This window comes from Acidovorax sp. (assembly GCF_046314175.1).
Lineage (GTDB): Bacteria > Pseudomonadota > Gammaproteobacteria > Burkholderiales > Burkholderiaceae_C > Acidovorax.
The window spans coordinates 1-54,521 of record NZ_JBKBXG010000016.1 but is presented as its reverse complement, the minus strand read 5'-3'; the positions used below and the strand labels follow the sequence as shown (position 1 = coordinate 54,521).

The window sequence follows — 54,521 nt, the reverse complement described above, 5'->3', positions numbered from 1 at the left end:
TGCAATCTCAGGAGGGAACGACTCGATTCAGTGTGGAGCTGCCGCGTGTGTCAACCTCAAAGGATAAGTGGGCAACAGTTTGATCAAGACCGTGCCTGATCAGTGCCTACCCAGGCGGAGACTGCGTTTGAGTTTGGTCGAGGCGTGAGGCGTGAGGCGTGAGGCAGTCTCAAGCCGTGGGCTTGGCAACCGCTTTGCGAATGGAGCCGAGCAAGTCTTCCAGCTCATCCAGTTCGAAAGGTTTGAGCAAAGTGCGCACATTGGGGCCCCAGGAGCTGGGGTAGCTGCCCAGCTCATAGCCCGAGCACAGAACCACCCATCGCTCAGGGTCCTCGGCCAGCAGTTGGCGAGCCAGGTCGGTGCCCGAAATGCCAGGCAGGCTGACATCGGACACCAACAGATCAAAAGTCTCCTGAGCGTCGAGCGCCAGGGCTTCTTCGGCCGTCGCGCACGAGGTCACCGTCTGGCCATCGCCCTCCATGAGCATGCCAATGGTCTCGCGCAGTTCGGGGTTGTCTTCAACGTACAGGATTCGCATACATCACGGATTTGGTCTTGCCCTGCGTGCTGTGATGGAGCCTTGCGAGAGTGAGAACTACCGTCGGCAGGCGGGTCGTCGATGCCAACGCCGTCTCACCCTGCAAGCTCCCCGGGGGCTGCCTGGCCGGCAGCGGGCAGCACGCCCAAGCCCGGATCATCCTGACAAGCGCTGCCGCCCCTTGTAGGACAACGCGCTTTTGTGCGCCATTGCCCGGTGTGAATCACTCTTCCAGCAGCGAGCGCAGCATCCACGCCGTTTGTTCATGCACCGTCAGGCGCTGGGTCAGCAGGTCGGCCGTGGGCTCGTCACTGGCCTTGTCTGCCAGAGGGTACAGGCTGCGTGCGGTGCGGGCCACGGCCTCATGGCCTTCAACCAGCACACGCACCATGTCCAGCGCCTTGGGCGGCTTGCTTGGCGCGTCTGGCACGGTGGCCAGCTTGCCAAACTCGGCGTACGAACCGGGGGCCACATGGCCCAGCGAGCGGATGCGCTCGGCAATCGGGTCCACCGCATTCCACAGCTCGGTGTACTGCACCATGAACATGGCGTGCAGCGTGTTGAACATGGGGCCCGTCACGTTCCAGTGGAAGTTGTGCGTGGTGAGGTACAGCGTGTAGGTGTCGGCCAGCAGGCGCGACAGGCCCTGGGCAATGGCAGCGCGGTCTTTTTCGCTGATGCCGATGTTGATCGTGGGTGCGTTGGTCTTGGAGGCCTTGGCCATGTCATTGCTCCTGAAGTGAATGGGGAAAGAGGGGTTCAAACACCCGCCGCCCCGGCTCCAGAGCCGGACGGCAGTGCACCGAACCACTTTAGCGCAAGGTCGTGTCGACAGCCTTGTGTCTTGTCAGTTCCGCACCCACACGACAGGGCATGGCATGACGCGTTGGTCTTTGGTCTTTGGTAGTTGGTGCGCGAGACCGGCCCTATGACAGCCGGGTAACGCCCGGCAACTCGCACGCATACACCGCATTGCGCAGCGCGGCAATGGCTTCGTAGCGGGTAAAGCTGCGGCGCCAGGCCAGCACCACACGGCGCGTGGGCGGTGGCCCTCCGTCTTCCTCGCGGATGGGCAGGTAGCGGATGTAGGTTTCGTCGCTCTTGCGGCGGCGCGACACAGTCAGCAGCGCCTCGCGCGGCACCGACAGGCGCGGCACCAGCGTGACGCCCATGCCTGCGGCGACCATGTGTTTGATGGTCTCTAGCGATGAGCCTTCAAACGACTTGCGAATGCCCTCGGCATTGCTGGCAAAACGCGCAAACTCCGGGCAAACCTCCAGCACATGGTCGCGAAAGCAGTGGCCCGCGCCCAGCAGTAACATGGTTTCGCTTTTGAGTTCCGCCGCCGTCACCGACTTGTGACTCGCCAGCAGATGGGTGCTGGGCACCGCCGCCATGAAAGGCTCGTCATACAGCGGCGCCATCGCCAGGCCCGTGTCCGGAAAAGGCTCGGCCAGGATGGCGCAGTCGATTTCGCCGGTGCGCAGCATCTCCAGCAGCTTGACGGTGAAGTTCTCCTGCAGCATGAGCGGCATTTGCGGCGTGCGGCCGATGGCCTGGCGCACCAGCTCGGGCAGCAGATAGGGCCCAATGGTGTAGATGACCCCCAGCGTGAGCGGCCCGGCCAGCGGGTCTTTGCCGCGCTTGGCGATCTCCTTGATGGCCGCCGCCTGTTCCAGCACGCTCTGCGCCTGGCGCACGATGTCTTCGCCCAGCGGGGTCACCGTGACCTCGCCCGCGCTGCGCTCAAAGAGCTTCACGTCCAGCTCTTCTTCCAGCTTCTTGATGGCCACCGAGAGCGTGGGCTGCGAGACGTAGCAGGCATCTGCGGCATGACCGAAGTGCTTCTCCCTTGCCACGGCAACGATGTACTTGAGTTCGGTGAGGGTCATGGTGTTTTCCAGCGGGCCGCGTCAATGTTGATGGCAGCGTCTCATGCTTTGAGGTAATCCGATTTTCCACCCAACCAGCGGGCAATGTGCTTTGCGGCCAAATCCGGGTGGCGATCCAGCATCACCGGCGCCATCTCACGCGCCCATTCCAGCAGGTGCGTGTCGGTGGCCAGATCGGCAAAACGCAGCAGCGCGTCGCCCGACTGGCGCGCGCCCAGAAACTCGCCTGGGCCACGTATTTCCAGGTCACGGCGGGCGATCTCAAAGCCGTCGTTGGTCTCGGCCATGGCGCGCAGGCGCTCCTTGGCGGTTTCGCCCACGCGACCGCTGTCGTTGGTGGCGTACAGCAGCACGCAGGCCGAGGCCGCAGCGCCCCGCCCCACCCGGCCGCGCAGCTGGTGCAGTTGGGAGAGGCCAAAACGCTCGGCATGCTCGATGACCATGAGCGAGGCGTTGGGCACGTCCACCCCGACTTCAATCACCGTGGTGCTGACCAGCACGCCCATCTGGCCGCTGGTGAAGAGTGCCATCACAGCCTTCTTCTCGGCGGTGGGCATGCGCGAGTGCAGCAGACCGACCATGCAGCCCGGCAAGGCTTCGCTCAGATCGGCGTGGGTGGCGGTGGCGTTGGAGAGGTCGAGCGCCTCGCTTTCTTCGATCAGCGGGCACACCCAGTACACCTGCCGCCCGGCCTCTACCTGCGCGCCGATGCGCGCAATGACTTCGTCCTTGCGGCTGTCGGCAATCAGCTTGGTGACGATGGGCGTGCGGCCCGGGGGAAGCTCGTCGATCACCGAGACATCGAGGTCGGCGTAGTAGCTCATGGCCAGCGTGCGCGGGATAGGGGTGGCACTCATCATGAGCATGTGGGGCTCCATGCCATGGGCTGCGAGTTTCTGCCGCAAGGCCAACCGCTGTGCCACGCCAAAGCGGTGCTGCTCGTCGATGATGGCCAGCGCCAGGTTCTTGAACTGCACCTGTTCCTGAATGACGGCGTGGGTGCCCACCACCAGCGCGGCCTCGCCGCTGGCGACCAGCGCCAGCGCGGTGGTGCGGTCCTTCTTTTTCTGCCCGCCCACCAGCCAGGCCACTTTGCGACCGCGCTCGGCCAGCAGGGGTTCGAGCCAGCCGATCATCTTAGCAAAGTGCTGCTCTGCCAGGATTTCGGTGGGGGCCATCAGCGCGCACTGCCAGCCCGCGTCCATGGCCAGACAGGCGGCCAGGGCCGACACCACAGTTTTGCCCGATCCGACATCCCCCTGCAGCAGGCGGTGCATGGGTACCTTACGGGCGAGGTCCGCCGCAATCTCTTCGCCCACGCGGCGCTGCGCGGCAGTCAGGTCAAACGGCAGCACGCCCAGCAACTGCTCGTGCAGCGGCAAGGCACCGTCGGCGGCTTTTTGTGCGCGCAACACCGGCGCACGCAGCATGTCGCGGGCGCGGCGCGATTGCTGCTGCGACAGTTGCTGGGCCAGCAGCTCCTCGGCCTTGAGGCGCTGCCAGGCGGGGTGGCTGTGGTCTTCCAGCGTGGACAACGCCACATCCGGTGTGGGGTGGTGCAAAAAAGTGAGCGCCTCGCGCAGGCTGAATAAGCGCTGGCGGCCATTTTTGCTATAAACCCGGGTCACCGGCGGCTCAGCACCAGGCGGCAAGGTGTCTGACAAGTCCACCCTCGTCAGCGCGCCGACCACGGCACGGCGCAAGTAGGGCTGGGGCAAACCGGCAGTGGTGGGGTAGACGGGCGTCAACGCCGCAGGCAGCTCGCCACCCGCCACGCGAAACGCCGGGTGCATCATCTGCCGCCCCCAGAAGCCGCCCTTGATCTCACCCCGGATGCGCAGGCGCGCACCCACGGCCAGGGTCTTCTGGTGCGAGGGGTAGAAGCTGAAAAACCGCAGTTCACACGACCCGCTGTCGTCTTCGACCTGCACCAACAGCTGGCGGCGCGGGCGCAGCTGGATCTCGCTGGCGGTCACCGTGGCTTCGATCTGCACCATTTGCCCGTCGCGCGCATTGGCCAGCGGGGTGATGCGAGTTTCGTCCTCGTAGCGCAGGGGCAGGTGCAGCGCCAGGTCAATGTCGCGCCGAAGCCCGAGTTTTTGCAGCGCTTTCTGCGCCACCGACGCTCCGCCTTTGGCGCCCGCGGGAGATGCCGCCTTGGCAGACGAGGTGGAGGCAGACTTGGCGGCGGCGGGGGGCATGAGGAGCGCAAAGGAGGGGAAAACGCGAGGTTATCGCGGACCAAAAAGGCTACCATGGTTACCATTGCTCACGCCTCAACTCCCTCGACCTGAAGTCGTCGGGTGCGAGGGGCCGATGGCCCCCTGCTGAAGGCGTTTTTTCGAGTCCAAGGCTTTTCACCATGCTCAAGCGCATTCACATCCAGCATCTCACCTTGGGCATGTACCTGCACGAATTCTGCGGATCCTGGATGGACCACCCCTTCTGGCGGGCCAAGTTCGTCCTCAAAGACCCCAAGGATCTGGAGCGCATTCGCTCCACGGCCATCACCGAGTGCTGGATCGACACATCCAAGGGGCTCGATGTTGCAGTGGGCACTGCGTCGCTGTCGCGCGAAGAGGTGGATGCGCAGATCGATACGGATTTCAGCCGCCTGGAAGACTTGCCGCCTCTCAAAGTCACCCTGCCGCCCCCGCCCCCCCCCCCGGTACGCGACCGCTCACCGACCGATATGAAGAGCGAACTCAAGATGGCAGCCGCCGTCTGCGTACGCTCCAAGAAAGCCGTGGTGTCGATGTTCAGTGAAGCCCGCATGGGCCGCGCTGTGGACTCCGCCAGCGCGCAGAACCTGGTGGAGGAAATCTCCGACTCCGTGACCCGCAACCCCGGCGCCCTCATCAGCCTGGCACGGCTGAAGACGGCGGACGACTACACCTACATGCATTCGGTGGCGGTGTGCGCCCTCATGGTGGCGCTGGCCAAGCAGCTCAAGCTCAACGACGAGCAGGCGCGGCTGGCGGGCATGGCCGGCCTGCTGCATGATTTGGGCAAAGCGGCCATCCCGCTGTCGGTGCTCAATAAACCCGGCAAGCTGACTGACAAGGAGTTTGATGTGGTGCGCAGCCACCCGGTAGAGGGCTACCACATGCTCAAGGAGGGCGGCAACGTGCCCGACGCGGTGCTGGACGCCTGCCTGCACCACCACGAAAAAGTGGATGGCTCCGGCTACCCCGACAAGCTCAAGGGCGAGAACATCAGCGTGATCGCGCGCATGACCGCCATCTGCGACGTGTACGACGCCGTCACCTCCGACCGCCCCTACAAGCGCGGCTGGGACCCGTCCGAATCCCTGCGCCGCATGGCCGAGTGGACCAACGACCACTTTGATGCGCGCATGTTCCAGGCGTTCGTCAAGAGCATCGGCATCTACCCCGTGGGTTCGCTGGTGCGGCTGACTTCGGGGCGCATTGGCGTGGTGATGGAACAAGTCCCCACGGCGCTCACCATGCCGGTGGTCAAGGTGTTTTTCTCCACCAAATCCGACCTTCGCATTCCGCCTGAAGTGGTGGACCTGGCCGCGCCAGGCTGCACCGAGAAGATCGTGGCGCGCGAAGACCCGGACAAATGGCGCTTCCCGGACCTGAACGAGCTGTGGTCGGGGTTTGCCGAGAAAGCCTGGTAACACGCCAACCCGCCCTACCAGCCCTACCCGGCCCTCACGGTCGAAACGGCTGTCAGCCATGTCCGCACTGATCACCCTCACGCTCAACCCGGCACTGGACCTGGCGACCACCACCGACCACATTGCGCCCACCCACAAGCTGCGCTGCGGCCCTGTGCAACGGTTTGCGGGCGGTGGCGGCATCAACGTGGCGCGCGTGCTGCACCGGCTGGGTGCCGACGTGGCGGCCTGGGCACTGACCGGTGGCGCAACGGGCGCGCAGGTGCAGCAGTTGCTGGCCGATGAGGCTGTGCCCACGGTGCTGCAGCCTATTGCGGGCAGCACGCGCGAGAACTTCTCGGTGGTCGAAACCACCACGGGCCAGGAGTTTCGGTTTGTATTGCCGGGCCCCACGCTGCACGCCGCCGAATGGCAGGCGTGCCTGGATGCGCTCACAGCCCAACGACCGCCGCCACGCTGGCTCATTGCCAGTGGCAGCCTGCCACCCGGCACGCCCGACGACTTTTATGCGCAGCTGGCACGCGCGTTGTCGCCCCTGGGCGTGCGCGTAGCCATCGACACCTCGGGCCCACCGCTGGCCGCCGCGCTGCAGGCGGGGGTGGCGCTGGTCAAGCCCAGCCTGCGCGAACTGCGTGAGGTGCTGCAGCAGCCGCTGGAGCACACGGCCGATTGGTGCACCGCCGCCCACGCGCTGGTGACGAGCGGCGCGGCTGACATCGTGGCCCTGTCGGTGGGCGAACACGGCGCCGTGCTGGCCACGCGGCTGGGTGTGTGGCAGGCGCCCGCCCTCAACGTGCCCGCCACCACCGGCACCACCGGCGCGGGCGACTGTTTTCTGGCTGCGCTGGTGTGGGCGCTGGACCGGGGCGATGCCCCCGCCGAAGCGCTGCGCTGGGGCGTGGCGGCTGGTGCTGCGGCCTTGCTACACCCGGGCACCACGCTGGCCCAGGCGGGCGACGTGCAGCGGCTGGTGCGCGACGTGCCGTCGCCCGTGGCGTTCGCTACTCCTCTATAGCCCTGACAGGGCATGCGGCCCCGTGGGACAATCGCGCCCTTCGCAATTTTTACCTTGGCACGGGCCCGTTCGGCCCTCAAGCACGATGACTGATCTTCTCTCCGGCGCGCCCCATGCCCCGCGCGTTTTCACCCTCAGCGACTTCGATTTTTCGCTGCCTCCCGAACTCATTGCCCAGCACCCCGCCGCAGAACGCAGCGCATCGCGCCTGCTCGACGGCCGTGCCATGCAGCCGGTGGACCGCATCTTCCGCGAGCTACCTCAATTGCTGCGCGAAGGCGACCTGCTCATCTTCAACGACACGCGCGTGGTCAAGGCGCGCATCTTTGGCGAGAAGGCCAGCGGCGGCAAGCTGGAGCTGCTGATCGAGCGCGTGCTGCCCGCTGAAGCTGGCAGTGCTGGCAACGAAGTCGTGGCCCACATGAAGGTCAGCAAAAAACCCCTGCCAGGCAGCGTGGTGCACATGGCCGGTGGCCGCAAGGCAGGCGGCTTTGACGCGCAGTTGCTGGGCCGCTGGCCCACCGAGGACGGCCCGCTGTTCCGCTTTGCGCTGCACGGCCCGACAGGCGAGTCCCCGTGGGAACTGATGGACCGCCACGGCCACCTGCCGCTGCCGCCCTACATCGAACGCCAGCAGAACACCGACCACGACCCAGACGAGGCTGAAGACAGCCAACGCTACCAGACCGTGTTTGCGCGCAACCCCGGCGCCGTGGCCGCCCCCACCGCCGCGCTGCACTTTGACGAAGGCGTTCTGGCCGACCTGGCAGCGCGCGGCATCGAGCGCGCCAGCGTCACGCTGCATGTGGGCGCGGGCACCTTCCAGCCCTGCAAGACCGAAAACCTGGCCGAACACCAGATGCACAGCGAGTGGTACGAGGTGCCCCTGGCCACGCTGGCCGCGCTAGAGCGCTGCCGCCAGCGCGGCGGGCGCGTGGTGGCTGTAGGTACCACGACGGTACGCACGCTGGAATCGTGGGCAAAAACCGGTCTGGCCACCGGCGACACCAACATCTTCATCACCCCGGGCTTTGCGTTCCAGGTGGTGGATGTGCTGATCACCAACTTCCACCTGCCCAAAAGCACGCTGATGATGCTGGTGAGCGCGTTTGCGGGCTACGCCCACATCATGGGCCTGTACCGGCACGCGATAGCTCAGCAGTACCGGTTCTTCAGCTACGGCGATGCCATGCTGCTGGAGCGCGCGCGCGCCACACCGTGACAGCAGCCAGCCCCGCCACGGTCCCCGGCGACGACGACCGAGCCCGCCGCGCACGTCAGCGGGCGGCATTGGTGGGCATTGCGCTGACAGTGCTGGCCTGCGCGTGTTTTGCACTGCTGGACACCGCCAGCAAGCTGGTGAGCGTGGGCGTACCGATGCTGATGGCGCTGTGGATGCGCTACCTGTTCCAGTCGCTGCTGACCACCGCTTTCGTATTGCAACGCGAGGGGCTGCGCGCACTGCGCACGACCCAGCCGCGTTTTCAGGCCCTGCGCGGCGCGCTGTTTGCGGCGACCAGCCTGTTTGGCTTCATCAGCATCATGCACATGCCACTGGCCGAGTTCACCGCCGTGGTGGCCACCACGCCGCTGTGCGTGACGGTGGTGGCCGCGCTGTGGCTGCACCAGCGCGTGAGCGCAGGGCGCTGGCTGCTGGTGGCCATGGGCCTGACCGGCACGCTGGCCATCATCCGCCCGGGCAGTGACGCTTTCACCTGGGCCATGCTGTGGCCCCTGTGCCTGCTGGTGTCGGGCACGGGCTACCAGGTGCTCAGCAGCAAGATGGCTGGGCACGAAAGCCCCGCCACCACGCAGCTGTACACCGGCTGGATCGCCACGGCGCTTGTGTCGCTGGCCGTGCCCTTTGTATGGCAACCGATCAGCGACCCGTGGATGTGGGCGGGGATGTTCACCATGGGCCTGTCGAGCGCGGTGGGCCACATGATGCTGCTCAACGCCTACGCGCGCACCACGCCGGTGACGATTGCGCCGTTTCTGTATTCGCAGATCGGGTTTGCCATGCTGGCGGGCTGGGTGGTGTACCGCCACGTGCCAGATGCGTGGTCGCTGGCGGGCATTGCGGCCATCGTGCTCAGCGGCGCGGCCAGCGCATGGCTGACCGTGCGCGAGACACGTTAAGGCAAAAATTTAAGCCAAATAGGGCTCTAGCGCTTATCCATCAAGCGCTAGCAGCTATCTATTTAGTAGTGACGTATTGAGCAGATTCAGTACGCCACGGCGTGGCCGTCTTTGCGCGGGTCGGAGCCTGCGACGTAGGTGTTGCCATTTTTGAGCACCAGCTGGGCACCACCAAAGGCGAATACGCCATTGCCCTCTTCCACCGTCACCTCGTGGCCGCGCGCGCGCAGAGCGGCGATCACGGCGGGGTCGAACCCCGGCTCCACCGCCACGCCCTTGCCCCCCGTCACGCGCCAGCGCGGCGCATCGGCAGCGGCCTGCGGGTTCTGGCCGTAGCGCAACACACGCAGGGCCATCTGCAGATGGCCCTGGCTTTGCATGGGGCCGCCCATCACGCCAAACGCCATCTGCGGTCTGCCGTCGGCATGCATGGCAAACGCCGGAATGATGGTGTGCGAGGGGCGCTTGCGCGGGGCCACCTCGTTGGCGTGGCCCGGGATCAGGTTGAAGCCGTGCCCCCGGTTTTGCAGGCTGATGCCCGTGCCCGGCACGACCACGCCGGAACCAAAGCCCATGTAGTTGGACTGGATGAACGACACCATCATGCCCTGGCTATCTGCCGCCGCTAGATACACCGTGCCCCCCGGGCGCGGGGCGCCATAGGTGGGGTCGCCCGCCACACCGCCGTCGATGAGGGCGGCGCGGCTCTTCAGGTAGTCGGCGTCCAGCAGGGCGCTCGGAGTGACCTGCATGGCGTCGATGTCGGCGTTGTACTGGTACAGGTCGGCAAAGGCCAGCTTCATGGCCTCGATCTGCAGGTGCACGCTGTCGACGCCATCGAGCGGTTGCTCCCCCACGCCCACAGCGTCCAGCATGCCCAGGGCCATCAGCGCGGCAATGCCCTGCCCGTTGGGCGGGATCTCGTGGACGACCGAATCACCAAACCGCTGGCTGACGGTGCCCACCCAGTCGGCCTGGTGTGAGGCCAGATCATCCAGCGTCATCGCGCCGCCATGGGCCTGCGAATGGGCCACCATACGCTCGGCAATCACGCCCCGGTAAAAAGCCTCGCCCTGGGTCTCGGCAATCAGCTCCAACGTGCGGGCGTGGGCTTCACTGCGAAACATTTCACCGGCCTGGGGCACGCGGTTGCCCAGATAGTCGGGCATGAAACATTCGGCAAAACCGGGCTGAGCACCCAGCTTGGCGGCGCCCAGCGCCCACAGTTTGGCGATGGTGGGCGACACGGGGTAACCGTTGCGCGCGTAGTCAATGGCGGGCTGCGCCAACTGCGCAAACGGCAGCTTGCCCAGGCGCTTGGACAGCGCCACCCAGGCCGACACAGCACCGGGCACGGTGACGGCGTTCCAGCCGGTTTCAGGGATGCCACCGAGCTTGGCGAAATACTCCGGCGTCCACGCGGCAGGCGAGCGGCCCGAGGCATTGAGGCCGTGCAGCTCCTTGCCATCCCACACGATGGCGAAACCATCGCTGCCCAGGCCGCAGCCCGTGGGCTCGACCACGGTGAGCGCCATGGCGGCGGCAATGGCAGCGTCCACCGCATTGCCCCCCGCCAGCAGCATGCGCAGGCCTGCCTGTGCGGCCAGCGGCTGCGAGGCGGACACCACATTGCGCCCCATCACCGCGCTGCGGTGGGAGCTGTAGGGAAGGGACCAGTCGAGAGATTGGGTATTCATGATGTTTTGACTCCATGGCCCGCAATACACGCGTGGCACGAACTTGCGCGGCCTGGGCGAGGAACGCCCAGGAAGGGCCGCCCCGCATCGAAGGCGACTCAGGGGAACTCAACTATTCCAGCACTATCTTGTGCTGGCGAATCACCGTCGCCCAGCGTTTGCTGTCGGCCTGCACCATCGCATCAAACTGCGCCGATGTGCTGGGCGCTGCGGGCTCTACGCCCAGTTTGGCCAGGCTGGCGGCCACATCGGGGGCCTGCACGGCCTTGGCAAAGGCGTCGTGGATGCGTTTGACCAGCGCGGGCGGAGCGCCTGCGGGCAGGTACACGCCAAACCAGGTCACCGACGAATAACCGGGCAGGCCCGACTCGGCCATGGTGGGCAACTCGGGCGCCAGACTGCTGCGCTTTTCGCTGGTCACGGCCAGGGCGCGCAGGCGGCCTGCCTTGGCGTGGGGCATGCCCGTGGGCAGCGAGTCGAACAGCACCTGCGTCTGCCCGGCGATCAGGTCCGGAATGGCCAGCGCAGTGCCCTTGTAGGGGATGTGCGTCATCTCCAGGCCCGCCTGGGCGCTGAACGCAGCGGAGTTCAGGTGCACGATGGTGCCGTTGCCGCTGGTGGCGTAGTTGAGCTTGCCAGGGTTGGCCTTGCCGTAGGCAATCAGCTCGCCCACCGTCTTGACGGGCAACGAGTTGGTCACCAGCAGCACGCTGGGGGCGTCGGCCACATGGGCGACGGGTACAAAGTCCTTGCGGGGGTCGTACGCCAGCTTGGACATCAGGTGGGGCGAGATGGCGTGCGTGCTGCTGGTGGTCAGCAGCAGGGTGTAGCCATCGGCCGGCGCCTTGGCGGCCTCGGTCGTGCCGATGGTGCCGCCCGCGCCGGGCTTGTTGTCCACCACCATCTGCTGGCCCAGGTCGGCCGCCACGCGCTGGGTGACCACGCGGGCCACCAGGTCGGTGGCGCCGCTGGCAGGGAAGGGCACGATCACGCGCACGGGGCGGTCGGGCCAGGCCGCTTGTGCATGCACAGCCGTCACAGAAACCAGCAGGCCAGCCAGGCCCAACACACCACGGCCCCAGGAAAGTAGACGCATACAAAGCCCTCAGCAACGAGTGAAACAACAAATGAGGAGGTCATCTTAGAAAGCAGTGCCTTGCATGACTACCAGCATTTAAGCAACCTGCTTTGCCGCTGCAGCAAACCGGCGCATACTGCGCGCCTCACCCACCCCGGCACCGCCCACCCGCACCGATGCGCGCCCACCTGCTGCAAGACACCACGCTGCGCTACTTTCTGGAAGTGGCCCAGAGCGGTTCGCTCACCGAGGCCTCTGCCCGCCTGCACGTGGCGGCGTCCGCGCTCAGCCGCCAGATCGCGGGGCTGGAGGCCCAGCTGGGCACGCCGCTGTTCGACCGCCACCCGCGCGGCATGGTGCTGACGGCGGCGGGCGAAATTTTGGCCGTGCACGCGCGCCGCACGGTGCTGGACGCCGAACGCGCTTTGGGCGAGATCGGCGCGCTGCAGGGCCTGCGCGCGGGGCAGGTGCGCCTGGCCACGTCGGACGCGTTTGCGAACGAGCTGGTGCCCCGGCTGTGCGTGGAGTTTCAGCGCACGCACACGGGCATCCAGTTCAGCGTGCTGTCCATGCCCACGGGGCAGGTGCCGGACGCCGTGCGCGGCGGCGCCGCCGACATCGGCCTGTGCTTCAGCCGCGCGCCGCACAAGGACATCGAGGTGGCCTACCGCCAGACCGCCCCGGTGCTGGCGCTGGTACCACCGGGCCACCCGCTAGCCGGTGCAGAGAGCATCACGCTGGCGCAGATGGCCAAGTACCCGCTGGCCCTGCCCCCGGCCGAGACCACGGTGCGCCAGATGATCGACATCGTCTGCAGCCGCCAGGGCCTGCAGCTGGAGGCGGTGCTCATCAGCAACCATGTCAAGACGGTGCTCAACTTTGTGGCGCATGGGGGCGGGCTGTCCGTGGCCAGCGAGATCGCGGCGCGCCACCTGGTGGAAGCGGGCGCCGTTGTGGCCCTGCCCATCAGCGACCCTGGCATGGACCTGCGCGACCTGGAGGTGCAGACCCTCGCAGGCCGCAGCCTGCCAGTGGCCGTGCAGGCGTTCATGGATTTGCTCAAGGAGCGGCTGCCGGGGCGGTGGTGATCTTTATCTTTATCAGTCAGGCAGTCCCAGACGGATAGGCCCGCCCGGCGCGGTCGCGTCGACCGGTGCGCCACCGCGTGTCACTCTGAGGCGGTGTTGCTGCGCAAGGGCTTGCGCAACCTGGCGGACCTGCGGCATTTGCTCACGCCAAGCGCCACCTTCCGGCAGCAGGGCCCGGGCGACCTCCGACGGGCAGATGGTGGCGCCGGGTAACCGCACCGACAGCAGGGCAAAAATCCGCTCTTCAATGTCTGCGTCCGTCATGGCGGCCTGCCGTATTCAAAAACACCCACCGTGTCGCGTTACCCCACGAACGCGGGACGCTCAATACCCGTGCTGCGCCCGAAAATCGCGCGCCTTGCCAAAGTGGCCGTTGCCGATAAAAGGCACGGGTGGGCGCAGCGCCGACAGCGGCGAGGGGTGGTTGGACGTGAGCACCAGGTGACCCCGGTCTTGCGGGATGAACGCACGTTTGGACTGCGCGTGCGCGCCCCACAGCATGAACACCACGGGCCGCGGACCCTCGGCCACGTGGCGGATCACGGCGTCGGTCAGCGCCTCCCAGCCCTTGCCGGCGTGGCTGGCGGGTTGGCCCTCTTCCACCGTGAGGCCGGTGTTGAGCAGCAGCACGCCATTCTTGGCCCACTTCACCAGACTGCCGCCGGGCTCGGGCATGGGCGGGAAAGGGGTGCCCAGGTCACGCTGCATCTCCTTGAAGATATTACGCAGCGAGGGGGGCAACGGCACGCCGGGCGCGACCGAAAACGCCAGCCCCTCGGCTTGTCCCCGGCCGTGGTACGGGTCCTGCCCCAGGATGACCACACGCACGGCGTCGGGCGGAGTGAGGTCGAGCGCGCGCAGCGGCTGGGGCGGAAAAATCGTGGCCCCCGCCTGCAGGCGCGATTGCAGGAAAGCCCGAAGCGCCTGCCCGCGTGCGTCGGCAAAGAATGCATCTACCAACGGCTGCCAGCCGGGCGCCACCTTCCAGTCGGCGGGCTCGGCGCTTTGCAGTTGCGTGGGGACTTGGGCGGGCGGATTCATGGTCAAAATGGCCTCTAGCGCTTTTCCATCAAGCGCTGATAGCTATCAATACAGTAGTTTTCGCTCCATCAGCTATTCAGCCAATCAGCCAAACAGCTGGGCCAACGCCAGGCCCGGGTCGTCCGCGCGCATGAAGGCTTCGCCCACCAAAAAGGCGTGCACGCCCGCGTCGCGCATCGTCTTCACATCCGCAGGCTTCAAGATGCCCGACTCGGTGACCAGCAGGCGGTCGGCGGGCACGTCCTTGAGCATGGAGAGCGTGGTGTCAAGCGTGACCTCGAACGTGCGCAGGTTGCGGTTGTTGATGCCGACCAGCGGCGTCTTGAGCTTGAGGGCGCGCTCCAGTTCGGGGCGGTCGTGCACTTCCACCAGCACGGCCATGTCCAGGCTGCGGGCGATGGCTTCAAAGTCAGCCATCTGCGCATCATCCAGGCACGCCGCAATCAGCAAGATGGCATCGGCGCCCATGGCGCGCGATTCATAGATCTGGTACGCATCGACCATGAAATCCTTGCGCAGCACGGGCAGCAAGGTGCTGGCACGGGCTTGCTTCAGGTAGTCAGGCTGACCCTGGAAGAACTGCCGGTCGGTCAGCACCGACAGGCAGGCCGCGCTGACCTTGCCATCCCCTTCCATATAGCTTTGGGCGATGTCGGCCGGCTCGAAGTCGGCACGCAACACGCCTTTGCTAGGGCTGGCTTTTTTGACCTCGGCAATCACCGCGGCCTGTCCCTTGGAGATCTTGGCGCGCAGCGCGCCTTCAAAGTCGCGCGTGAGCACGCGGCTCTCGGCGTCGGCGCGCATGGCGTCCAGCGACAGGCGCTTTTTGGCGGCGGCCACTTCTTCGTGCTTGACGGCCACGATTTTGTTGAGGATGTCACTACTCATGGTTGGTAGCCTTGTGGGTGTCTGCGGGCTCACTGGAGCCCTGTTTAAGAATGCGGATGAACACGCGGTGCATCACGACCCCGACCACGATGAACAGGGCAGAAATGCCAAGTGCAATCCAGGTGCCAGGGTCGCTCCACATGACAGTGTCAAGACGCAGCGGGCAGCGCGTGCGTGCGCGTGACCAGTTGCTCCAGCTTGGCCAGCGCAGCACCCGAGGCAACGGCTGCTCGGGCCTTGGCGATACCGTCTTGGATGGAATCAGCCACGTTGGCCGCATACAGCGCCGCGCCCGCGTTCAGGCACACGATGTCTTGCGCGGCGCCGGGCTCGCCCTTGAGCACGCCGATCAGCATCTCGCGCGATTGCTCGGGCGTCTCGACCTTGAGGGCGCGGTTGCTGGCCATCGGCAGGCCGAAGTCTTCGGGGTGGATTTCGTACTCGGTGATCTGGCCATTCTTCAGCTCGCCCACCAGGGTGGCAGCACCCAGGCTGACTTCGTCCATGCCGTCGCGGCCATAGACCACCAGCGCATGCTCTGCGCCCAGGCGCTGCAGCGCGCGCACCTGGATACCGACGAGGTCGGGGTGGAACACGCCCATGAGGATGTTGGGCGCGCCTGCCGGGTTGGTGAGCGGGCCCAGGATGTTGAAGATGGTGCGCACGCCCAGCTCCTTGCGCACCGGGGCCACGTTCTTCATGGCGGGGTGGTGGTTGGGCGCAAACATGAAGCCGATGCCGACTTCTGCGATGCACTGGGCGATCTGCTCGGGCTTGAGGTTGATGTGAATGCCCAGGGCCTCCATCACGTCGGCGCTGCCGCTTTTGCTCGACACCCCCCGCCCGCCATGCTTGCTGACCTTGGCACCGGCGGCGGCGGCCACGAACATGGAGCAGGTGGAGATGTTGAAGGTGTTGGCACCGTCGCCGCCCGTGCCCACGATGTCCACCATGTGGGTCGCGTCCTTGACGTGGACCTTGGTGCTGAACTCGCGCATCACCTGCGCGGCTGCGGTGATCTCGCCGATGGTTTCCTTCTTCACGCGCAGGCCGGTGATGATGGACGCCGTCATGACCGGTGAAAGTTCGCCGTTCATGATGAGGCGCATCAGGTGCAGCATCTCGTCATGGAAGATTTCGCGGTGCTCGATGGTGCGCTGCAGCGCTTCCTGGGGGGTAATGGGCATGACGGTGTCTCCTGGGGTGGCGGTCAGGCCGCCGGTTGATCAGTAAAGGCCAGCTTGAGTCCGAAGCCGATGAACATGGCGCCTGCCACGCGGTCCAGCCAGTGCATGCCGCGCTGGATCACCGTGGCGCGTCGCGCCATCCATGATGCCGCCAGCGCCCACCCCACGTTGACGGGAATGGCGTTCACGTTGAACAGCACGCCCAGCAGCACAAAGGCCAGCGCCTTGTTGTCGGTGCCCGGCGCGATGAACTGCGGCACAAAGGCCAGGAAGAAGATGGCGACCTTGGGGTTGAGCACATTGGTCCAGAAGCCGCCGAGGAACACCTTGCGAAGCGGCGTGTGCGGCGCAGGGGCCGCCTGCGCAGCCGCCAGCGCTGCACTGTTGCCACCATCGGCTGCGGCCTTGGACAGCAGCATGCGTACACCCATCCACATCAGGTAGGCCGCCCCTATCCACTTGAGCACGGTGAACGCCGTGGCCGACGTGGCCAGCAGCGCGCCCACGCCCACGGCGGCCGCAAAGATGTGCACGAAACAACCGGCCGTAATGCCCAGCCCCGCCACGATGCCCGCGCGCGTGCCAGAACGCAGCGCGTTGGTCACGATGTAGAGCACATCGGGTCCGGGCGTGAGGTTGAGCAGCCAGCCTGCGGCAATGAACATCACCAGTTGGTGGGTGTCGATCATCATGTACGCTGCTCCAGAAAGTTCTTGAGCATGGCGTGACCGTGTTCTGTCAGGATGCTCTCGGGGTGGAACTGCACGCCTTCGATCGCCAGCGTCTTGTGGCGCACGCCCATGATTTCGCCATCCTCCGTCCAGGCCGTCACCTCCAGCACATCGGGGCAGGTGGCGCGCTCGATGGACAGGGAGTGGTAGCGGTTGACGGTGAATTGCTCGGGCAAACCGGCGAACACGCCCTTCTGCGTAGTGGTGATGACGCTGGTCTTGCCGTGCATCAGTTGCTGAGCGCGGATGATGTTGCCGCCAAACGCCGCACCAATGGCCTGGTGGCCCAGGCACACGCCCAGGATGGGTAGCTTGCCCGCAAAGTGCTGGATCGCGGCGACCGAGATGCCGGCCTCCGCAGGCGAACAAGGGCCGGGCGAAATCACCAAGCGGTCGAGCTGGCCTGCGTTCAGGCGCGCTTCGATGTCGGCCACGGTGATCTCGTCGTTGCGGAACACCTCGACCTCGGCGCCCAGTTCACCAAAGTACTGGACGATGTTGTAGGTGAAGCTGTCGTAGTTATCGACCATCAAGAGTTTTGTCATGCGGCGCTCCCGGCAAGGACGGGCTCGCGCAGACGGGCGAACTCGCGGTGTTCATAGGCAATGCAGGCTTCCATGAGGCTGCGGTAGATGGCTTCCATCACGTCGGCGTCGCCGCCTTCGGCCCCAGCGCGTTCGCGCACACGGGCCACGATGGCTTCGATGCGCGCTTCGTCGCGCACCTGTTCCACACCTTGCTTGATGCGGGCGGCTTGGGTCATGTAGCCCACGCGCTCGACCAGCAGGGGCACCAGCACATCGTCCAGCGCATTCACCTCACGGCGTACGTCCTGCATGGTGGTGCAGGGTTTAGTTTTGTCGATGGCGCGGGTCATTCGAGGCCCTCCTCCACCAGCTCGGCCGCACGCAGCAGGGCACGGGCCTTGTGCTCGGTTTCTTTCCATTCCAGCTCGGGCACCGAATCGGCCACCACGCCAGCGGCGGCCTGCACATAGAGCGTGCCGTTCTTGATGATGCCGGTGCGGATGGCAATGGCCACGTCCATGTCGCCTGCGTAGCTGAGATACCCGCAGGCGCCGCCATACAGGCCGCGTTTGGTGGGTTCGAGCTGGTCGATGAGCTCCATGGAGTGCACCTTGGGCGCGCCCGTCAGCGTGCCGGCTGGGAAGGTGGCCTTGAGCACGTCCATGCTGGTCATGCCGTCGTGCAGGATGCCTTCCACATTGCTCACGATGTGCATCACGTGGCTGTAGCGCTCTACCGCAAAGGCCTCGGTCACCTTCACGGTGCCGGTCTTGGCGATGCGGCCAATGTCGTTGCGGGCCAGGTCGATCAGCATCACGTGTTCGGCGCGCTCCTTGGGGTCGTTGATGAGTTCGACCTCGGTGGCCTTGTCCTTCTCGGGCGTGGCGCCACGTGGGCGGGTGCCAGCCAGGGGTCGGATGGTGACCTTGGTGCCCTCGTCGGTTTTTTCCTGCCGCACCAGAATTTCGGGGCTGGCGCCCACCACATGGAAGTCGCCGAAGTCGTAGAAGTACATGTAGGGCGACGGGTTCAGCGAACGCAGCGCGCGGTACAGGCTCAAGGGGCTTTCGGTGTAGCGCTTGTGGATGCGCTGGCCCACCTGCACCTGCATGAAGTCACCGGCGGCGATCAGCTCCTTGGCGCGGTCCACGGCGGCCAGGTAATCGGCCTTGGCAAAGTCGCGCTGGGCGGGGTGGCTTTCGGTGGCTTTCACCACAGGCGCGCTCACCGAATATTTCAGTTGCTCCTTCAGGTCACGCAGGCGCTTCTTGGCCTTGGCATAGGCCTCGGGCTGGGCAGGGTCGGCGTACACGATGAGGTAGAGCTTGCCCGAGAGGTTGTCGATGACCGCCAGCTCTTCGCACTGCAGCAGCAGGATGTCGGGGCAGCCCAGGGTGTCGGGCGGGCAGGTGGTCTCCAGCTTCTTTTCGATATAGCGCACCGCGTCGTAGCCAAAGTAACCGGCCAGGCCGCCGCAAAAGCGCGGCAGGCCGGGGCGCAGGGCCACTTTGAAGCGCTTTTGGTAGGCCTCGATGAAATCCAGCGGATTGCCTTCGGCGGTCTCCACCACTTGCCCGTCGGTGACGACTTCGGTGCGCGCCGCAGCGCCAAAGCCGCTGGCGCGCAGCAGCGTGCGCGCGGGCAGGCCGATGAAGCTGTAGCGCCCGAAGCGCTCGCCGCCCACCACAGATTCGAGCAAGAAGCTGTGCTTGCCGCCGTCCTTGGTGTGCGCCAGCTTCAGGTAGAGCGAGAGGGGGGTTTCCAGGTCCGCAAAGGCCTCGACCATGAGCGGAATGCGGTTGTAGCCTTCTCTGGCCAGGCTTTTGAATTCAAGTTCTGTGATCACGGGGAGAGCTCCCAGCTGTCGCAGCGCGTGTCCCGGGTTCAAGCAAAAGGGGCGCTGCGGTCCATTCGATCGGCCCCGCCGTCTGTCAGTGGGGGGCCACGGGTGCACGCTGGGGCGTTATCGGCCCAGGTGCCATCAGGCGTTCAAAAGGACAGGCTGACGCCAGGGCCAGGCTCCCCGGTCGCTGCAACCTGTGATGAACACGTGGTGAATGAACATGGGGGCAAAGTGTAGCAAAGGTTTTTTCGGGACCCGATTTGACCGCCCTCAAGGTGGGATCGTGCGAGATCGCACAACCCATCGAAAACCCTGTTGCAGGCCCCTCCAAGCGCTGCAACAATTTGAAACGAACGACCGTTCTTTTTTAAGGATCTGCGCATGAAATTCCTGAAGCAATGCGTTGTGACTGCCAGCGCCTGCTTGTTGGCCGCCAGCGCCATCGCCCAGCCCATCACAGTGGCTGATGTGAAGTACGAAGAGGTTGCCAACCTGGGCGGCAGCACGCTGCAGCTCAATGGTGCAGGGGTTCGCTACAAGGCCGTTTTCAAGGTGTACACGGCGGGCTTGTACCTCGACAAAAAGGCGGGCTCGCTGCAGGAAATAGCCGCCCTCAAGGGCCCCAAGCGCATGAGCATCACCATGCTGCGCGAGATTGATTCCACCGAGCTGGGCAAGCTGTTTTCGCGGGGTATGGAGGACAACATGGACCGGGCCGCGTTCTCCAAACTGATCCCCGGTGTGCTGCGCATGAGCCAGATCTTCTCGGACCACAAGAAGCTGCAGGCGGGTGACCAGTTCATGATTGACTGGGTACCCGGCACCGGCACGGTGATCACCGTCAAGGGCAAGCCCCAGGGCGAGCCGTTTAAGGAGCCCGAGTTCTTCAACGCGCTGATGGGCATCTGGCTGGGCAATGTACCTGCTGACTGGAAGCTCAAGGACGCATTGCTGGGCAAGCCGGCGTAGCACCGCGCAGCTACGGGGGCAAACCCCTACCGAACTACGCCCCGGGCTGTCGCCCGCCCGACTGACGCAGGCCTGGTCAGGGGGTATCTTCATTCGAACCCCCAGCATCACAACACCCCTGTTCCTTTTGTCCCGACAACATACGACACCCCGCTGCGCGCAACCCGCAGCGCCCGGTGCCACGGCCTGAGCTCTGGCGCTACCCGCGCCCCACGACGCGCCGTCTGTCACGCACTTCATCTTTGCCCCCAGACTCCTTCCGCGCCAGACACACCATGAAACTCAGCAACCTTTCCGTCGGCCTGCGCCTGGGCTTGTCCTTTGGCGCCATCCTGCTCATCACGGCCCTTCTCGCTGCCACTGGCATGTGGCGCATTGGCGGCCTGCAAGCCGCGAGCGAACGGGTAGCCACGCAGGAGATCGAACAGCAGACCCTGGTAGAGGACTGGGCGTCGGACATCCGCCTGAACTGGGTGCGCACCGAGGCCTTCCTCAAGGCCATTGACCGTGACTACATGGACAAGCTCACGGCCGACACCCAGGCCACCGCCACCAGCATGGATGCCAAGGTCAAGCGCATCGAGGCACTGGTGCAGGACGACAAGGCGCGCAGCCTGCTCGCCACCATTGCCATCGCCCGTACCGCCTACAACGACAAGCTCACCGAGATCCGCGAACTGCACCGCGGTGGCGAGCCCAACGTGCCCTCGATGGTGGACAAGGACTTGCGCCCTCTGGCCGACCGGTACCTGAAATCACTCGACGATCTGCGCACCAGCATGGCCACCCAACTGTCCGAAAGCCAGGCCGACACCAGCACCCTTGCCAAAGCCAGCCAGGTGCTTCTGGGCGTGGGCACGCTGGTAGCGGTGGCCATGGGCGCGCTGCTGGCCTTTACGGTTACCCGGTCCATCGTGCGCCCCGTGCAGCAGGGCAAGCAGGCGGCCGAGAACATTGCCGACGGCGACCTGACACACCCCATCGATGCCACGGGCACCGACGAAACCGCACAGTTGCTGCAGGCCCTGGCCACCATGCAATCGCGCCTGGCCAGCATCGTGGGCAATGTGCGCCACAACGCAGAAGGCGTGGCCACGGCCAGCGCCGAGATCGCGTCGGGCAACAACGACCTGTCGGCACGCACCGAGCAACAGGCCTCGGCGCTGGAAGAGACCGCAGCTTCCATGGAAGAGCTGGGCTCCACCGTGCGCCAGAACGCAGACAACGCGCGCCAGGCCAACCAGCTGGCCATGAACGCATCCACCGTGGCCAAACAAGGCGGCGAGGTGGTGGCGGAGGTGGTGGACACCATGAAGGGCATCAACGACAGCAGCAAGAAGATTGCAGACATCATCAGCGTGATCGACGGCATCGCGTTTCAGACCAACATCCTGGCGCTGAACGCCGCGGTGGAAGCCGCCCGCGCCGGGGAACAGGGCCGAGGCTTTGCGGTGGTGGCAGGCGAGGTGCGCAGCCTGGCCCAGCGCAGTGCCGAAGCGGCCAAAGAAATCAAGGGACTGATCGGCACCAGCGTGGAGCGCGTGGAACGCGGCACGGCCCTGGTGGACAAGGCGGGCGCAACCATGTCCGAAGTGGTCAGCGCCATTCGCCGCGTGACCGACATCATGGGAGAGATCAGCGCCGCCAGCAGCGAACAAAGCTCGGGCGTGTCGCAAGTGGGCGAGGCCATCACGCAGATGGACCAGGCCACGCAGCAGAACGCTGCGCTGGTGGAACAAAGCGCTGCCGCAGCAGACAGCCTGAAGATGCAGGCGGGTCAGCTGGTGGATGCGGTCGCGGTGTTCCGCCTGTCCTCGGGTGCCGGGGGCTACAGCGCCGCACCTGCTCAGGGTGGCTCGTCGCACGGTGCCAACCCCTCGGCGCGGCTGGACTACCGCAGCGTGGAACCGCGACAGCTTCCCGCCTGACAAAGGGGCACCCGACGCCCCGACCTCAGCGCAGTTGCTTCAAGGAATCCACAAACCTGTCAGCATCCACGCCCCGCACCGGCTGGCCGTGGTTGTAGCCGTAGGTGACCAGAACCACCGGGCAACCCGCCGCCCGCGCGGCCTGCGCATCGTTGCTGGAATCACCCACCATCAACGTGCGCGCCCGGGCGGTGCCCAGCGCTTCGCAGGTCTTGATGAGGGGCAAGGGGTCGGGCTTCTTGCGCTCGAATGCGTCGCCGCCAAACACCATTTCAAAATACCCGCCCAGCCCCTTGGCCTTCAGCAAGGGCAGCGCAAAGCTCGTGGGCTTGTTGGTCAGGCAAACCAGACGAAGCCCGCGCGACTGCAGCACCTGCAGCCCCTCCTCCACCCCCGCGTACACCGCTGAAAACTGGCCGTTGATGGCCAGGTAATGGCGCTGGTAGCTGGCCCAGGCAGAGGGATAAATTGCTTCAATATCCATAGCATCCAGCGCTCTACCATCAAGCGTTAGCACGTGTTTTAGCACTGAACGCAGCAAATGCTCGGAGCCTTTGCCCACCATGTGCTCTATGTGCTGCCCATCGATGGACGGTAGCGCCAACTCGCGCAGCATCCGGTTGATGGCCTCGTTGAAGTCCCCCATGGTGTCCACCATGGTGCCGTCCAGGTCCACGATGACAGCGTCCACACGGGACAGCAGGGGCGGCAGGGAAGGCAAGGCGGCGGCAGAAGGTTCTGGCATGGGTTGAACAGGGTTTGGAAGATCGGATCAGTCACCAAGTTTAAGGAACTCAAGGAATGCCGCCCCGGGCCTCCCCACGCCCACCGATCACCTCAGGCTCAGCGTCTGGCGCTTCCAGGCCGGGTCCTGCCAGCGCTGGAAGAGCGGCAACGCAGCCACGTCGCCGGTCACACGTTCTGTGGTCAACCCGTTAAGGTGCACCACCTCAAAACTCTTGCGGTAGCGGCCCTGGCCCCGTGCCTCGCGCGCCACTAGCATCTGCTGGCCGCCCGGCACCCAGCCAGCCCATTCGGCCACACCGGTTTCAGGCGTGGTGGCGGCGGGCGGCAACACGTCCACCAGCCAGCCACCGTCCGTCTTGCGCAGCACCCACAACTCGCGCCATCCTTCCAGTGGCTGCACGGCAAGCGCCACGGCGGTGCCTTCTCGGTTGACGCTGGCCGAAGCCGACCACACCACGCCATACGTGCAGCGGCGCAGCAGCGGTTCTTTTGCACTGTTGCGGGCATCCACCAGCAAGACACAGGTTTCGCCGGGTGCTCCGGGCTCGGTCACCAGCGTAGGGCGGGATCCCGTGGTCGCCGTGGTCTTGGTGGTGGCTGCGGCGGGGACAAGGGCCCAGCGCACCGCGCTCACCCGCATGGCGGCGTCGTTGTACGCGGGTTGGTCTTCATCAGGCAAATCAACTTTGCTGACGCCCGCAAACTCCGCCAGGGCCCGGGCTGCGGTGGCAGCCACCGCCGGTTCGCCGACAGCCTTGCGCGCCTGCTGAAACGCCATGCCACTCCACACACTGGCCCGGCGCATTTGCACGCGGTTGCGCAGGTACGACGGCAGCGCGGACACCTCGACACGCTCCAGCACCTGGGCCTGCCACTCCTGCACCTTGGCGCGCTCATGCGCAGCCAGATCGGGGTTGATGCATTCGGGGCGTGTCAGCGCCAAGGCCGCTCGGGCGCGCTGATCAGCGTCGGCCGAGGGCATGGCCAGAACGCGCCGGAACGCTTCGCCGTCGTAGCAGACCTGCATGCGCCCATCCACCTCATACGATGCAAAGCGCACGCCATACCCGTTGGCCACGTCCAGATGGGCAGAGAGCGTCGCCCCCGAGGCGCCTGACGCCTTGCCCGGCATCGCAGCCGACGCGCGGCGCGCCAACCGGTCGGCCAGTGTGCCCAGTGCGTCAAACGCCTGGGCGCCCTCCTCTCCAGACACGGCCTGGGCAGGCGCAGCCTGCAGGTACGCTGCGGTGAGGCCTACGCCCAGCGCCTCGGCGCCCGGCGTGTCGCGCACAAAGCGCAGCACAGACAACAGCGCGGGAGCCTCAGCCTCGGTCAATGCCACACGGCGCACGTCGGTGGCGCGGATAAAGCCACCGCGTTCGCGCTTGTGGTCCCACACTTGCAGGTAGTCCAACCGCTCGCCGCGCACCTCCAGCACTTCGCCCTGCCACAGGCTGGATTGCTGTTGTGCAGAATCGCGGGGTGCTGCGCGCAGGCTGGCCTGGTCCTGTACAACGATGGCGCTGCCGAAGGTTGTTCCAGCGTACGCTGGCAGTGCGGATGCCGTGGCCACCATGGTGGCGGCAGAGGCGATGGCTGTCAGCAGCGTGATCAGGGTGCGCTTCATGTTCATTGCTCCGTCGCTTGCGTCATAGACGCATCGTCAGCCGATGCCTGCGTGGCCATGGCCTGCGCATTGCGGTTGCCACCGAGTAGCGCGGCGCCTATGAAGTCCCCATTGGTAGGAGGCGGCGCGATGATGACCTGGATCTTGTCCGAGAGCTTGTCGGCCAATGTTTTCTGGATCAGCAGCGGATGGCGGGTGACCAGTGCGCCTTCGCGCGCCATTTGCTCGGCGTTGACCTTGCCGATGCGGTCCATGCGGTAGGCCTCGGCTTCGGCCAGCTTCTGGCGCGCATCGGCCTCGCCACTGGCTTCGATGCGGCGGGCCTGGGCACTGCCTTCGGCCGCCTTGATGCGCGAGACCTTTTCGGCCTCGGCCTCCAGCTGGCGCTGCTCGATCTGGCGCTGCTTGAAGGGCAGCACGTGTTTCATCGCTTCTTCCTGGGCGCGGGCAGCAATCACCTGCTCACGGGCCGCTGCCTCGGCGGCCACCTCACGGCGCACCTTGTCTGCGTTGGCGTCCAGCTCGGTCTCCTTCACGCGCTTGTCTTTAAGCTCCAGCGTGTACCGCATCTTCTCGGACGCCAGCTCTTCGGCCAGCAGGCTGTCCATGCCCCGGCGGTATTCCACCGGCAGGTCCACCTTGCCGATCTGCACGCTGCGCAGCAGCACACCGTCGGCCGCCAGGCGGGTGCGCAATTCAGATTCGATGATCTGCGCGATCTCTGCACGTTTAGATGAAAAAATCTCGCGCACCGTGTAGCGCGCAAATACCTTGTAGACCAGCCCTTGCACGGCAGGCGCAACGATGTCTGCATCCACATCGTCGGGCAGGTTGCCCGCAGTGGCGGCAGCAGAGGCGGGGTCCAGTGCATACCGCACGCTCAGGTCCAATCCAAAGGAGAGGCCTTCCACCGATTGCAGGGGCGCTCCGCCATTCGCCTGGCGCATGGCTTCGGGCCGGTAGCTCTGGTCACGCAACGAGAAGACGCGCACGCTGTGCAGGCCCGGCACCACCCACACGCTGCCGTTGCGCCACTGGCTGACCGAGCCAGTGAGCTGGTTCATGCGCAAGCCCAGTTCACCCTGGCCCAGGTGCTGCACCGGTGGGTTGCGCACCACCACCAACCCGGCCACCACCACAGCAGCCCCCGCAGTCATCCAGCGCACGGTGCGCGCGGTGGGCAGCAGATACAGCCAGTTGATTCGGCTCTCGTTGCCCACCACCGTGGCGGCGTGTGCGTGCAGCGGCGCGTCATTTATGGTCGTTTCGTCATGGGCATCCAGGGGGTGGGTGGTCTTGCGGCCTCTGAGGGCTTGGACGATGCGGTTCCAGGTGGCGTTCATGGCGGTTTTCTCTCTCTCGGTTTGGGCGGTTGTTCTTCGGATCTGAGCGGCCGTTCCTGGCGACTCATTGGGAGCTGATTCTTCGGATTCCTCCCGGAAGCAACAACGCAGCGCCCACGCCAAAGGCCTCACAACGGCCGAGCGAACACTCCCGCCGCGGAAGAAAAACTCACACCGGCGGCAACGCCCGGCCGGGATAATCCGCCCACCTCCACCGCAAAGCGCCCCATGACCCGTATCGCCGTGATCGAAGACGACCTGCCCACCAGCAACCAGCTGGCAGGCTGGATTGCCAGTGCAAGGAGCGGCATCGTGATTGACCAGTGGTTCACCCGCGACGAGGCAGAGGCCGCACTGGCCCGCGAGCACTACGATGCGGTGGTGCTGGACATCGAACTGGGACGCGAGAGGCATGCGGGCGTGGCCTTGATCAACGCCATCAACAAGCGGCGCCAAGGCACGCCGGTGCTGGTGGTGTCGGCCATGCCTGCCGCCATCTACCGCAGCATCATGAAAGCGCTGGACGCGTGGGACTACCTGCAAAAAACCACCTTCGAAGAGGCCGACTTCATCGAGACGTTTCTCGACATCCTGCGCACCACGCAAGCCAGTACGACAACTGCAACGCCCACCGCGCCCGAAAGTGATGCGCTGATGCTGGACCCGCTGTGGCAGCGCACCCCCACCTGGCGCGGAGAGCGCATCAACCTGCCCCTCACTGCACAGCGCATCCTCGCCACCCTGCACCAGCGCGGCGGCGAGGTGGTGTCGTACGAAGATCTTTTCGATGTGGTCAAAAGTGGACGCAACCGCGACAACGTGCGCAAGCATGTGAGCACCATCCGCGAGGCCCTGCGCGAGGTGGACCCCACCTTCGAAGGCATCGAAAACGTTCCCATGCGGGGCTTTAGGTGGGTAGGACTGCCTGCGGCGAGCAAACGCGCATGAAGCGATTGCTTCGCCCCACGCTGGAAATGCCGCGCCTGGGCTTGCCCGCGTTTCGCTTGCGGATTCTGGTGCGCAGCGTTTTTGTGCTGCTGGCAGCGGCCACGCTGTTACTCAGCGTGGTGCTACTCAAAGAGGAAAAAGAGCGCGCGTGGCAAAGCTACCAGCGTGGCTTTGAGCGTAGCCAGTCCGAGGTGATGGCACGCCTGCGCCACCCCTCCGGCCAGCTGGCACTGCTCAATGCGCACAGCCAGGGGCAAGGCACCACACCGCTCGCCCCGTTACTGCTGCCCTACTCGGCCATCGACTTCGATGACCAGAACAAGGCGCAGCAGGCGGTGGAGATGGCCGGATGCTCGGTGCAGTACCCCCATGGAGCGTCGGTGTGTGCGGCGATTGGCAACAACCCCTATGCGGGCGGCTTCATTTACCTGGTGGGCAGTTTTTATGCGGGCGAACTGGTGCCGCGGGAGCGCGGCGTGCTTGCGCTGGACACAGTGCACCGTGCGCGCGTATCGCTGGATATGCGCGGCACCACCCACCGCTGGGTCGCGCCATTTGAGGCCCTGGCGCCCCAGGGCACCGTCAGCACGCGAGGGCGTTTGACCGGGTTTGTGGACAACGGCACCGACGCGCTGGACATCCGCGCACGCCCCGTGCGGGACTTTCGGGGCTGGTTGTGGCAAAACGGTCAGTGCCGCGACCTGGCGGGTTCCGTCCCCGACTGCCAGCGCCGCACGTTCTATTCCATCCGCTTACCGGTGGAGCTATTCCGCGAAGCGCTGTTTCAGAAGCAGCCCCTGGTATGGCCGCCCGAAGACCTGGGCACCATGCGCGTGCGGGTGGAGATGCTGGCACCCGGCGCCACACCCGCCTTGTTTGACAGCAATGCCCCCGGCGCCCAGCCCGCTGCATCGCTGGCCGACGTCGCGCGCACACTGCTGCCCGGCGAGCGCGTGCAGATCCGCAAACTGGGCGCCAGCGACAGCGATGCCATCACGCTCAAAGGCGCCGAGGTGCAGGCCGGGCCCTCGGCTCCCTGGCTGATTCGCCTGATCAGCTGGCTGCCACTGGACATGCAAGGCGCGGCAGCCGATGCCAAGACCCAGGAAGTGCCTGCGGGCCTGGACATTCTGGACACGCCCACGGGCAACTACGCCATCACGTTCACCGGTAACCTGCGTGGCGTAGAGCAGGGACTGGCCGCAGTGGCCACCCGCATGTCGTGGTACCTGGGCGCCATGCTGGCGGCCATTGCATTGGCCTGGCTGGTGGTGGAAGTGGGTCTGATCCGCCGGGTGACCGCGCTCACCCGCCGGGCGGCGGCGGTGTCGTACAACGTGCAGGAGGGCCACATTGGCCCGCGCCTGGGCGACCTGGATGTGTCGGACCTGCGCGGTTCGGACGAGCTCGGCATTCTGGCCGGTGGGCTGGCTGACCTGCTGCAGCGCGTGAAGGACGACCTGCAGCGGGAACAGCTGCGCGCGCAGCAGGAGCGTGACATGTGGCATGCCGTGGGTCACGAGATCATGTCGCCCCTGCAGTCGCTGATGGTGCTGCATGGTGGCCCCGGCGACCCGGGGCACCGCTACGTGCAGCGCATGCAACAGGCGGTGCATGTGCTGTACGGAACGGCCTCACCGGCCGAAGCACTGCAGTCGGCCGATGTGACCCAGGGGCGGCTGGACCTGGACGCCTTTTTGCGGCACGTGGCCGACAACGCGCATTTCGCAGGTATCGAAAACGTGGTGTATGAAAGCGGTGCGGGCCCGGTCATCGTGCGGGCCGATGAGTTTGCGTTGGAGGATGTGGTGACCCATATCCTGCGCAACGCCGACCGCTATCGCCCATCGGGAACAGCCATCGAGCTGACACTGACGGCGTCGGAGTCCACCGCGTGCGCGACGTTGCGCAACCAGGGAGCGACGATTGCAGACGATTTGATGGGGCGCATTTTCGAGCTGGGCGTATCGGACCCTGGCGCGCCCGGCCCCGCAGGCCACAACGAGCACCGCGGGCAGGGCCTGTTTGTCGCCAAGACCTACATGGCCAAGATGGGCGGCACCATCAATGCGCGCAACACGGCCGATGGCGTGGCCTTTTCGCTCACGTTTCAGCGCCTGGGCTGACCGCGCGGGAACACCCAAAGAGCAAGCAACAAGGGCGCCCACGCGCACGGTACGGGTCGGCCCTGTCCGACAGTGCCGCACTGATGATGGGCCTACGCTGCATCGATACCAATTGCGATTTTCGCAAGAAGCTTTTCGATGACACGCCACTCTTTCCTCGCCCCCGCCCTCACTGCCGCCCTGTTGGTATTTTCGGCAGCCACTACAGCACAAACCGCAGCGCCAGATGCACGCACGCGCTATGAACAAGAGCGCGAAAAATGCATGACCAATAACACCCAGGACAGCGTGGCCACCTGCCTGCGCGAAGCCAACAACGCACTGGACGCTTCGCGAAAAGGTGACCTGAGCAACCCCGGCCCTGCGGCCAGTGACAACGCTACGCAGCGGTGCAATGCGTTCCCAACGGCCGCCGAGCAAGCGGAATGTATGCGTCGCGTGCAGACACCGGTCAGTGGTTCAGTCTCGGGTGGTGGCGTACTGCGCGAATCGACAACGACGACCATCGTGCCCGCGCCTGCGCAGCGCCAATAACCGCGCTTCAGGCTGCGACTTCAGCTGTTGGCGGCAAGACCCACCATCAAGCGAGCTGAACGCGCATGGCGTCAATCACGCCTTTGTAGTCGGGCTTGCCAAAGATGGCACTGCCCGCGACAAACGTATCTGCCCCTGCATCCGCCACCTGGCGGATGTTGTCCGTTTTGATGCCGCCATCCACTTCCAGCCGGATATCCTTGCCGCTGGCGTCGATGCGCTTGCGCACGGCTTCGATCTTGCGCAAAGCGGAGTCAATGAAGCTTTGGCCGCCAAAGCCGGGATTCACGCTCATGATCAGGACCAGATCGATGTCATCGATCACCCAGTCCAGCACGTCCAGCGGCTCGGCGGGGTTGAACACCAGCCCGGCCTTGACACCCTTGGACCGGATGGCCTGGATGCTGCGGTGCACATGGCCTGAGGCGTCCGGGTGGAAGCTGATGTAGTCGGCGCCAGCGTCTGCAAATGCTGCCGCCAGCGCGTCCACGGGCTGGATCATCAGATGCACGTCGATGGGCACTGCGGCACCCGCAGCCGTTTTGGCATGCGGCTTGAGGGCCTGGCACACCATGGGGCCAAAAGTCAGGTTGGGCACGTAATGGTTGTCCATCACGTCAAAGTGGATCCAGTCGGCGCCAGCGGCAATGACATTGCGCACTTCTTCGCCCAGGCGGGCAAAGTCGGCAGAGAGGATGGAGGGGGCGATTTGGAATGTGCGGCTCATCCCCCGATTGTCGCAAAGCGCAGAAGGCCTGGGGTTTTACGGCCTGGGCACGCACCTTTGGCGAATCTCCACGGTTACCATTCGCCCCATGCCAAAGTACCAGTTTGACGTGGAAGTGCTGCCCGAATACCTGCCCGAGCAGTCTGCGCCGGACACCGGGGTGTTCAGTTTTGCCTACACCATCACCATTTCCAACGCCGGGGACACCCCGGCACAGCTGATTTCGCGGCACTGGATCATCAGTGACTCCCGGGGCCATACCGAGGAAGTCAAGGGCCTGGGAGTGGTTGGCCAGCAACCACTGCTCAAACCGGGCGAGTCGTTCCAGTACACCAGCGGCTGTCGCCTGCGCACCTCCAGCGGCACCATGCATGGCTCGTTCCATTGCGTGGCCGAAGACGGTGAACTCTTCAACACCCCGGTTCCGCTGTTTGTGCTCGAAGCCATCAGCCACGGCCCCTCGCGCGAACCGCTGAGCGGGCGGGTGCTGCATTGAGCAGAACTACTCACTCAGCCGCCACGCCCCCCAAGGGGCGCCCTTTTCATCTTGGGGCGGCCCTGCGATGAAAAAACGCATCACGGCCGACCTCCCTAGCCTGCTGGCGGCGCTGGACCCGCAGGCCGACTTGGCGCATAGACACCTGTGGCTTATTTACTTGCTGGACTGGGTGCGCGGCAAGCGCGACTCGGTGCCCGCTGCGGTGGGCCGCGTTCAGCTTTTCCTGGACGCCGTCGAGGCGCGGCCTGACATTCAGCTGCGGCTTCAGGCGTGGTGGGCCACCCTCGTGGACCAGGTCGACATCACCACCTTGCTGGCAGATTTTGGCTTTGCGCCGCGCACCGCGCTGGTGAGCGAGTTTGCCGAACGCCTGCGCACCAAGCTGCTGCCTGGCAGCCCGGAGACCATCGACGCGTCGGAGCTTTTCATGCTGGCGCTGCCCAGCGAGTTCGATGCACAGTGGCTGACCGCGCTGGACGAAACCCAGCTCACCCGGCTCGTGGCCCTGCTGGCACCGCCGCCTGACGCACCGGCGAATGGCATCGGTGCATCGCGATGGCACAAGGCGCTGCTTGACGCCATCACCTACTGCGCAGGCCAGATTCTTTCGACCGGGTTTGCACCGGAGTTGCGGCTGCGCATGAGTGAATCGGCGCGCGACGCCCAGCCGTTTCATGCCCTGATCCGCGACGTGGAGGGCCTGCGCGTGGAAGTGGTACATGCACTGCGCACGCCAGACCGCCTCAATGACGCCGCGCAGCGCCTGCGCGAGCGGCTCGAAGCCTGCCGTGCAGCGGCATCCACCGTCTACACCCACTTCGAATCCAACGGTATTTCGGTGGGCCTGGTGTTTCGCCTGCGGCAGCTGCGCGAGCGCATCCTGCGGGTGCGCGAGCTGCTTGACTGCCTGCTGTCGCCCAAGCCTGCCGTGACCGCCGCACGCCTGATGGCGCACCTCGTGATGGTGGGGCAGGACCGGCGCAGCCTGCGCTCGCTGCTTGCGTCCAATTCCTCACTGCTGGCTGCCAAGGTGGCAGAGCGCAGCGCCGAGACGGGCGAGCACTACATCACCCGCAACGGCACCGAGTACCGCTCCATGTTCCGCAAGGCGGCGGGGGGCGGCGCCGTGATGGCAATCACCACCATGGCCAAGTTCGGGCTCTACGCACTGGCACTGTCGGCGTTCTGGGGCGGCTTCTGGGCAGGCGTCAACTACGCCACCACCTTTGTACTCATCCAGTTGCTGCACCTCACGGTGGCCACCAAGCAACCGGCCATGACCGCGCCTGCCATGGCGGCCAAGCTCAAGGAACTGGGCGCCAGCAACGCCATTGAATCGTTTGTGGATGAGATCACGCACCTGGTGCGCTCGCAGGTGGCGGCCGTGCTGGGCAATGTGCTGGTGGTGTTCCCGGCGGTGCTCGGGCTCGCTGCGCTGATTGCGCTGGCCACCGGCAGTCCGGCACTGAGCGAGAAGCAGGCTGAACACGTGTTCGAGTCGCTGCACCTGCTGGGCCCTTCGCTGTTCTTTGCTGCCTTCACGGGCGTGCTGCTGTTCGCCTCCAGCATCATCGCGGGCTGGACGGAAAACTGGTTTGTGCTCAACCGGCTGGACTCGGCCATGCACTACAACCCGCGCATCACCCGCGTGCTGGGCGCAGACCGGGCAGCGCGCTGGGCGGGCTTCCTGCGCGCCAATCTCTCGGGCCTTGCTGCCAACATTTCACTGGGCTTCATGCTAGGGCTGGTCCCTGCGTTTGCAGGGTTTTTCGGGTTGGCCCTGGATGTGCGCCATGTCACACTGTCCACGGGCCAGGTGGGCGCCGCTAGCGCGGCACTCGGCCTGGAGGTGCTGCACCTGCCTGCCTTCTGGTGGGCCGTGGCGTCACTTCCGTTGTTGGGCGCGCTGAATGTCACGGTCAGTTTTTATCTGGCATTCAGTTTGGCGCTGCGTGCCCAAAACGTGAGCGGCGTGGACCGTTCGCGCATCTACGCAGCCATCCGTGCGCGCATGCGTGCGGCGCCCTTGAGCTTCTTCATGCCTGAGCGCCGCCAGGCCGCGTAAGCGGCCCCGGCCGGCAGAAACAAGCGCCGCCCCTGTCCTACAGGGCGCCCTTGTGTCTGCATGTAAATTCAGGCTCCGTCTGGCCCGCACCCTTCTCTGGAGGCCGTGCGGACCTGACTCTCCACACACCGGGCATGTCCCGTCTGACGCAGAGGTCCCCAAAAAATGAATGAAATCCTGAGCTTCTGGGCGCAATGGTTGCGCCCCTCGGCCGGGCTGCCTACGGTGCAATGGTCGCTACTGCTGGCCGTGGCCGCCATGGCGGGCTACCTCACCCAGCGCCATACCGGCCTGCCCAAGGTGGTGGGCTACTCGTTGGTGGGCACGGTGGCGGGCCTGGCAGGCTTCAGCGGTGCCGTGTGGCCGCTGCAGGGCATTGGCCTGTTTCTGCTGGAGCTGGGCATTGCCATCGTGCTCTTTGAATGCGGCGGACGCATTCCGCTGCGCTGGTTCCGCCACAACCCCATGGTGCTGGTGCAAAGCATTGCCGAATCGGTACTGACCTATTTTGCGGTGTACTGGGTGCTGGTCTGGCTCAACCTGCCCACCCAGGTCGCCGGACCGCTGGCCCTGGTGGCACTGGCCGCCTCGCCCGCTGTGCTGACACGTGTGGTGGCCGACACCCGGGCTGCTGGCCCGGTCACCGAGCGCGCCATTGTGCTCACCACCTTGTCAACGCTGTACGCGCTCACCCTGGGCAGCGCCAAGGCAGAGCTGATCAACCGCCAAAGCGTGACGCTGATGGAAACCGTGTACCCCGTGGTGGTGGTGCTTGGCGTGTCCATCGTGGTGGCCGCCGTGCTGGCACTGATGCTGCGCATGGCCCTGCGCTTCATGAGCCCCACCAGCGAAAACACCTCCATGCTGTTTCTGGCCCTGGTGGCCGCAGGCACGGCCGTTGCAGCGCACATGGGCGGCTCGGCGCCGCTGGCCGCTCTGCTGGGCGGCATGCTGCTCAAGCAACTCAACCCGCGCCCCTGGGCATGGCCGCGCCAGCTGGGCAATGCGTCATCGCTGCTCACCATGCTGATGTTTGTGCTGGTGTCCACGGTGGCTGCGCAGGCCGACTGGAGCGCCCCCGTGGCAGGCGTGGTGCTGGCGTTGATTGTTGTGCGCCTTATCGCCAAAGCCACCGGCGTGGCACTGGGCAACGTGGGCAGCGGAGCCAGCTGGAAGCAGGCGCTGTGGGTAGGCTGCGCGATGACGCCCATGTCCTCGATTGCGCTGTTGATCGCCTCGCAATTTGTGCTGGCATCCCCGTCCACCGGACACGTGATTGCCGGAGTGGCGCTGCCCGCCATCTTGCTGATGGAGGTGTTGGGCGCCGTGATTGCCACCGTGGCCATCTACCGTGCGGGCGAGAGCTCCAAACCCTGGGCTCCACTGACACGCAGCAGCAACAACGGAGAAAACACCCGTGAGTCTTGAAGCCTTCAACCATTCCGAACCTCTAACGCTGGGCGTTGAGCTGGAGCTGCAACTGGTCAACACCAACGACTACGACCTGGCCCCTTACGCGGACGACATGCTGCGCCTCATGGCCAAGACCCCGCTGCCTGGCAGCGTGGTGCCGGAGATGACGAACAGCATGATCGAAATCTCCACCGGCATTTGCCACTCCAGCAGCGAGGTGCTGGGCCAGCTCACACCGATTCGCGATGCCCTGGTACGCAGCGCCGACAAGCTCAACATCGCCGTGGTGGGTGGCGGCACACACCCGTTTCAGCAATGGCATGAACGCCGCATTTACGACAAACCGCGTTTTCGCGAGCTGTCGGAGCTGTATGGCTACCTGTCCAAGCAGTTCACCATTTTTGGCCAGCACGTGCACATCGGTTGTCCCGATGCGAACGCCGCGCTGCTGATGCTCCACCGCATGAGCCGCTACATCCCGCACTTCATCGCGCTGTCGGCGTCCAGCCCTTACGTGCAGGGTCAGGACACGGCGTTTGACTCGGCACGGCTGAACTCGGTGTTTGCCTTCCCGCTGTCGGGTCGCGCGCCCATGGCGCTCACGTGGGACGACTTCACGGTGTACTTTGACAAGATGACGCGCACGGGCGTGGTCAAGAGCATGAAGGACTTCTACTGGGACATACGCCCCAAGCCCGAGTTCGGCACCATCGAGATCCGCGTGTTCGATACACCGCTGACCATCGAGCGCGCTGCAGCGCTGGCGGGTTATGTGCAGTCGCTGGGCGCCTGGTTCCTGGCCGACCAGCCGTTCATGCCCGAGGAAGACGACTACCTGGTCTACACCTACAACCGCTTCCAGGCCTGCCGTTTCGGCATGGACGCGGTGTATGTGGACCCGGCCACGGGCGACCACATGCCGCTGCGCGAGCACATCCTCAAGACCATGGACAAGATCGCCGGGCACGCGGCTGTGCAGGGCGCGTCGAGCGCCATGCACATGCTGCGTACCGAAGTGGAAGCGGGCCAGAACGACGCGCGCTGGCTGCGCCAGCGGCAAAGCGAAGAGCAGTTGCTGGCAGAAGTCAGCCGCCAGGCCGCGCAGCGCTTTCGCGGGACGCGCACTTAACTCGCCACCACACGCAGCCCGGCTGCGCCTGCCGCCGCGCCTGCTGTGTGCGCCCGCCGTAGCCCCCGTCGGTGGCAGGCAGATCCCGCGCCACCACATCGCTCGCGTCGGCCAGTACCCCATCAGCCGCCAGCTGATGCGGCAGCTCGGCAAAAGCGGTGTTGATGATCGCCGCCTTGTCATCGGCGAAGTTGGCGCCCGGTGTGATGCTGATCTCCAGCAAAGGCGGTGGGCTGCAGCGCCGCCCGGCCGCCCATGTGCCACAGCGCGGAGCATGCGCCAGGTTCTGGTTGTGCGCTGGGTACTGCAGTGGCGCAATCTTCAGCACTGGGTTTGGCAGGACCCCTCCTGCGTGGGCCGCGGCGCTGCGGGGCTGCGGCCCCGCCGGGCCAACCACGCCACAGGGCGCCAGACCGCAAGGGCCACCGCAGCCGCAAAATCGCCCAGCGCCTGGTTGCGCAGCCGGTGCGCACACCGCTGGGCAGCGTCAAGCCTTCTCTGGTGTTCATAGGGGGCACGTTCGGTGTTCATGGCAAGTCCTTTGGGGTTGCTTCAGGGTGTGAAGTGACTGTAGGCACACCCCTGCCCCGCGGAAACCGCACCGCCCGCAAGACCGTTTTGCGCCCCCTGCAATCCCCTCGGCGCCCCAGCCAGCGCACAAAATCCCAGCAATCCGACATCCCCAAAGCCCACCGCTACCATTGCCCGATGCGCGACCTCCGCTTTGAAGACATGCACCTGTTCGTCCGTGTGGCCGACCTGGGCTCCCTGTCGGCCGTGGCGCGCGAACGCGACGTGCCCGTGAGCCAGGTATCGCGCACCTTGGCGCGCATCGAAAAAGCCAGCGGCGCACGCCTCATTCATCGCAGCACACACGGTCTTACGCCCACGGCGGAGGGGCAGACGTTTCTCGACTACTGCCGCCGCATCACCAGCACGCTCGATGATCTGGAAGGTGAATTCGCGGGCCACAGCGGCCAGCCCAGCGGTTGGGTCCGCGTCGCGTCCAGCACGGTGGTGGCCGAGCACCTGCTGATCCCCAGTTTCGAGAGCCTGCAGCAGCATCACCCCTTGTTGCGGGTAGAACTGCTTGTGGACGACCGCATGGCCGACATGGCGCGCGACGGGATCGACATCGCCATCCGCACCGGCCCCCCGCTGACCGACACCGTGGTGGCGCGGCCGCTGGGCACGCTGGCCCGGGGGCTGTACGCCACGCCCGCCTACCTGCAGGCCCATGGCCGGCCCCAGCACCCCGACGAGCTGCACCAGCACCGGCTCATCACCAACAGTGCGGTGACCCTGCTCAACCACTGGCCGTTCATCATCGACGGCGCCCCGCACACGGTGGTGGCCGATGGGCACTGGCGGTCCGGCAACACCGCCACCACTGCGCGCCTGGCGCTGCAAGGGCTGGGCATTGCGCGGCTGGCGACGCTGGTGGGAGACCCCCTGGTGCGCCAAGGCCTGCTGGAGCCCGTGCTGGCGCCCTGGGTCGACCCCCAGCCCGGCCCCATCCACGCCATCACCCTGACCCGCAGGCACAGGCTGCCCAAAATACAGGCCTGCATTGACCACTGGGCGCAATGGTTCGCGCTGCACGCCCAATGACCTGCCACCTGCAACCTGCACATTCCCAAAGGACCACCCCATGGGGGAATTTGACCTGATTGCCCGCTACTTCACCCGCCCTGCGCGCCCTGGCGGCGCTGTGGCCTTGGGCGTGGGCGATGACTGTGCGCTGCTGGCGCCTGCGCCCGGCATGCAGCTGGCCATCTCCAGCGACATGCTGGTGGAGGGCCGCCACTTCTTTGCCGATGTAGACCCCGAGGCCTTGGGCCACAAGGCGCTGGCCGTGAACCTGTCGGACCTGGCAGCCTGCGGCGCACGCCCGCTGGCGTTCACGCTGGCCCTGTCGCTGCCGCGCGTTGATGAACCCTGGCTGGCCGGATTTGCGCGCGGCATGTGGGCGCTGGCCGATGCCCATGGCTGCGAACTGGTGGGGGGTGACACCACCCAGGGCCCACTCAACATCTGCATCACCGTGTTTGGCGAAGTGCCCCCCGGCCAGGCCCTGCTGCGCAGCGGTGCCCGCCCCGGTGACGACATCTACGTGAGCGGCACCCTGGGCGACGCCCGCCTGGCACTGGAGGCGCTGCTGGGCCACACCACCCTGCCCGCCGACGTCTTGGCCCACGCACGCCAGAGGCTGGAGCGCCCCACGCCGCGCGTCGCCCTGGGCCTGGCCCTGCGCGGAGTGGCCAGCAGTGCGATGGATGTGAGCGATGGGCTGCTGGGCGACCTGTCGCACATCCTCAAGGCATCCGGAGTGGGTGCGCAGATCGACACCCACATCACATCAAAATTGATAGCTGCAAGCGCTTACTCATCAAGCGCTAACGGCCAATTTGACCCTGAAATTATCCACCAATGCACCCTGGCGGGCGGCGACGACTACGAGCTGGCATTCACCGCCCAGCCCGCGCAACGTGACGCGGTGGCCGCTGCATCCCACACCAGCGGCACGCCCGTCACCCGCATCGGCACCGTGCAGGCCGGGCCCGGCCTGCAGCTGGTGGACGCGCAAGGCCAGCCGGTAGACAACCGCTACGCCTCGTTTGACCATTTTCGGTAGCGGGCAGCAGGGACCGGCGGGTTTGGCAGCGACTTTTTTTTGCAAAGCATGAATCCTTTTGCGAAACCCGCCGCTCTTGGTGGATGAGGCGCCTGTGTTGGCGCCTTGTCTAACTCACCCCAGGAGCTTTTTCACCATGCTGTACCGCAAGAACATCACCCGCCCCGAAAGCCTGCTGCGCGTTGTCGGGGGCGTCGCTCTCATCGCTGCAGGCCTGTGGTGGCTGTCCGCATCGCCTCTGGGCCTGGCATTGGCTGCTTCGGGTGTTGGCAGCATCCTGAGCGGCGCCTTTGGCTACTGCCCCGCCTGCGCCATGGTAGGCCGCAAGCCTGTCGAGTGACATGAAACGCCTCGCCCCTGAGTCGCCTTGCGCTTTGACCCCCGCTGTCACGATGCCCGCGCAGGGCTCGCGCCGGTTTCCCGGGCTGCGGGTGGTGCAATGCACTGTGGAGAACTAAACCCATGGGCAACCCCATGACCCCACCCACACTCGCCCAGTTGCTGCCCGCCGCGCGCAGCGGTGACGCTGGTGCGATGGAGCAGCTGCTGCGCCTGACCCGCCCCGACATCCGCCGCTATGCGCTGCGCCACTGCGCGGCCACCACGGCCACCGATGATGTGGTGCAGGAAGCGCTCATCATCGTGTACCGCCGCGTGGGTGCGCTGCGCGAGGTGGCGGCGTTTGGCGGCTGGGTGGTGCGCATCGTACAGCGGCTGTGCATGCGCCCGGCGCTGGCCTGGCTCAAGGGCGAGCCGCTGGCGCAGGTAGAGGATGCGCTAGCCTGCTCCCACCGCCCCGACCACGAATTGCGCCACGACCTGGCCCTGGCCATCGACTCGCTGCCGCCCAAGTACCGCGACGCCTTGCTGATGCGCGACTTTGAGGAGCTCACGATTGAAGAGATGGCCGACCGGCTGGGCGTGACGCGCGAGGCCGCCAAGAGCCGCCTGCACCGCGCGCGGTCGCTGGTGCGAGAGTATTTGGTACCTCCCGCGCCGCGTTGATCGCGGCGGTTCGGCAAAGGCTCACTCCGGCTGCAGGCCAATCTTGCGCACCACCGCACCCCAGTGACTCACCTCGTCGCGCATGAAGGACCGCAATTCGTCGCGCGTGGAGCCCTTGAGGTCGATGCCCAGCGTGGTGAGCCGCTCGCGCGTGGCGGGGTGCTCCAGCGCTGAGATGGCCTCCTTGCGCAAGCGCTCGATCACTTCGATGGGCGTGGTGGCGGGTGCCACCAGCGCCCACCACTGGTTGAACTGCATGCCTGCCAGGCCCGCCTCGCGGGCGGTGGGCACCTGCGGCATGGCGGCCAGGCGTGTAGGCCCGGTGGTCATCAGCACCGATATCTTGCCCGCCCCCAAAAGCGCGCTGCCGCTGGCCAGCGTGGCAAAGTGGCCCGCCACCTGCTCGGCAGCCACGTCGGTCAGCGCGGGCGCCGAGCCGCGGTACGGGATGGGGTTGGTCTTGAGCCCGCCGGCACCGGCCAGCAGCTCGGCCGACAGGTGGCTGATGGACCCGTTGCCGCTGTGGGCCAGCGTGACCGGTGTGGAACTGGCGCGCCCGTCTCTCAAGAATCCCTTGATGTCGCCCGTTTTGTATTTGCTGCCGTTGACGAACAGCAGAAGTGGCGAGGTGCCGACCAGCGAGATGGGCGTGAAGTCCTTGAGCAAGTCGTATGGCAGCTTGGCCGTGACGGCTGGCGCAATGGAGTGGGGCAGTTCAACGAGGGCGATGGTGTACCCGTCGGGCGCTGCTTTGGCAGCGGCCTCTGTGCCAATGCGCCCGGACGCGCCCGACCGGTTGTCCACGATCACACTCTGCCCCAGCGATTCGCCCATGCGCTGCGCGATGGCGCGGGCAATGGCATCGGTACTGCCGCCCGGCGCCCACGGCACGATCAGCCGCACTGGCTTGTCGGGGTAGGCGGCCAGGGCACTGGTGGCCACAAGGCAGGCGCAGGCTCCAAGCAGCGCACGGCGAAACAGGTTGGTCATGGCGAGAGTCCTTGGTGGTGGCAAAACAGGGGTTGGTGGAAAGAAAGGGGCGCCGTGGCGCTCAGGCGTCGCGGTCACCCTTGGCGGTGAGCAGCAGCAGCACATGGTCTTTCGGGGCGATGTGGCCCAGCTGGCGCAACTGCGCGGCAGCGCCCACGCAGGCGCCTGCGCACAGCTCCACCCACAGCCCCTGCGCGCCCAGTTGGGCCACGCCCCGGGCTGCGTCGGCATCGCCCACCACCACGGCACCACCGCCTGAGCGCTGCACGGCGATCTGCTGCTGCAGGGTGACGGTGCTGCCCGCTATCGAGAACTGCACGGTGCTGCCGCTGAAATCCGCCTGAGCCGGAGCTCCGGCCAGCACCTGGCTCAGCCGGGCAAAGGGTTCCACCGCCCACAGGCGTGGCATGCGGTCGATGAGGCCTGCGGCCAACAGGTCGCGCAGCGCGCTGTACACGCCCCACAACAAGTCGCCGCGTGCCGTGGGCACGATCACATGGTCCGGCACGCAGCCCTCGGCCACGCATTCGAGGGCCACCGCCCGGTAGCCTTCCACACCGAAAGCCGGGCTGCCCACTGCCGGCATGCTGAAGTTGGTGAGCGCAAAAGCCCCCTCTTCCAGCACCTGCCGTTGCACATGGGCCCAGCGGTCCAGGCCCTGGTCAAACGCGACGCGGCGGGCCCCAAGCCGGTCCAGCGCGCGGGCGAACGGTTCGGGCATGTCGCGGTAGGTGGCAATTTCGCAAGGCAGCCCCGCCGCAGCGCAGTACGCGGCAGCAGACACCGCCGCATTGCCACTGGAGGCCAGCACCACCTTGTGGGCATCCACCGCCATGGCGCGCGTCACGGCCTGGGCCGACATGCGGTCTTTGTGCGACCCCGTAGGGTTCATGCCTTCGTGTTTGGCAGTGATCTGGCGGATGCCCAAAAGCTGCGCAAGCCGCGGCAGGCCGAGGCACGGCGTATTTCCCTCCCCCAGCGACACCCCGTGGGTGTAGGGCAGCCATTCGCCCCATGTATAACCAGAACTGCTTTGCGCAAGTGTGCCCGGCAGCGCGCTGTACACGGCTTCCACGCTCGCTGGTGTGCCCTGTGCTGCGCATGCGGGACAACCGGCGGGTATGTCTTGCACAGGGTAGTGCGCGCCGCAACAAATGCAGCGCAGGCCTGCAAGGCGGGCATTCTGCTGAACTCCGCTCGCGGTGGGTGACAGGGTGCAGAACGGCTCCACACCGAAGGAAACATCGAAAGTCATGCCTGCATCGTAGTCAGGCACGGGGCAGCGCGGTACCATGCCGCAGCCGTTTCAATTAAGCAAAACTTATATGAAGAGCCTGCTTGCGCATGAGACCAAAGAGGTGAGCGCCCGCCAGATCGAGGTGTTCCGCATGGTGATGCGGCTGGGCTCTGCCAACCGTGCGGCGGCAGCGCTGCATGTGAGCCAGCCCGCCGTCACGCAACTGCTGCAGCAACTGGAAGTGCGCGCCCAGCTCACGCTCTTCGACCGGCCCAAGGGGCGCCTGGTACCCACGCCCGAGGCGCATGCGCTGATGGAGGAAATTGAGCGCGTGTATGAAGGCCTGGAGGCCGTGCAGCGCAAGATCGTGGCGCTGCAGGCGCTGGAGGACACCGTGCTGCGCATCGGCAGCCTGCACGCGATGGCCGCGAGCATCATGCCGGGTGTGCTGACCGAGTTCCAGCGCCACTACCCTCGCACACGCTGCCTGCTGATGGTCGACAGCTCCAAGGTGCTGCGCGAGGCGCTCTTCAAGGGTGCGGTGGACCTGGCTTTCCTTGGCGATGAGGCGGACACCAGCGGCCTGGTGTCCTCCACTTTCTATGAACTGCCGGCCGTGTGCGCCCTGCCCGCCACCCACCCGCTGGCCCGCAAACCGGTGCTGGAACTGACCGACCTGCGCGATGCGCCGCTGATAGGCCTGTCGGCCACCGACCCGGCGCAGCGAAGACTGGAGAAGGCTTTTGCAGATGCCGGTATCACACCGCGATTCGTGATCGAAACCCCCTACAGCGCAACGCAGTGCGCGCTGGTGCTGGCGGGTGCGGGCCTGGCCGTCACCAACCCGCTGTTGGCAGCAGAGCATGCGGCCCTGGGCCTGCGCAGCGTTCCTATCGCTGCCGAGGGAATCCACTTTCGGGCCCTGCTGGCCTTCAAGCCGCGCCAGGCCCAGTCGCGCGCCGTGCAGAAGTTCGTCAGCCTGTGCAGACAACGGCTGGTGTAGCCCAGCCCGCCATAGACGATCTCACGTCAGCAGCATCTTTGCCATCGGCCTGCGCGGCGTGGCGGGCACCTCGCCCTGTGCGTAGCCAATGCGGCAGAACATCTGCACCGTAGGGTCCTGCGGCGTGCGCGGCGCGGGCCGCCCCAGCACGAGTTGGTGCACGCGCTCAAAGTGGGGGGCCATTTCGGCAAACTCCTGCACCGCCTGGCTCATGGGGTGCATGCCCACGCCCAGCGCCGTGGCCTGCAGCTGCTGGCGCACATACAGGCGCCCGGTCTGGACCTGGTCGCTGCGCGTGTTGGGCCCGGTGATCCACACAAAACCCATGGCCGTGCGGCTGTGGCCCTCAAAGCGCCCCATGGCATTTTTATAGGCGGCGCTGCCTTCGGCGGGCGGCGCGGAGCGGTCGAACATACCCAGCGCAGATACCGCACGCACAAAGGGCGAATTGATGGAGATGCCGTCGCGGTGCTGCAGGATTTCGCCCGGGCCCACGCGGGTGAGTTGGATGCTTTCCATCATGGTGCGCGGTGTGAGCAGCTCGACCCGCGCGGACTCCCAGCACAGCGTGCGCAGGGCGGGCAGCTGGTCGGCATTGACGTTGCCGCCCACGCCGAGCGGGGCTCCTGCCGGGACGCTGCCCAGCAACTGGGCCAGCAGCGCGGGCGCCACGGCGCGGGTGGTGTCGAAATCGGTCTTGGGTGTGCGGCGCAGCAGTACCTGCGCAAACAGCGGGTCGGGCTGGCCGCCGGACTTTAAGGTGATGCGCGCCACGGGGCGGTCGTCCCAGTCCCTCAGGGCCGCGGGCATCTCGCCCTGAGGCCACAGCAACACGTCGCTTGCCACACCCTGCTGGGCCAGCGCCATCACCAGCAGCTCCAGAAAGGCGCCATGGCCGATGAGTATCTGGCGCCCTAAAGGATCGGTCTGCGGTAGCACCCGCGCAGGATCAGTGCGCAGCGTGACGATTCCGCTCTCGCGCAAGTCCACCAGCCACGGCTGCAGATTGTGCGAATTGGGCGCGGTGATGGCGTAGGCCACGGCGCGGCGGCGCACGTCGGTCTCGCCCACGGGGCCCTTCCAGGCCTCCACCGCCTCGGCGGGATAGTGCGAGCCCACGGCGCCACAGGCGACCAGCGTGCCGGTGGTGGCGGCAGCAATGGTGCCACCACCTGCCAAACGGATGAAGTTGCGACGGTTCATGAGAATGCTCCGGTGATTCAAAAAAGGGGGTTGTCAGGCCATCACGGCACGGGGCGAGCGCAAGGACGTGAGCCCCAAATCCGCCAGCGCCTGGCGCACTGCCTGGTCGAACGGGGTGTGGGGCTCTTCGCCGATGAGCGCGCGCAGGCGGGTGTTGTCCAGCCGGTGGGGCGTGCGCCACAGGTAGCGCATGGCGGCCAGCGCAGCAAACGTGGGCGCCACCACCCCAGCCATGCGCAGCAGCGGCCAGGGCAACTGGCTTACCCGCAGCGCGCCTGCACCGGGCAACCAGCCTTGTTCTGCAGCAATGGCTGTGAAGCTGTGCAGCCACTGCTGCGCGGTGACGTGGTGGCCTGCGACATGCAGGCACTCGAACGCTGCCAGCCGATCACGCGCTTGCGCCACGCGCACAAAGGTGCGGGCCAGGTCGGGCAGGTAGGCCCAGGGCGTGGCCACATCCATCGGGCCGGGCCAGGTGATGCGGCCTCGGGGCAGGTCCTTAGCAATGGCCTGGTCCAGCCAGCTGCCCGTGCCGCTACCAAAGAAGTCCCCGGCGCGCAGCACCACGGCGCGCATGTCGCCGCCCTGCGTGGCGGCCTGCAGGCGCTGCTCCAGCTGCACACGCATGCGGCCCTTGAAGCCTGTGGCGGCCTGGGGCGTGTCTTCGCGCAGCACGGGTGGCATGCCTTCGCCAAAGTTGTAGACGTTGCCGGGCAGCATCAGCGTGGCGCGCAGCTGGCGGGTGACGGCAATCGCCGCGTCCATCAGCGCGGGGGCCTGCTCGCGCCAGGCCTTGTGGGTATAGGGGGGGTTGAGCGCATGCACCACCACCTGCGCGCCTTGCGCCTGGGCGGCCAACGCGGCGGTGTCATCCACCGCCACCGGCATCCACCACACGCCGGGAATGGCGGGCAACGCCGGCCCGCCCACGCCGGGCCGCACCTGGGCCAGCACCTGCCAGCCGGCCTTGGCAAAGGCGCGGGCCGCCGCCAGGCCCAGACGGCCCCGGGCGCCCAGGATCAGCACGGTGGAAGGGTTGTCCGTGGACGGGCGAGAAAGGGGTTGGGTGGACATGTCAGGCTCCATTCGTAAAGGATGGAGTGATTGTGAAAACCTGTGGCCCGTTACACAATTGCCTAACTGCTCATAGCAGCAATGCAAATTTGAATACCCAAAACCGCACCGCTGCAGCCCCAATGCAGGCACCCTACCGCCATGAATCAGACCTTTGACTGGAGCCTGGTGCAGTCCTTTCTGGCCGCGCTCGACCAGGGCAGCCTGCTGGGCGCGGCCAGGGTGCTCAACGCCAGCCAGCCCACCATTGGCCGCCACATTGCCGAGCTGGAATCGCAACTGGGCGTGGTGCTGTTTGAGCGCACCGGGCGTGGCCTGCTGCCCACTGCCACGGCGCTGCGCCTGGCCGAATCAGCCCGTGGCATGGAGGCCAGCGCGCACCAGCTGGCGCGCAGCGTGTCGGGCGCCGAGGTGGGTGTGAGCGGCACCGTGCGCATCACCGCCAGCCAGCCCGTGGCCTGCGTGCTGCTGCCCCCGGTGCTGGCCCGCATGCGCCAGGCGCTGCCCGAGGTGCAGGTAGAGCTGGTGGCCAGCAACGAGGTCACCAACCTGCTGCGCCGCGAGGCCGACATTGCGCTGCGCATGGTGCGCCCTGACCAGGCCAGCCTGGTGGCCCGGCGCATCGGCGCGGTGACGCTGGGCGCGTACGCCCACCGCGACTACCTGCGCCGCAAGGGCACGCCCCGGCAGCCGCCGGACCTGCTGCAGCATGAACTGGTGGGCAACGACCGGCACGAAGAGATCCTGCAAGGCTTTGCCGCCATGGGTTACCCGGTGGAACGCCAGCACTTCGCGTTTCGCACCGACGACCTCATGGCGTATTGGGAGGCTGTGCGCGCGGGGCTGGGCATCGGCTTTGTGGGCAACTACTTGGCCCGCACCGACCCGAACGTGGTGGCCGTGCTGCCGCAGCTGCAATTGCCCGAGCTGCCCATCTGGCTCACGGTGCACCGCGAGATACGCACCAGCCGCAGGATTCGGGCGGTGTATGACTTTCTGGCACAGGAGGTGCCGGGGGTGCTTTAAGTCCGGCGCGGTGTGGTGCGGCGCTAGGCGCGCTCGGGCTGCGGCTGCCCGCGCACGATGAAGTGGCGCGAAAAGCCCAGCGGGCGACTCACCCCGGTCGGCTCGGACAGTAGAGGCACCCTGAAGCCCGGCTCGGGCAGCACCTGGACGCTCCAGTCGGTACCGCCAATGAAGCGAAAGCGCAGGGTGTCCGGCTGGTCAGACTCGAGCAGCGAGAACGAGCCGGTTGAGTAGATGCCGCCCACCGTGGCAGAGTCCAGCAGGTTCAGCTGCGCGTCCAGCAGGTGGATGTGCAGCAGTTCTTCAAAAGGTGTGTCGTCGGTGGTGAAAAGCAGGGTGAACGTCTGCCACTGCGCTGCTGCCTCCAGCACTGCTCCCGGCACCTGGCGCCCCGTGGCTTGCCCGTTAAGCACGATTTCGCACTGTGGCTGGGCATCCTCGGCGAGACCTGCAACGCGAGTTACCGACAACTCCGACGCTGAAAGGACGTGCATGTTGTAGCCGCTCCCGATCACCAGAAAAAGTCCACGCCAAACGCGGCCAGCGCCCCGCCGACAAAAGCCCCGACCGTGACACACACAGGCGCCCCGGGGCCACACGCCAAGCCTGCCAGCGCACCGCCCGCAATGCCGCCACCAATGCCTGCTCCTGTCACAGCCAGCTCGCGGCGCGCGGCCCCGGCCTTGTCTTCTGCATTGGCGACCGAGTAGACCGAGATGGCAATGGACACCACCAACAGCCCGCGCCCTGCGCGCGACAGATTACGCATGGCCGCGGTCACCTTGGGGTTGGAGGTGCCGGCGGATTTGACGATCTCCGCATACACCGCGTTCTTCTGCGTGACAGAAAGGCGGTTGAAGTCCGCAGACGCGCCATGCAGTTGCTGCGTCTTGCGCGCTACCAGCTCGTTGAGCGACTTGCCTTCGCGCTTGAGCCGTTCGGCCATCGCGCGGCCCACCGGGGTGCTGCGCCCACGAATCACTTCCATGATGACGTTTCGCGCCTCTTGCGCCTGCTGCGCGGCCTGCGCCCAGGTGATGCGGCCGCTGGTCGCCTGGCCCCGAAGTTCATTGGCCATGGCCTGAATCTGCATCGAATACGCCTGTCGCGCTGCAGCGTCGATGGTCAGGTGGGTTCCCGCATTGGCAATTTCGAATTCCAGCGCACGGATGGCTGAATCAAAGGCGCTTTTGTCATCGTTGTCTTGCACGCAGTGGCTCCTGAAAAGAGGGTTGGCTTGAAAGAGGAAGAAGAAGCAAAAAGACCGGGTGGCGTGCGCTGCGCTGCATTGCACACCCACCTTGCGGATTCACAAGCCACCGCCCCGCTGAACCTGCCCGGCAGAAGGAACGACGGCCCCACGGCATGCCATGCCATGCCGCGCCGTTTGGTTTTTAAACGCAACCGGGCATGCAGGCTCATATCGCGCCCGATAAATGGTTACAAGAAGTTGACGCCTCTGCCCGCATCACCACGCACCGCATGCCCCCGCACAGGGGACTGCTAGCATCCCATCCGTCCATCTCGCCCCAGGAGCCGCTCCGTGATCCACCGCCCCACCACTTTGCGCCCTGCGCTCGCCAGCCTCGCGCTGCTACCGCTTTTGTGCAGCGCCTTTTCTACCGCCCATGCCCAGGACACCTCCCGCATTGCCCGCGTCACCGTCTACCCCGGCAGCGCGACGGTAGAGCGCGTGGCCAAGGTGCCCGCGGGCGCGCGCAGCCTCACGCTCAGCTGCCTGCCGGCGTCGCTGGATGTGCAAAGCCTGCAGATCAATGCGGACCCGGCCGTGCGCGTGGGTGAGTTCAATGTGCTGACCGAGTCCCGCGACATGGTGAGCGCCTGCGCGAGCCCGCTGGACGGCCGCATTCGCGAGCTCGAAGACCAGATCGCTGGCGTGAAGGCCGAGTCCTCGGCGCTGCAGCTGGTGGATGGCTACCTGCGCAGCGTGGCCAATGTGGGCACGGCGCCCAGCGACCCTGCGGCGGCCAACCGCAGCGCCAGCACAGGCCCCGCGCCGACGCCCGCGCAGATCACCGCGACGGCCGATGTACTGCGCAAGTCGGGCCAAGACAGCTTTGCGCGCGCGCACCAACTGCAGCGCAAGCAAGAAGCGCTGCAGCTGGCCCTGAGGCCCCTGGTGGCCGAGCGCGACCGCGTGGCCAGCCAGCGCGCGCGGGTAGTGTCGGTCACCATCAACCTCGCCACCGAGCGCGAGGCCGAGCTGCGCCTGTCCTACCAGGTGCGCGGCCCCGGCTGGCAGCCCAGCTACCGCGCTACGCTGGACGCCATCAAGTCCACGGTGCTGCTGGAACGCCAGGCGCTGGTGGCACAGAACAGTGGCGAAGATTGGAGCAATGTGCAGCTCACGTTGTCCACCGGTCAGCCCGGCCGAGCCACGCAAGGGCAGTTGCCACGGCCGTGGTGGCTGAATGTGGCGCCACCACCGCAGGGCACGCAGGCAGCCAGCGTTGCCATGATGGCCGCACCAGCGTCCATGATTGCGAGCGGCAGTGGCTTTCGGGCAACCACCTCCGGCGCAGAACAAGAGGCCATGCCCACGTTCGACGTGAGCGCACTCGACAAGGGTTTTGCCACCGAGTTCGCCGTGCCCCAGCGCATCACCGTTCCATCAAGCGGCCAGCGCGTGACCCTGGCGCTGGGCAACCACACGGCCCCCGCTACGCTGATCACCCGCACGTCACCCGCCATGGAAGAGGCCGCGTACCTGGTGGCCCACATGGCACAGCCGCCGGGCGTGTGGCCTGCGGGGCCTGCAGGCCTGTACCGCGACGGCGCGTTTGTGGGCACTGGGCGCATTGACTTCGGCACGCCCAGTGCAGGCGCCCCCGCAGGCAGCACCAGCCTGTCGTTTGGCCGCGATGAGCTGGTTACGGTAGTCACCGAGGCCCCTCCAGGAGTACAAGGCACCGCTGGTTTCACAGGTTCAACCATTGAACGCAAAACGCGCCGCGCCTACAGCGTGCAAAACCGCCACACCACCGGCATCACACTGCAGGTGCTGCACGCCGCGCCGGTGTCGCGCAACGAAAAGATCGAGGTCGAGTCGCGCTACCAGCCCCAGCCGACAGAACTGACCTGGAACCGTACGCCCGGCACCGTTGCGTGGGAGCAGCCGCTGGCCGCAGGGGCCACAGCTCAGTTCAGTGCGGAGCACACCATTCGCTATCCCAAAGACATTGAATTGCTAGAACGGCAATAGATGAAACACCCCCTGAGGCGCTTCGCGCCTTCACCCCTCTCTCGCTGCGCGGGAGGGGGACGCACCCGGTGGCCTGGCGAAGCCAGTTCCACGGGTGCACTGGCCTGGGCCGCGCCAGTTTCACAGGCCGTGAGCGGTGCGAAGCACCATTGAATGTTGATATGACTCCTAGCACCTCATCCGCCCCCCGCCGCCCCACGGTGGCGTTCATGTTTTCGCATCCGGCCCACTTCATTGCGCTGGGTTTCGGTGCGGGCCTGTCGCGTGTAGCCCCCGGCACCGTGGGCACGCTGTGGGCGTGGCTGAGCTACCTGGCGCTGCAGCAGTGGCTGTCGCCCCTGCACATGGGGTTGCTGATTGCGGCGAGCACCGTGGTGGGCTGGTGGGCATGCACCACCACCGCCCGCAACATGCGCGTGGCCGACCCCGGCAGCATCGTGTGGGACGAGGTGGTGGCCTTCTGGCTGGTGCTGTGGCTGGCCATGCCCATGGGCTGGTGGGGCCAGCTGGTAGCGTTCGCGCTGTTCCGCTTTTTCGATGCGGCCAAGCCCGGCCCGGTGGGCTGGGCCGACGGCCTGTTCAAGGGCTTTGGCTGGCGCGGCGGCTGGGGTATCTTGTGGGACGACTTTGTGGCAGCCTTCTGCACCTTGCTGGTCGTTGCACTGTGGAGGTTCTGATGACAAATGTCTCACTATCAAAAAATGAGCTACTCGCGCTTGACCATCAAGCGCTAGAGGCCAATTTGACTCAAATTTCGCTGCAACTCAAGAAGCACCGGCACCTGCTGGCCACCGCCGAGAGCTGCACCGGCGGCATGATCGCCGCCGCCTGCACAGACCTGTCGGGCGCCAGCGACTGGTTTGACCGCGGTTTTGTCACCTACTCCAACGCCGCCAAGACCGATATGCTGGGCGTGCCCGCCGCGCTGATAGAGCAGGACGGCGCCGTGAGCGAGGCCGTAGCCCGCGCCATGGCCGACGGGGCTCTGACCCACTCGCGCGCCCACGTCAGCCTGGCGGTAACCGGCGTGGCGGGCCCCACCGGCGGCAGCGAGGCCAAACCCGTGGGCACCGTCTGGTTTGGCTGGTGCGTGAACGGCCAGACCTACACCGAAATGCAGCACTTTGCGGGCGACCGCGCCGCCATCCGCGCGGGCACGGTGCGGTACGCCATGCAACGCCTGCTGGGCTGGTTGCCAGCCTGAATCTTGCCACGGCGCCGCCGCCTGCACCGTCCGTCATTCATCCCCCAGCCCTCCTCAGCGCCCCGCCCATGACTGCAGCCTGGTTTGAAGGTTTCGACACCCACCGCATCGCCACCACCGGCGCAGAGATTTTTGTACGCACCGGTGGCACCGTGGGCGCCCCGCCGCTGCTCTTGCTGCACGGCTTTCCACAAACCCACGCGCTTTGGCACCGCGTGGCGCAGCAACTGGGGCGCGACTACTTTCTGGTGATGCCGGACTTGCGCGGTTATGGCGATTCATCCCACGCGCCCGGCGAAGCCGACCACAGCAACTACAGCAAGCGCGCCATGGCGCAAGACATGGCCGAGGTGATGATCGCCCTGGGCCACGACCGCTTCTACCTGTGCGGCCACGACCGCGGCGGCCGCGTGGCGCACCGCCTGGCACTGGACCACGCGGCGCGCGTGAAGAGGCTGTGCGTGATCGACATCGCCCCCACGCTCGACATGTACGCCCGCACCGACATGGACTTTGCGCGCGCCTACTACCACTGGTTCCACCTGATCCAGCCCGCCCCGCTGCCCGAAACCATGATCGGCGGCAACGCAGTCGCCTACCTGCACGCCAAGCTGGGCGGCTGGGGCAGCGCAGGCCTTGCCCACATCGAGCCCCATGCCCTGGCCGACTACGAACGCTGCTTTTGCACGCCCGAGGCCATCCACACCGCGTGCGAGGACTACCGCGCCAGCGCAGGCATCGACCTGGACCACGACCGCACAAGCCGCGCCCAGGGCGAGAAAATCGCCTGCGACACCCTGGTGATCTGGGGCGAACACGGCGTAGTGCACCGGCTGTTCGACCCGCTGGCGCTGTGGCAGGCGCAATGTGCGGGCGTGGTGACGGGCCAGGCCGTGCCAGCGGGGCACTTCATCCCTGAGCAATTGCCCGAGGCAACTGCCGACGCGCTGCGCGCCTTCATGCGCTGACACACTCCCTTCCCATCCTTTTTCACCTTGCCGGAAGCCTTCTTCATGCACCACAACGCCCAGACCCTGCAGCGCTTTTACACCGCCTTCGCGCAGCTCGACCACGCCACCATGGCCGCCTGCTACGCGCCCAACGCCACCTTTGACGACGAAGCCTTTTCGCTCAAGGGCCGCGACCAGATCGGCGGCATGTGGCGCATGCTGTGCACCGCGACGAAGAAGCCTGGTGCTGCCGAGCACTGGAAGCTGGAATTCAGCGGCATCGACGCCGATGCCAACGGTGGCAAGGCGCACTGGGAGGCGCACTACCTCTTCAGCGCCACGGGGCGCAAGGTGCACAACATCATCGACGGCACCTTCACCTTCACGCCCGACGGGCTGATTGCCACCCACCGCGACCGGTTCAACTTCTGGAGCTGGTCACGCCAGGCCCTGGGCCTGCCGGGCGTGCTGCTGGGCTGGTCGCCCTCGCTCAAGCGCAAGGTGCGCAGTACGGCGGCGGGGAATTTGAAGAAGTTTCTGGCGCAGGGGTGAGGGGTGGTGTTGCGGAGTCGCAGATCGCTCAGCGCTTTTGGACTTCGGCTCTCGGCCAGGAGCAGCCGGTGGCGGTGCACAGAAGCGGACGTTCAGGGTGAACCCTTCTGGCCATCGTGAGCGATTCGGCGGAATGGCTTGTTAAAACGCCCCCTGCACCTCCAGCAGAGAGTCACTCCGTAGTGCCAGCACTTGCCCTTCTTGGAAGTCGAGAAGCTTGTGCGGTTTGCCTGGCGCTAAATTCACCAAGTAGTACGCCATATCCTCCTGCTTGAACCAGCTTGTCGCAACCAGTTTGGGAGGAGATTGGCTTAAGTCGATCGCGATATACCGCTTAGCCGGATGACGTCTGAACCCTATAGGGACTTCTATCCCCTGCGCCTCACAGTAGCGTAGAACCTTTTCGCTGAGACGTGCTGCCATTGTCTTGGTTGTTTCAACGTTTGAGCTCAGGCCACAACCCGTAAGGGCAGTCGGCCCGCAGAATTGTTAGGTTGCGATACCTGCATTGACCAGTTCCTGATACCACCCCACGCCACCAAACTCTGCTGAGCGACTTCCAAAGAGGTAACTGACCACAAACTCGCTGAGTGAATCCGCAATCTGCTTAACCTCCGAACCTCTTGAATCTTCCACCAGAACGGAGCCGTCGGGGCAGGCATGGTAAACAAACCCCGCTGGGCAACTGGCAAATGCAAGCCCGTACTCCGATCGCACAATTTTCCAAAGTGGATGAAAGCGGATAACGTCTAGGTTCGCACCGTCATAAACCCGCAGGAACGCTACCAACACAGACGGTAGACGCTCCCCAAGAGCAACCTGTACATCGTCGATTTGCAGGTCGCTGACGCCATGGTTCGGTAGGTCGACAAGTGATCTCGAAACCACGCCAGACGCAACCAGCTTTTCTATGAAGAGCTTTACTTCCATGGTTCCGAGCAACCTAACGTTTGACATGAGCGGTGGCCGACCGGCGCAGCCGGTTGGACATCCGCTCGATGGAATGGTTAGGCATCACCGTCGTCACTGTCGTCATCACGATTCCACTGAGCTACGTCTTCGACTGGGCTTGGAAGCCTTCCTTCTAGCTCACTCTTGATCCACTCGGGATCGATGTAGTTGAACTTTGACTCGATGGCCCACGCCAGAAACTCCGCTGGCCCGCCGTTTAGATATGGAGGGGGCGATACAGGCATGAACATCGTGGGCAGCTTTTCCTGCAGTGATATGTAGTTCAGGACAAAGCCGAGCTCCTGAACCACGTGCCATGCAAGAGGATCGGAGATGTCTATCTCGAGCTTCACCCACCAGTACGCATCGGGGGTTGAATCTGACGAGATGACTCTCACTGCAGGGACCCGATTCAGAAACTCGACTAGCTTCGGAAGCCCCTTGGAGACAACTGCAGGGTTGATGTGCTCGGCCGGCGGGGTGACTGCCTCTAGCTTTCGCACGATGTGGGCATGTAGCGTTCGCTTCGCGTCGGCCGCTTCTCGTTCCAGAGCTTTGCGAAGCTTCGATGGGAGTTCGAGTTCCATGTGACGCCTAACGTTCGAGTTAACCTGCCCGCGGAGGTAGGACTTGTAAGCCCGGTGCGCGACGATAGTACAACTGGCGCGGACCGGGCTTACAAGGCCTGCCGTAGCGGGTCAGGTTGAACGAGGGGTTAGGCCGCGCTGCGCCCGCTTGCAAGACGGACCTCGGAGTGACGCATGGCCCACGGATCTCCTTGGACCTCCAAGACTAGGTTGTCTTCAAGCACGTCGATTCGTGCTTGGATGTAGCAGTACGGCAGGTGTTGGTACTTCTGATCGAACGTATCGAGCATTTGCCCGACGATCAGGGCCACCTTCTTCCAAGATGAACTGCACAATGCCACGATCAGTGCATCCACTTCTGCGGCTTCACTGGTAGTTGCTGATCGCATCTGCACCAGCTCTTCATCGGTCGGCTCGTACGGGTAGGGCGGTGCTGAGTTCATGTGCGTGCGTCGGTTCAGCACTCGTCGCTGCGTCAGTCGACTCTGTGCGGTGGCGAGAGATCGGTGGGGAAGTGTCGTGAGGCGAGTGTCGTTCTCCTTGAGGCTGTTCAGCTCACGCCGAAGGCGCTGACCTTGCTGGCACTCGCTCAGTCTTCATTGCGCGGCCTAACGTTCGAGCTAAGCTGCCCGTGGAGGCGTGCGCTGTAAGCCCGGGCTGCGATGATGCCTCATGGGCCGCGGCCCGGGCTTACAGCGCATGCCGTAGCGGGTCAGCTTGAGCGAGGGGTTAGGCCGCACCCGTGGAGACGCCAGGAGCGTGTTGTCAGATGCAGGCCCCGGAGCGTGGCTACTTGAACTGGTTTTCATAGGCTTTCACATGCTCTGGAAACAAGGTCTCGTATAGAGGGTAAGGAATGCCAAGCGCCTCGACCTCGCGGCCTTCATCTCCGTACTCTTCCGACATGTCGCGGATGTACGCGCCTTCGTTTGGAATGAGAGCTCCATCAGGTGTCTGGATCGAGACGGGCCTGACTCCTGTACTGAGTAGGGCAGTAGCTCTGCAGAACACGGCGTATCTCTCGTTTGGAATGAACTTTCCAAAGGCTACGCCCATCGGCGGGTCGCCACTCTCTAGATGCGTGACTCCGATGACTTCGTCATCGGCGAGAACCGCGAAAGTGTGCATGTGCGGCCTAACGTGATGTATCCCGCAAAACCTGCGGGATAAACTGGACCGTGCGGGATATTCTGGACACTGTTTCCTCCTGGGAGTGGCTTGCAGCATATGTTTTCATGGGACGACCTGTTTAAACGTCCAGGTATAAAAATTCCTCGAAACCCGGCATGCGTCAACTCGGCAAACTATAGCTTGCCGTAGGCAGACAACGAAATTTCCAACAGCCGCGTGCAGCAAGTCAAAGGCTGCTTCCGGGCGGCGCTTCTGAACGGCTGCTCAGGGCCGAGGCTGTGTGGAAACGCGCAACGAGCATGTGAACCCGCCCCGTGCCGCGTCATTGCACCGTATTTTCGACCAGCACTGTTGCAGTGCCGTTTCTGGTGCACCTGGAGCCTTTTGA

The 54,521-nt window shown here is 65.6% G+C and carries 57 protein-coding genes (1 of these 57 running past the window's edge); 26 read left to right on the top strand and 31 right to left on the bottom strand.

Annotated elements, in window-relative coordinates:
* Positions 1–83 carry the 3' end of a response regulator gene (locus ACK4OE_RS06600; RefSeq protein WP_409883871.1) on the top strand. It extends 1,048 nt beyond the left edge of the window, so only the last 83 of its 1,131 coding nucleotides appear in the window; the start codon falls outside the window, past its left edge; the stop codon is at positions 81–83.
* Positions 84–169: 86 nt separating this feature from the next.
* Here the strand turns inward: ACK4OE_RS06600 and ACK4OE_RS06595 are convergent, their stop codons facing one another.
* From ACK4OE_RS06595 to recG, 4 genes are all read right to left on the bottom strand, one after another.
* Positions 170–538, bottom strand: coding sequence for a response regulator (locus ACK4OE_RS06595; RefSeq protein WP_409883869.1), 369 nt, complete (start codon positions 536–538; stop codon positions 170–172).
* Positions 539–761: 223 nt separating this feature from the next.
* Entirely contained in the window at positions 762–1,262 is a 501-nt protein-coding gene (locus tag ACK4OE_RS06590) for a Dps family protein (protein WP_409883868.1), read from the bottom strand.
* Positions 1,263–1,464: 202 nt separating this feature from the next.
* Positions 1,465–2,430: a LysR substrate-binding domain-containing protein gene (locus ACK4OE_RS06585; RefSeq protein WP_409883867.1), complete on the bottom strand. Its 966-nt coding sequence runs from the start codon at positions 2,428–2,430 to the stop codon at positions 1,465–1,467.
* A gap of 41 nt (positions 2,431–2,471) precedes the next feature.
* Positions 2,472–4,631, bottom strand: a complete 2,160-nt coding sequence (gene recG, locus ACK4OE_RS06580) for an ATP-dependent DNA helicase RecG (protein ID WP_409883866.1) — start codon at positions 4,629–4,631, stop codon at positions 2,472–2,474.
* A 161-nt stretch (positions 4,632–4,792) separates the two neighbouring features.
* Here recG and ACK4OE_RS06575 point away from each other — a divergent pair, with 161 nt between their 5' ends.
* The 4 genes from ACK4OE_RS06575 (at position 4,793) to ACK4OE_RS06560 (ending at position 9,227) form a co-directional block, all read left to right on the top strand.
* Complete coding sequence (locus ACK4OE_RS06575; protein ID WP_409883865.1) at positions 4,793–6,073, top strand: HD-GYP domain-containing protein; 1,281 nt, start codon at positions 4,793–4,795, stop codon at positions 6,071–6,073.
* Between the two features lie 58 nt (positions 6,074–6,131).
* Positions 6,132–7,088: a 1-phosphofructokinase family hexose kinase gene (locus tag ACK4OE_RS06570; protein WP_409883864.1), complete on the top strand. Its 957-nt coding sequence runs from the start codon at positions 6,132–6,134 to the stop codon at positions 7,086–7,088.
* Positions 7,089–7,173: 85 nt separating this feature from the next.
* The gene (gene queA, locus ACK4OE_RS06565) at positions 7,174–8,310 is read left to right on the top strand and encodes a tRNA preQ1(34) S-adenosylmethionine ribosyltransferase-isomerase QueA (RefSeq protein ID WP_409883863.1); all 1,137 of its coding nucleotides are present in this window, start codon (positions 7,174–7,176) and stop codon (positions 8,308–8,310) included.
* 68 nt (positions 8,311–8,378) lie between these two features.
* On the top strand, positions 8,379–9,227 hold the full coding sequence (locus tag ACK4OE_RS06560) for a DMT family transporter (protein WP_409883886.1): 849 nt from the start codon (positions 8,379–8,381) through the stop codon (positions 9,225–9,227).
* A gap of 86 nt (positions 9,228–9,313) precedes the next feature.
* Here the strand turns inward: ACK4OE_RS06560 and ACK4OE_RS06555 are convergent, their stop codons facing one another.
* Together ACK4OE_RS06555 and ACK4OE_RS06550 are read right to left on the bottom strand one after the other, a co-directional pair.
* Positions 9,314–10,924, bottom strand: coding sequence for a gamma-glutamyltransferase family protein (locus ACK4OE_RS06555; protein ID WP_409883862.1), 1,611 nt, complete (start codon positions 10,922–10,924; stop codon positions 9,314–9,316).
* A 112-nt stretch (positions 10,925–11,036) separates the two neighbouring features.
* Positions 11,037–12,020, bottom strand: coding sequence for a Bug family tripartite tricarboxylate transporter substrate binding protein (locus ACK4OE_RS06550; RefSeq protein WP_409883861.1), 984 nt, complete (start codon positions 12,018–12,020; stop codon positions 11,037–11,039).
* 158 nt (positions 12,021–12,178) lie between these two features.
* Here ACK4OE_RS06550 and ACK4OE_RS06545 point away from each other — a divergent pair, with 158 nt between their 5' ends.
* The gene (locus ACK4OE_RS06545; RefSeq protein ID WP_409883860.1) at positions 12,179–13,090 is read left to right on the top strand and encodes a LysR family transcriptional regulator; all 912 of its coding nucleotides are present in this window, start codon (positions 12,179–12,181) and stop codon (positions 13,088–13,090) included.
* 12 nt (positions 13,091–13,102) lie between these two features.
* On the opposite strand, the gene ACK4OE_RS06540 is transcribed toward ACK4OE_RS06545, so the two are convergent.
* The 9 genes from ACK4OE_RS06540 to trpE form a co-directional block, all read right to left on the bottom strand.
* Positions 13,103–13,354: a DUF3253 domain-containing protein gene (locus ACK4OE_RS06540; protein WP_409883859.1), complete on the bottom strand. Its 252-nt coding sequence runs from the start codon at positions 13,352–13,354 to the stop codon at positions 13,103–13,105.
* Positions 13,355–13,414: 60 nt separating this feature from the next.
* A complete protein-coding gene (locus tag ACK4OE_RS06535; protein WP_409883858.1) occupies positions 13,415–14,131 on the bottom strand; it encodes a uracil-DNA glycosylase in 717 nt (238 codons plus the stop codon).
* An 84-nt stretch (positions 14,132–14,215) separates the two neighbouring features.
* Positions 14,216–15,019, bottom strand: coding sequence for an indole-3-glycerol phosphate synthase TrpC (gene trpC / locus ACK4OE_RS06530; protein WP_409883857.1), 804 nt, complete (start codon positions 15,017–15,019; stop codon positions 14,216–14,218).
* Entirely contained in the window at positions 15,012–15,161 is a 150-nt protein-coding gene (locus ACK4OE_RS06525) for a hypothetical protein (protein ID WP_409883856.1), read from the bottom strand. The genes trpC and ACK4OE_RS06525 overlap by 8 nt, the downstream gene beginning before the upstream one ends.
* Before the next feature lie 7 nt (positions 15,162–15,168).
* Complete coding sequence (gene trpD / locus ACK4OE_RS06520; RefSeq protein WP_409883855.1) at positions 15,169–16,206, bottom strand: anthranilate phosphoribosyltransferase; 1,038 nt, start codon at positions 16,204–16,206, stop codon at positions 15,169–15,171.
* 23 nt (positions 16,207–16,229) lie between these two features.
* Positions 16,230–16,895: a LysE family translocator gene (locus ACK4OE_RS06515; RefSeq protein ID WP_409883885.1), complete on the bottom strand. Its 666-nt coding sequence runs from the start codon at positions 16,893–16,895 to the stop codon at positions 16,230–16,232.
* Complete coding sequence (locus ACK4OE_RS06510) at positions 16,895–17,482, bottom strand: aminodeoxychorismate/anthranilate synthase component II (RefSeq protein WP_409883853.1); 588 nt, start codon at positions 17,480–17,482, stop codon at positions 16,895–16,897. The genes ACK4OE_RS06515 and ACK4OE_RS06510 overlap by 1 nt, the downstream gene beginning before the upstream one ends.
* The gene (locus ACK4OE_RS06505) at positions 17,479–17,814 is read right to left on the bottom strand and encodes a chorismate mutase (RefSeq protein ID WP_409883851.1); all 336 of its coding nucleotides are present in this window, start codon (positions 17,812–17,814) and stop codon (positions 17,479–17,481) included. Before ACK4OE_RS06505 ends, ACK4OE_RS06510 begins: the two co-directional genes overlap by 4 nt.
* Entirely contained in the window at positions 17,811–19,310 is a 1,500-nt protein-coding gene (gene trpE / locus ACK4OE_RS06500; RefSeq protein ID WP_409883850.1) for an anthranilate synthase component I, read from the bottom strand. The genes ACK4OE_RS06505 and trpE overlap by 4 nt, the downstream gene beginning before the upstream one ends.
* Positions 19,311–19,688: 378 nt before the next feature.
* Between trpE and ACK4OE_RS06495 the strand changes: the two genes are divergently transcribed.
* Both ACK4OE_RS06495 and ACK4OE_RS06490 read left to right on the top strand, forming a co-directional pair.
* Entirely contained in the window at positions 19,689–20,276 is a 588-nt protein-coding gene (locus tag ACK4OE_RS06495; RefSeq protein ID WP_409883849.1) for a chalcone isomerase family protein, read from the top strand.
* Between the two features lie 275 nt (positions 20,277–20,551).
* Positions 20,552–22,204, top strand: a complete 1,653-nt coding sequence (locus ACK4OE_RS06490; RefSeq protein WP_409883848.1) for a methyl-accepting chemotaxis protein — start codon at positions 20,552–20,554, stop codon at positions 22,202–22,204.
* A 25-nt stretch (positions 22,205–22,229) separates the two neighbouring features.
* Here ACK4OE_RS06490 and gph read toward each other — a convergent pair whose 3' ends face one another.
* The 3 genes from gph to ACK4OE_RS06475 all read right to left on the bottom strand — a co-directional run bounded on the left by gph (position 22,230) and on the right by ACK4OE_RS06475 (position 25,921).
* Positions 22,230–22,949 (bottom strand): phosphoglycolate phosphatase, encoded by a 720-nt coding sequence (gene gph / locus ACK4OE_RS06485; protein WP_409883847.1) that lies wholly within the window; start codon positions 22,947–22,949, stop codon positions 22,230–22,232.
* Between the two features lie 87 nt (positions 22,950–23,036).
* Positions 23,037–24,578: a hypothetical protein gene (locus ACK4OE_RS06480; RefSeq protein ID WP_409883846.1), complete on the bottom strand. Its 1,542-nt coding sequence runs from the start codon at positions 24,576–24,578 to the stop codon at positions 23,037–23,039.
* A 2-nt stretch (positions 24,579–24,580) separates the two neighbouring features.
* Positions 24,581–25,921 carry an SPFH domain-containing protein gene (locus ACK4OE_RS06475; protein ID WP_409883845.1) on the bottom strand — a complete coding sequence of 447 codons (1,341 nt, stop codon included), beginning with the start codon at positions 25,919–25,921 and terminating at the stop codon, positions 24,581–24,583.
* Between the two features lie 228 nt (positions 25,922–26,149).
* Here ACK4OE_RS06475 and ACK4OE_RS06470 point away from each other — a divergent pair, with 228 nt between their 5' ends.
* From ACK4OE_RS06470 to ACK4OE_RS06460, 3 genes are all read left to right on the top strand, one after another.
* Positions 26,150–26,869 carry a response regulator transcription factor gene (locus tag ACK4OE_RS06470; protein ID WP_409883844.1) on the top strand — a complete coding sequence of 240 codons (720 nt, stop codon included), beginning with the start codon at positions 26,150–26,152 and terminating at the stop codon, positions 26,867–26,869.
* Positions 26,866–28,995, top strand: coding sequence for a sensor histidine kinase (locus tag ACK4OE_RS06465; RefSeq protein ID WP_409883843.1), 2,130 nt, complete (start codon positions 26,866–26,868; stop codon positions 28,993–28,995). The genes ACK4OE_RS06470 and ACK4OE_RS06465 overlap by 4 nt, the downstream gene beginning before the upstream one ends.
* A 138-nt stretch (positions 28,996–29,133) precedes the next feature.
* Positions 29,134–29,529, top strand: a complete 396-nt coding sequence (locus tag ACK4OE_RS06460) for a hypothetical protein (protein WP_409883842.1) — start codon at positions 29,134–29,136, stop codon at positions 29,527–29,529.
* A 46-nt stretch (positions 29,530–29,575) separates the two neighbouring features.
* Here the strand turns inward: ACK4OE_RS06460 and rpe are convergent, their stop codons facing one another.
* Complete coding sequence (rpe, locus tag ACK4OE_RS06455; protein WP_409883840.1) at positions 29,576–30,256, bottom strand: ribulose-phosphate 3-epimerase; 681 nt, start codon at positions 30,254–30,256, stop codon at positions 29,576–29,578.
* An 88-nt stretch (positions 30,257–30,344) separates the two neighbouring features.
* Here rpe and apaG point away from each other — a divergent pair, with 88 nt between their 5' ends.
* From apaG to ACK4OE_RS06435, 4 genes are all read left to right on the top strand, one after another.
* Positions 30,345–30,752, top strand: coding sequence for a Co2+/Mg2+ efflux protein ApaG (gene apaG / locus ACK4OE_RS06450; RefSeq protein ID WP_409883839.1), 408 nt, complete (start codon positions 30,345–30,347; stop codon positions 30,750–30,752).
* A gap of 67 nt (positions 30,753–30,819) precedes the next feature.
* Positions 30,820–32,820 carry a site-specific recombinase gene (locus ACK4OE_RS06445; RefSeq protein WP_409883838.1) on the top strand — a complete coding sequence of 667 codons (2,001 nt, stop codon included), beginning with the start codon at positions 30,820–30,822 and terminating at the stop codon, positions 32,818–32,820.
* Between the two features lie 165 nt (positions 32,821–32,985).
* Positions 32,986–34,248 carry a cation:proton antiporter gene (locus ACK4OE_RS06440; RefSeq protein ID WP_409883837.1) on the top strand — a complete coding sequence of 421 codons (1,263 nt, stop codon included), beginning with the start codon at positions 32,986–32,988 and terminating at the stop codon, positions 34,246–34,248.
* Positions 34,238–35,362 (top strand): YbdK family carboxylate-amine ligase, encoded by a 1,125-nt coding sequence (locus ACK4OE_RS06435; RefSeq protein ID WP_409883836.1) that lies wholly within the window; start codon positions 34,238–34,240, stop codon positions 35,360–35,362. The genes ACK4OE_RS06440 and ACK4OE_RS06435 overlap by 11 nt, the downstream gene beginning before the upstream one ends.
* Here ACK4OE_RS06435 and ACK4OE_RS06430 read toward each other — a convergent pair.
* Together ACK4OE_RS06430 and ACK4OE_RS06425 are read right to left on the bottom strand one after the other, a co-directional pair.
* Positions 35,319–35,690, bottom strand: coding sequence for a hypothetical protein (locus ACK4OE_RS06430; RefSeq protein WP_409883835.1), 372 nt, complete (start codon positions 35,688–35,690; stop codon positions 35,319–35,321). The genes ACK4OE_RS06435 and ACK4OE_RS06430 overlap by 44 nt on opposite strands.
* On the bottom strand, positions 35,684–35,893 hold the full coding sequence (locus ACK4OE_RS06425; protein ID WP_409883833.1) for a hypothetical protein: 210 nt from the start codon (positions 35,891–35,893) through the stop codon (positions 35,684–35,686). The genes ACK4OE_RS06430 and ACK4OE_RS06425 overlap by 7 nt, the downstream gene beginning before the upstream one ends.
* Positions 35,894–36,070: 177 nt before the next feature.
* On the opposite strand from ACK4OE_RS06425, the gene ACK4OE_RS06420 reads away from it, so the two are divergent.
* The 4 genes from ACK4OE_RS06420 (at position 36,071) to ACK4OE_RS06405 (ending at position 39,002) form a co-directional block, all read left to right on the top strand.
* Positions 36,071–36,973: a LysR family transcriptional regulator gene (locus ACK4OE_RS06420; protein ID WP_409883831.1), complete on the top strand. Its 903-nt coding sequence runs from the start codon at positions 36,071–36,073 to the stop codon at positions 36,971–36,973.
* Positions 36,974–37,013: 40 nt separating this feature from the next.
* A complete protein-coding gene (gene thiL / locus ACK4OE_RS06415) occupies positions 37,014–37,997 on the top strand; it encodes a thiamine-phosphate kinase (protein WP_409883830.1) in 984 nt (327 codons plus the stop codon).
* A 136-nt stretch (positions 37,998–38,133) separates the two neighbouring features.
* Entirely contained in the window at positions 38,134–38,337 is a 204-nt protein-coding gene (locus ACK4OE_RS06410; protein WP_063462336.1) for a DUF2892 domain-containing protein, read from the top strand.
* A gap of 134 nt (positions 38,338–38,471) precedes the next feature.
* On the top strand, positions 38,472–39,002 hold the full coding sequence (locus ACK4OE_RS06405; protein ID WP_409883829.1) for an RNA polymerase sigma factor: 531 nt from the start codon (positions 38,472–38,474) through the stop codon (positions 39,000–39,002).
* 21 nt (positions 39,003–39,023) lie between these two features.
* Here ACK4OE_RS06405 and ACK4OE_RS06400 read toward each other — a convergent pair whose 3' ends face one another.
* Positions 39,024–39,992 carry a Bug family tripartite tricarboxylate transporter substrate binding protein gene (locus tag ACK4OE_RS06400; RefSeq protein WP_409883828.1) on the bottom strand — a complete coding sequence of 323 codons (969 nt, stop codon included), beginning with the start codon at positions 39,990–39,992 and terminating at the stop codon, positions 39,024–39,026.
* Between the two features lie 61 nt (positions 39,993–40,053).
* The gene (locus ACK4OE_RS06395) at positions 40,054–41,247 is read right to left on the bottom strand and encodes a pyridoxal-phosphate dependent enzyme (protein ID WP_409883827.1); all 1,194 of its coding nucleotides are present in this window, start codon (positions 41,245–41,247) and stop codon (positions 40,054–40,056) included.
* A gap of 70 nt (positions 41,248–41,317) precedes the next feature.
* Between ACK4OE_RS06395 and ACK4OE_RS06390 the strand changes: the two genes are divergently transcribed.
* Entirely contained in the window at positions 41,318–42,232 is a 915-nt protein-coding gene (locus tag ACK4OE_RS06390) for a LysR substrate-binding domain-containing protein (RefSeq protein WP_409883825.1), read from the top strand.
* A gap of 21 nt (positions 42,233–42,253) precedes the next feature.
* Here ACK4OE_RS06390 and ACK4OE_RS06385 read toward each other — a convergent pair whose 3' ends face one another.
* Together ACK4OE_RS06385 and ACK4OE_RS06380 are read right to left on the bottom strand one after the other, a co-directional pair.
* Positions 42,254–43,435, bottom strand: a complete 1,182-nt coding sequence (locus ACK4OE_RS06385; protein ID WP_409883823.1) for an Acg family FMN-binding oxidoreductase — start codon at positions 43,433–43,435, stop codon at positions 42,254–42,256.
* Positions 43,436–43,468: 33 nt separating this feature from the next.
* A complete protein-coding gene (locus ACK4OE_RS06380; protein WP_409883822.1) occupies positions 43,469–44,509 on the bottom strand; it encodes an NAD-dependent epimerase/dehydratase family protein in 1,041 nt (346 codons plus the stop codon).
* 141 nt (positions 44,510–44,650) lie between these two features.
* Between ACK4OE_RS06380 and ACK4OE_RS06375 the strand changes: the two genes are divergently transcribed.
* Positions 44,651–45,535 (top strand): LysR family transcriptional regulator, encoded by an 885-nt coding sequence (locus ACK4OE_RS06375; protein ID WP_409883821.1) that lies wholly within the window; start codon positions 44,651–44,653, stop codon positions 45,533–45,535.
* A 23-nt stretch (positions 45,536–45,558) separates the two neighbouring features.
* Here ACK4OE_RS06375 and ACK4OE_RS06370 read toward each other — a convergent pair whose 3' ends face one another.
* Together ACK4OE_RS06370 and ACK4OE_RS06365 are read right to left on the bottom strand one after the other, a co-directional pair.
* A complete protein-coding gene (locus tag ACK4OE_RS06370) occupies positions 45,559–46,029 on the bottom strand; it encodes a hypothetical protein (protein WP_409883820.1) in 471 nt (156 codons plus the stop codon).
* A gap of 17 nt (positions 46,030–46,046) precedes the next feature.
* A complete protein-coding gene (locus ACK4OE_RS06365; protein WP_409883819.1) occupies positions 46,047–46,745 on the bottom strand; it encodes a hypothetical protein in 699 nt (232 codons plus the stop codon).
* A 333-nt stretch (positions 46,746–47,078) separates the two neighbouring features.
* Between ACK4OE_RS06365 and ACK4OE_RS06360 the strand changes: the two genes are divergently transcribed.
* The 5 genes from ACK4OE_RS06360 (at position 47,079) to ACK4OE_RS06340 (ending at position 51,464) form a co-directional block, all read left to right on the top strand.
* Complete coding sequence (locus ACK4OE_RS06360; RefSeq protein WP_409883817.1) at positions 47,079–48,758, top strand: DUF4139 domain-containing protein; 1,680 nt, start codon at positions 47,079–47,081, stop codon at positions 48,756–48,758.
* Between the two features lie 161 nt (positions 48,759–48,919).
* Positions 48,920–49,435, top strand: a complete 516-nt coding sequence (locus ACK4OE_RS06355; protein ID WP_409883816.1) for a phosphatidylglycerophosphatase A — start codon at positions 48,920–48,922, stop codon at positions 49,433–49,435.
* Positions 49,435–49,962 (top strand): CinA family protein, encoded by a 528-nt coding sequence (locus ACK4OE_RS06350; RefSeq protein ID WP_409883815.1) that lies wholly within the window; start codon positions 49,435–49,437, stop codon positions 49,960–49,962. The genes ACK4OE_RS06355 and ACK4OE_RS06350 overlap by 1 nt, the downstream gene beginning before the upstream one ends.
* A 68-nt stretch (positions 49,963–50,030) precedes the next feature.
* Positions 50,031–50,930, top strand: coding sequence for an alpha/beta fold hydrolase (locus ACK4OE_RS06345; RefSeq protein ID WP_409883814.1), 900 nt, complete (start codon positions 50,031–50,033; stop codon positions 50,928–50,930).
* Positions 50,931–50,975: 45 nt separating this feature from the next.
* The gene (locus ACK4OE_RS06340; RefSeq protein WP_409883813.1) at positions 50,976–51,464 is read left to right on the top strand and encodes a nuclear transport factor 2 family protein; all 489 of its coding nucleotides are present in this window, start codon (positions 50,976–50,978) and stop codon (positions 51,462–51,464) included.
* A 489-nt stretch (positions 51,465–51,953) separates the two neighbouring features.
* Here the strand turns inward: ACK4OE_RS06340 and ACK4OE_RS06335 are convergent, their stop codons facing one another.
* The 4 genes from ACK4OE_RS06335 to ACK4OE_RS06320 all read right to left on the bottom strand — a co-directional run bounded on the left by ACK4OE_RS06335 (position 51,954) and on the right by ACK4OE_RS06320 (position 54,130).
* Positions 51,954–52,394 carry an SMI1/KNR4 family protein gene (locus ACK4OE_RS06335; protein WP_409883812.1) on the bottom strand — a complete coding sequence of 147 codons (441 nt, stop codon included), beginning with the start codon at positions 52,392–52,394 and terminating at the stop codon, positions 51,954–51,956.
* A gap of 77 nt (positions 52,395–52,471) precedes the next feature.
* Complete coding sequence (locus ACK4OE_RS06330) at positions 52,472–53,002, bottom strand: hypothetical protein (protein ID WP_409883810.1); 531 nt, start codon at positions 53,000–53,002, stop codon at positions 52,472–52,474.
* 128 nt (positions 53,003–53,130) lie between these two features.
* Positions 53,131–53,445, bottom strand: a complete 315-nt coding sequence (locus tag ACK4OE_RS06325; RefSeq protein ID WP_409883809.1) for a DUF3658 domain-containing protein — start codon at positions 53,443–53,445, stop codon at positions 53,131–53,133.
* A 346-nt stretch (positions 53,446–53,791) separates the two neighbouring features.
* Complete coding sequence (locus ACK4OE_RS06320; RefSeq protein ID WP_409883808.1) at positions 53,792–54,130, bottom strand: hypothetical protein; 339 nt, start codon at positions 54,128–54,130, stop codon at positions 53,792–53,794.
* Positions 54,131–54,521 lie beyond the last annotated feature (391 nt).

What these genes read in the sequence shown, in the direction of transcription:
- ACK4OE_RS06590 (WP_409883868.1), bottom strand. Translation starts at nt 1,262, where the DNA reads ATGGCCAAGGCCTCCAAGACCAACGCACCCACGATCAACATCGGCATC.
- ACK4OE_RS06535 (WP_409883858.1), bottom strand. Translation starts at nt 14,131, where the DNA reads ATGAATCCGCCCGCCCAAGTCCCCACGCAACTGCAAAGCGCCGAGCCC.
- ACK4OE_RS06400 (WP_409883828.1), bottom strand. Translation starts at nt 39,992, where the DNA reads ATGACCAACCTGTTTCGCCGTGCGCTGCTTGGAGCCTGCGCCTGCCTT.
- ACK4OE_RS06555 (WP_409883862.1), bottom strand. Translation starts at nt 10,924, where the DNA reads ATGAATACCCAATCTCTCGACTGGTCCCTTCCCTACAGCTCCCACCGC.
- ACK4OE_RS06345 (WP_409883814.1), top strand. Translation starts at nt 50,031, where the DNA reads ATGACTGCAGCCTGGTTTGAAGGTTTCGACACCCACCGCATCGCCACC.
- ACK4OE_RS06480 (WP_409883846.1), bottom strand. Translation starts at nt 24,578, where the DNA reads ATGAAGCGCACCCTGATCACGCTGCTGACAGCCATCGCCTCTGCCGCC.
- ACK4OE_RS06325 (WP_409883809.1), bottom strand. Translation starts at nt 53,445, where the DNA reads ATGAACTCAGCACCGCCCTACCCGTACGAGCCGACCGATGAAGAGCTG.
- ACK4OE_RS06395 (WP_409883827.1), bottom strand. Translation starts at nt 41,247, where the DNA reads ATGACTTTCGATGTTTCCTTCGGTGTGGAGCCGTTCTGCACCCTGTCA.
- ACK4OE_RS06510 (WP_409883853.1), bottom strand. Translation starts at nt 17,482, where the DNA reads ATGACAAAACTCTTGATGGTCGATAACTACGACAGCTTCACCTACAAC.
- ACK4OE_RS06490 (WP_409883848.1), top strand. Translation starts at nt 20,552, where the DNA reads ATGAAACTCAGCAACCTTTCCGTCGGCCTGCGCCTGGGCTTGTCCTTT.
- ACK4OE_RS06425 (WP_409883833.1), bottom strand. Translation starts at nt 35,893, where the DNA reads ATGAACACCGAACGTGCCCCCTATGAACACCAGAGAAGGCTTGACGCT.
- thiL (WP_409883830.1), top strand. Translation starts at nt 37,014, where the DNA reads ATGGGGGAATTTGACCTGATTGCCCGCTACTTCACCCGCCCTGCGCGC.
- ACK4OE_RS06440 (WP_409883837.1), top strand. Translation starts at nt 32,986, where the DNA reads ATGAATGAAATCCTGAGCTTCTGGGCGCAATGGTTGCGCCCCTCGGCC.
- ACK4OE_RS06370 (WP_409883820.1), bottom strand. Translation starts at nt 46,029, where the DNA reads ATGCACGTCCTTTCAGCGTCGGAGTTGTCGGTAACTCGCGTTGCAGGT.
- ACK4OE_RS06355 (WP_409883816.1), top strand. Translation starts at nt 48,920, where the DNA reads ATGACTCCTAGCACCTCATCCGCCCCCCGCCGCCCCACGGTGGCGTTC.
- rpe (WP_409883840.1), bottom strand. Translation starts at nt 30,256, where the DNA reads ATGAGCCGCACATTCCAAATCGCCCCCTCCATCCTCTCTGCCGACTTT.
- ACK4OE_RS06585 (WP_409883867.1), bottom strand. Translation starts at nt 2,430, where the DNA reads ATGACCCTCACCGAACTCAAGTACATCGTTGCCGTGGCAAGGGAGAAG.
- ACK4OE_RS06575 (WP_409883865.1), top strand. Translation starts at nt 4,793, where the DNA reads ATGCTCAAGCGCATTCACATCCAGCATCTCACCTTGGGCATGTACCTG.
- ACK4OE_RS06350 (WP_409883815.1), top strand. Translation starts at nt 49,435, where the DNA reads ATGACAAATGTCTCACTATCAAAAAATGAGCTACTCGCGCTTGACCAT.
- ACK4OE_RS06495 (WP_409883849.1), top strand. Translation starts at nt 19,689, where the DNA reads ATGAAATTCCTGAAGCAATGCGTTGTGACTGCCAGCGCCTGCTTGTTG.
- ACK4OE_RS06505 (WP_409883851.1), bottom strand. Translation starts at nt 17,814, where the DNA reads ATGACCCGCGCCATCGACAAAACTAAACCCTGCACCACCATGCAGGAC.
- ACK4OE_RS06595 (WP_409883869.1), bottom strand. Translation starts at nt 538, where the DNA reads ATGCGAATCCTGTACGTTGAAGACAACCCCGAACTGCGCGAGACCATT.
- trpC (WP_409883857.1), bottom strand. Translation starts at nt 15,019, where the DNA reads ATGAGTAGTGACATCCTCAACAAAATCGTGGCCGTCAAGCACGAAGAA.
- ACK4OE_RS06465 (WP_409883843.1), top strand. Translation starts at nt 26,866, where the DNA reads ATGAAGCGATTGCTTCGCCCCACGCTGGAAATGCCGCGCCTGGGCTTG.
- ACK4OE_RS06330 (WP_409883810.1), bottom strand. Translation starts at nt 53,002, where the DNA reads ATGGAACTCGAACTCCCATCGAAGCTTCGCAAAGCTCTGGAACGAGAA.
- queA (WP_409883863.1), top strand. Translation starts at nt 7,174, where the DNA reads ATGACTGATCTTCTCTCCGGCGCGCCCCATGCCCCGCGCGTTTTCACC.
- apaG (WP_409883839.1), top strand. Translation starts at nt 30,345, where the DNA reads ATGCCAAAGTACCAGTTTGACGTGGAAGTGCTGCCCGAATACCTGCCC.
- ACK4OE_RS06375 (WP_409883821.1), top strand. Translation starts at nt 44,651, where the DNA reads ATGAATCAGACCTTTGACTGGAGCCTGGTGCAGTCCTTTCTGGCCGCG.
- ACK4OE_RS06335 (WP_409883812.1), bottom strand. Translation starts at nt 52,394, where the DNA reads ATGGAAGTAAAGCTCTTCATAGAAAAGCTGGTTGCGTCTGGCGTGGTT.
- ACK4OE_RS06525 (WP_409883856.1), bottom strand. Translation starts at nt 15,161, where the DNA reads ATGTGGAGCGACCCTGGCACCTGGATTGCACTTGGCATTTCTGCCCTG.
- ACK4OE_RS06340 (WP_409883813.1), top strand. Translation starts at nt 50,976, where the DNA reads ATGCACCACAACGCCCAGACCCTGCAGCGCTTTTACACCGCCTTCGCG.
- ACK4OE_RS06405 (WP_409883829.1), top strand. Translation starts at nt 38,472, where the DNA reads ATGACCCCACCCACACTCGCCCAGTTGCTGCCCGCCGCGCGCAGCGGT.
- ACK4OE_RS06470 (WP_409883844.1), top strand. Translation starts at nt 26,150, where the DNA reads ATGACCCGTATCGCCGTGATCGAAGACGACCTGCCCACCAGCAACCAG.
- recG (WP_409883866.1), bottom strand. Translation starts at nt 4,631, where the DNA reads ATGCCCCCCGCCGCCGCCAAGTCTGCCTCCACCTCGTCTGCCAAGGCG.
- ACK4OE_RS06380 (WP_409883822.1), bottom strand. Translation starts at nt 44,509, where the DNA reads ATGTCCACCCAACCCCTTTCTCGCCCGTCCACGGACAACCCTTCCACC.
- ACK4OE_RS06515 (WP_409883885.1), bottom strand. Translation starts at nt 16,895, where the DNA reads ATGATCGACACCCACCAACTGGTGATGTTCATTGCCGCAGGCTGGCTG.
- ACK4OE_RS06460 (WP_409883842.1), top strand. Translation starts at nt 29,134, where the DNA reads ATGACACGCCACTCTTTCCTCGCCCCCGCCCTCACTGCCGCCCTGTTG.
- ACK4OE_RS06570 (WP_409883864.1), top strand. Translation starts at nt 6,132, where the DNA reads ATGTCCGCACTGATCACCCTCACGCTCAACCCGGCACTGGACCTGGCG.
- ACK4OE_RS06385 (WP_409883823.1), bottom strand. Translation starts at nt 43,435, where the DNA reads ATGAACCGTCGCAACTTCATCCGTTTGGCAGGTGGTGGCACCATTGCT.
- ACK4OE_RS06410 (WP_063462336.1), top strand. Translation starts at nt 38,134, where the DNA reads ATGCTGTACCGCAAGAACATCACCCGCCCCGAAAGCCTGCTGCGCGTT.
- ACK4OE_RS06420 (WP_409883831.1), top strand. Translation starts at nt 36,071, where the DNA reads ATGCGCGACCTCCGCTTTGAAGACATGCACCTGTTCGTCCGTGTGGCC.
- ACK4OE_RS06320 (WP_409883808.1), bottom strand. Translation starts at nt 54,130, where the DNA reads ATGCACACTTTCGCGGTTCTCGCCGATGACGAAGTCATCGGAGTCACG.
- ACK4OE_RS06545 (WP_409883860.1), top strand. Translation starts at nt 12,179, where the DNA reads ATGCGCGCCCACCTGCTGCAAGACACCACGCTGCGCTACTTTCTGGAA.
- ACK4OE_RS06550 (WP_409883861.1), bottom strand. Translation starts at nt 12,020, where the DNA reads ATGCGTCTACTTTCCTGGGGCCGTGGTGTGTTGGGCCTGGCTGGCCTG.
- ACK4OE_RS06475 (WP_409883845.1), bottom strand. Translation starts at nt 25,921, where the DNA reads ATGAACGCCACCTGGAACCGCATCGTCCAAGCCCTCAGAGGCCGCAAG.
- gph (WP_409883847.1), bottom strand. Translation starts at nt 22,949, where the DNA reads ATGCCAGAACCTTCTGCCGCCGCCTTGCCTTCCCTGCCGCCCCTGCTG.
- trpD (WP_409883855.1), bottom strand. Translation starts at nt 16,206, where the DNA reads ATGCCCATTACCCCCCAGGAAGCGCTGCAGCGCACCATCGAGCACCGC.
- ACK4OE_RS06540 (WP_409883859.1), bottom strand. Translation starts at nt 13,354, where the DNA reads ATGACGGACGCAGACATTGAAGAGCGGATTTTTGCCCTGCTGTCGGTG.
- ACK4OE_RS06445 (WP_409883838.1), top strand. Translation starts at nt 30,820, where the DNA reads ATGAAAAAACGCATCACGGCCGACCTCCCTAGCCTGCTGGCGGCGCTG.
- ACK4OE_RS06390 (WP_409883825.1), top strand. Translation starts at nt 41,318, where the DNA reads ATGAAGAGCCTGCTTGCGCATGAGACCAAAGAGGTGAGCGCCCGCCAG.